Source organism: uncultured Bifidobacterium sp. (assembly GCF_945269915.1).
In the GTDB taxonomy this organism is placed as follows: domain Bacteria; phylum Actinomycetota; class Actinomycetes; order Actinomycetales; family Bifidobacteriaceae; genus Bombiscardovia; species Bombiscardovia indica.
In genome coordinates, this window is the sequence record NZ_CALYOY010000014.1 from 1 (window position 1) to 49729 (window position 49729).

39 protein-coding genes and 3 tRNA genes are annotated in these 49729 nt (G+C 60.7%); 10 read left to right on the plus strand and 32 right to left on the minus strand.

Going from position 1 to position 49729, the window contains the following annotated elements:
* Positions 1–257: 257 nt before the first annotated feature.
* The 5 genes from Q0K62_RS03860 (at position 258) to Q0K62_RS03880 (ending at position 7644) form a co-directional block, all read left to right on the plus strand.
* On the plus strand, positions 258–1322 hold the full coding sequence (locus Q0K62_RS03860) for a uroporphyrinogen decarboxylase family protein (protein ID WP_297316667.1): 1065 nt from the start codon (positions 258–260) through the stop codon (positions 1320–1322).
* Between the two features lie 69 nt (positions 1323–1391).
* Positions 1392–2582: an ABC transporter substrate-binding protein gene (locus Q0K62_RS03865; RefSeq protein WP_297316668.1), complete on the plus strand. Its 1191-nt coding sequence runs from the start codon at positions 1392–1394 to the stop codon at positions 2580–2582.
* Between the two features lie 8 nt (positions 2583–2590).
* Positions 2591–4414 carry an ABC transporter permease gene (locus tag Q0K62_RS03870; RefSeq protein ID WP_297316669.1) on the plus strand — a complete coding sequence of 608 codons (1824 nt, stop codon included), beginning with the start codon at positions 2591–2593 and terminating at the stop codon, positions 4412–4414.
* Positions 4411–6192 carry an ATP-binding cassette domain-containing protein gene (locus Q0K62_RS03875; RefSeq protein ID WP_297316670.1) on the plus strand — a complete coding sequence of 594 codons (1782 nt, stop codon included), beginning with the start codon at positions 4411–4413 and terminating at the stop codon, positions 6190–6192. The genes Q0K62_RS03870 and Q0K62_RS03875 overlap by 4 nt, the downstream gene beginning before the upstream one ends.
* A 120-nt stretch (positions 6193–6312) precedes the next feature.
* Complete coding sequence (locus Q0K62_RS03880) at positions 6313–7644, plus strand: PLP-dependent transferase (RefSeq protein ID WP_297316671.1); 1332 nt, start codon at positions 6313–6315, stop codon at positions 7642–7644.
* Between the two features lie 110 nt (positions 7645–7754).
* On the opposite strand, the gene rpmG is transcribed toward Q0K62_RS03880, so the two are convergent.
* The 11 genes from rpmG to Q0K62_RS03935 all read right to left on the minus strand — a co-directional run bounded on the left by rpmG (position 7755) and on the right by Q0K62_RS03935 (position 16863).
* Complete coding sequence (gene rpmG / locus Q0K62_RS03885; protein WP_081830819.1) at positions 7755–7922, minus strand: 50S ribosomal protein L33; 168 nt, start codon at positions 7920–7922, stop codon at positions 7755–7757.
* Positions 7923–7968: 46 nt separating this feature from the next.
* Positions 7969–8042, minus strand: a tRNA-Met gene (locus tag Q0K62_RS03890).
* Positions 8043–8046: 4 nt separating this feature from the next.
* Positions 8047–8118 (minus strand) — tRNA-Thr (locus Q0K62_RS03895).
* Between the two features lies 1 nt (position 8119).
* Positions 8120–8201, minus strand: a tRNA-Tyr gene (locus Q0K62_RS03900).
* A 118-nt stretch (positions 8202–8319) separates the two neighbouring features.
* Complete coding sequence (nrdF, locus tag Q0K62_RS03905; protein ID WP_297316672.1) at positions 8320–9315, minus strand: class 1b ribonucleoside-diphosphate reductase subunit beta; 996 nt, start codon at positions 9313–9315, stop codon at positions 8320–8322.
* A 237-nt stretch (positions 9316–9552) separates the two neighbouring features.
* Positions 9553–11748, minus strand: a complete 2196-nt coding sequence (nrdE, locus tag Q0K62_RS03910) for a class 1b ribonucleoside-diphosphate reductase subunit alpha (RefSeq protein WP_297316673.1) — start codon at positions 11746–11748, stop codon at positions 9553–9555.
* A 74-nt stretch (positions 11749–11822) separates the two neighbouring features.
* Positions 11823–12323: a class Ib ribonucleoside-diphosphate reductase assembly flavoprotein NrdI gene (nrdI, locus tag Q0K62_RS03915; protein ID WP_297316701.1), complete on the minus strand. Its 501-nt coding sequence runs from the start codon at positions 12321–12323 to the stop codon at positions 11823–11825.
* Positions 12324–12973: 650 nt separating this feature from the next.
* Positions 12974–14059 (minus strand): histidinol-phosphate transaminase, encoded by a 1086-nt coding sequence (gene hisC / locus Q0K62_RS03920; RefSeq protein WP_297316674.1) that lies wholly within the window; start codon positions 14057–14059, stop codon positions 12974–12976.
* 155 nt (positions 14060–14214) lie between these two features.
* Positions 14215–14508 (minus strand): co-chaperone GroES, encoded by a 294-nt coding sequence (gene groES / locus Q0K62_RS03925; protein WP_033490691.1) that lies wholly within the window; start codon positions 14506–14508, stop codon positions 14215–14217.
* Positions 14509–14687: 179 nt separating this feature from the next.
* Positions 14688–15893 (minus strand): hypothetical protein, encoded by a 1206-nt coding sequence (locus Q0K62_RS03930; RefSeq protein WP_297316675.1) that lies wholly within the window; start codon positions 15891–15893, stop codon positions 14688–14690.
* Positions 15894–16203: 310 nt separating this feature from the next.
* The gene (locus Q0K62_RS03935; RefSeq protein WP_297316676.1) at positions 16204–16863 is read right to left on the minus strand and encodes a GNAT family protein; all 660 of its coding nucleotides are present in this window, start codon (positions 16861–16863) and stop codon (positions 16204–16206) included.
* Between the two features lie 331 nt (positions 16864–17194).
* Between Q0K62_RS03935 and Q0K62_RS03940 the strand changes: the two genes are divergently transcribed.
* The 4 genes from Q0K62_RS03940 (at position 17195) to mscL (ending at position 19745) form a co-directional block, all read left to right on the plus strand.
* Positions 17195–17911, plus strand: coding sequence for a 5-formyltetrahydrofolate cyclo-ligase (locus tag Q0K62_RS03940; protein ID WP_297316677.1), 717 nt, complete (start codon positions 17195–17197; stop codon positions 17909–17911).
* Positions 17912–18018: 107 nt separating this feature from the next.
* On the plus strand, positions 18019–18222 hold the full coding sequence (locus Q0K62_RS03945; protein WP_297316678.1) for an FmdB family zinc ribbon protein: 204 nt from the start codon (positions 18019–18021) through the stop codon (positions 18220–18222).
* A gap of 73 nt (positions 18223–18295) precedes the next feature.
* Positions 18296–19276, plus strand: coding sequence for an SAF domain-containing protein (locus Q0K62_RS03950; protein ID WP_297316679.1), 981 nt, complete (start codon positions 18296–18298; stop codon positions 19274–19276).
* Entirely contained in the window at positions 19215–19745 is a 531-nt protein-coding gene (gene mscL / locus Q0K62_RS03955; protein WP_297316680.1) for a large conductance mechanosensitive channel protein MscL, read from the plus strand. Before Q0K62_RS03950 ends, mscL begins: the two co-directional genes overlap by 62 nt.
* 216 nt (positions 19746–19961) lie before the next feature.
* Here the strand turns inward: mscL and Q0K62_RS03960 are convergent, their stop codons facing one another.
* From Q0K62_RS03960 to Q0K62_RS04015, 12 genes are all read right to left on the minus strand, one after another.
* Positions 19962–20165, minus strand: a complete 204-nt coding sequence (locus Q0K62_RS03960; RefSeq protein ID WP_297316681.1) for a hypothetical protein — start codon at positions 20163–20165, stop codon at positions 19962–19964.
* Positions 20165–23758, minus strand: a complete 3594-nt coding sequence (locus tag Q0K62_RS03965) for a helicase (protein WP_297316702.1) — start codon at positions 23756–23758, stop codon at positions 20165–20167. Before Q0K62_RS03965 ends, Q0K62_RS03960 begins: the two co-directional genes overlap by 1 nt.
* A 125-nt stretch (positions 23759–23883) precedes the next feature.
* Positions 23884–25404: an FHA domain-containing protein gene (locus tag Q0K62_RS03970; RefSeq protein ID WP_297316682.1), complete on the minus strand. Its 1521-nt coding sequence runs from the start codon at positions 25402–25404 to the stop codon at positions 23884–23886.
* A 305-nt stretch (positions 25405–25709) separates the two neighbouring features.
* Positions 25710–27236 carry a glycosyl hydrolase family 30 gene (locus Q0K62_RS03975; protein ID WP_297316683.1) on the minus strand — a complete coding sequence of 509 codons (1527 nt, stop codon included), beginning with the start codon at positions 27234–27236 and terminating at the stop codon, positions 25710–25712.
* A gap of 73 nt (positions 27237–27309) precedes the next feature.
* Complete coding sequence (locus tag Q0K62_RS03980; RefSeq protein ID WP_297316684.1) at positions 27310–28854, minus strand: glycoside hydrolase family 30 beta sandwich domain-containing protein; 1545 nt, start codon at positions 28852–28854, stop codon at positions 27310–27312.
* A 438-nt stretch (positions 28855–29292) separates the two neighbouring features.
* Positions 29293–29673 carry a 50S ribosomal protein L7/L12 gene (gene rplL, locus Q0K62_RS03985; RefSeq protein ID WP_297316685.1) on the minus strand — a complete coding sequence of 127 codons (381 nt, stop codon included), beginning with the start codon at positions 29671–29673 and terminating at the stop codon, positions 29293–29295.
* 103 nt (positions 29674–29776) lie between these two features.
* Positions 29777–30298, minus strand: a complete 522-nt coding sequence (rplJ, locus tag Q0K62_RS03990; RefSeq protein WP_297316686.1) for a 50S ribosomal protein L10 — start codon at positions 30296–30298, stop codon at positions 29777–29779.
* Between the two features lie 243 nt (positions 30299–30541).
* Positions 30542–33259, minus strand: a complete 2718-nt coding sequence (locus Q0K62_RS03995) for an alpha-L-rhamnosidase C-terminal domain-containing protein (protein ID WP_297316687.1) — start codon at positions 33257–33259, stop codon at positions 30542–30544.
* Between the two features lie 14 nt (positions 33260–33273).
* A complete protein-coding gene (locus Q0K62_RS04000) occupies positions 33274–34113 on the minus strand; it encodes a hypothetical protein (RefSeq protein WP_297316688.1) in 840 nt (279 codons plus the stop codon).
* Positions 34114–34195: 82 nt separating this feature from the next.
* Positions 34196–35089 (minus strand): carbohydrate ABC transporter permease, encoded by an 894-nt coding sequence (locus Q0K62_RS04005; RefSeq protein WP_297316689.1) that lies wholly within the window; start codon positions 35087–35089, stop codon positions 34196–34198.
* Position 35090: 1 nt separating this feature from the next.
* A complete protein-coding gene (locus tag Q0K62_RS04010; protein ID WP_297316690.1) occupies positions 35091–36050 on the minus strand; it encodes a sugar ABC transporter permease in 960 nt (319 codons plus the stop codon).
* Positions 36051–36193: 143 nt separating this feature from the next.
* Entirely contained in the window at positions 36194–37555 is a 1362-nt protein-coding gene (locus Q0K62_RS04015) for an extracellular solute-binding protein (protein ID WP_297316691.1), read from the minus strand.
* Between the two features lie 289 nt (positions 37556–37844).
* Between Q0K62_RS04015 and Q0K62_RS04020 the strand changes: the two genes are divergently transcribed.
* Entirely contained in the window at positions 37845–39083 is a 1239-nt protein-coding gene (locus tag Q0K62_RS04020) for a substrate-binding domain-containing protein (protein WP_297316692.1), read from the plus strand.
* Between the two features lie 34 nt (positions 39084–39117).
* On the opposite strand, the gene mtnN is transcribed toward Q0K62_RS04020, so the two are convergent.
* The 9 genes from mtnN to Q0K62_RS04065 all read right to left on the minus strand — a co-directional run bounded on the left by mtnN (position 39118) and on the right by Q0K62_RS04065 (position 49603).
* Complete coding sequence (mtnN, locus tag Q0K62_RS04025; protein WP_297316693.1) at positions 39118–39846, minus strand: 5'-methylthioadenosine/S-adenosylhomocysteine nucleosidase; 729 nt, start codon at positions 39844–39846, stop codon at positions 39118–39120.
* 258 nt (positions 39847–40104) lie between these two features.
* The gene (locus Q0K62_RS04030) at positions 40105–41352 is read right to left on the minus strand and encodes a 3-deoxy-7-phosphoheptulonate synthase (protein WP_297316694.1); all 1248 of its coding nucleotides are present in this window, start codon (positions 41350–41352) and stop codon (positions 40105–40107) included.
* Complete coding sequence (locus Q0K62_RS04035; protein ID WP_297316695.1) at positions 41342–42505, minus strand: 3-deoxy-7-phosphoheptulonate synthase; 1164 nt, start codon at positions 42503–42505, stop codon at positions 41342–41344. The genes Q0K62_RS04030 and Q0K62_RS04035 overlap by 11 nt, the downstream gene beginning before the upstream one ends.
* Positions 42506–42637: 132 nt before the next feature.
* The gene (locus tag Q0K62_RS04040) at positions 42638–44002 is read right to left on the minus strand and encodes a C1 family peptidase (protein ID WP_297316696.1); all 1365 of its coding nucleotides are present in this window, start codon (positions 44000–44002) and stop codon (positions 42638–42640) included.
* A 192-nt stretch (positions 44003–44194) separates the two neighbouring features.
* Complete coding sequence (locus Q0K62_RS04045) at positions 44195–45817, minus strand: cell division protein (RefSeq protein ID WP_297316697.1); 1623 nt, start codon at positions 45815–45817, stop codon at positions 44195–44197.
* Positions 45818–46073: 256 nt separating this feature from the next.
* Positions 46074–46772: a pyroglutamyl-peptidase I gene (locus Q0K62_RS04050; RefSeq protein WP_297316698.1), complete on the minus strand. Its 699-nt coding sequence runs from the start codon at positions 46770–46772 to the stop codon at positions 46074–46076.
* 40 nt (positions 46773–46812) lie between these two features.
* Positions 46813–47592, minus strand: a complete 780-nt coding sequence (locus Q0K62_RS04055) for an IspD/TarI family cytidylyltransferase (RefSeq protein ID WP_297316699.1) — start codon at positions 47590–47592, stop codon at positions 46813–46815.
* Positions 47593–47686: 94 nt separating this feature from the next.
* The gene (locus tag Q0K62_RS04060) at positions 47687–48631 is read right to left on the minus strand and encodes a polyphenol oxidase family protein (RefSeq protein WP_297316703.1); all 945 of its coding nucleotides are present in this window, start codon (positions 48629–48631) and stop codon (positions 47687–47689) included.
* Positions 48632–48748: 117 nt separating this feature from the next.
* Positions 48749–49603 carry an aldo/keto reductase gene (locus Q0K62_RS04065; protein ID WP_297316700.1) on the minus strand — a complete coding sequence of 285 codons (855 nt, stop codon included), beginning with the start codon at positions 49601–49603 and terminating at the stop codon, positions 48749–48751.
* Positions 49604–49729: the final 126 nt, after the last annotated feature.

Here is a 49729-nt window from a genome sequence, read left to right on the forward strand (position 1 = left end):
CTGGCAGAACCCAGGCCAGGCAGACACCAGATGAGTCCCGAAGCCCTATCGGATTTCCCTATACCACATGCAAGTTCCGCAGATTGCCGGGAGGCAATGAAAAGCCATAGAAATTAGCTATATATCAGAGCGTTGACCCGGCCCTGACAAGGCGCTTTGATGTGTGACAAGGGCAGGGAAAATCACCTCCTCGCCCCGGGGCGATCGCCTCCCGAATCACACAATCCAAAAGCACAGGTTTCGACCAAGGAATTGCCATGACCGATGACAGACGCGCAGCATTTCATAGGATCGCCAGGAAGAATGGAGACAGGGCCTTTCTGACGAGTGCCTGGCAGCATCATGTAGGGCACGAATACGGGGCCGCCGAATTCGCAGGAGCCACCGTGGACTTCGTCAAACGATGGGACTGGGATTGGGTCAAGATTAATCCGCGGGCCATTTACTACGGAGAGATCTGGGACGCCGTCTATGACCATGAGGATTACGACTGGCTGGTACCGAAGACCATACGACCGGCCATCCAGAGCGCTTCGGACATATCGCGCATCGACGTTCGCGATCCCGAAACCAACCAGGTGCTCAGGGAACAGGCGGACGCGGCTCGACTCATCCGGACAAGCCTGTCGGACAGAGCCATCCTGGATACGATCTTCTCCCCTCTCTCCGTACTCCTCCAGCTGGCGGATCTTCCCCTCTACCCCGAGGGCCTGGGATCCGATCAGAACGAAAAGGACGATCTGACCAGACAAGAACTGATTTTCGACCAACCGGACGCTTCCAAGGAGGCACTGGGCAGAATCGCCCGCACCCTGGCCGACTTCGCGGCCCTCCTGGTCACCCCGAGGGAGCAGGGAGGGGCAGGACTGGATGGAATCTTCTTTGCCGAGACCGGTTTGGCCAGCCACGACTACTTCAATCAGGAGCAATTCGAAGAGTGGGCGAAACCATACGACCGTGTCGTCATCCAGGCGGTGAGATCAGCCAATCCGGATGCGGTGGTCCTTCTCCACACCTGCCGTGAGGAGGCCCACCCGGAACGGTTCATGGACCTGAATCCCGACCTGCTCCACTGGGACCAGTTCCTCCCCGGCAACCCCGAGATTGACGTTGACTTCCAAGCCGTACCCGTTGGCGGGGCCAATTTCGAACTCTTCAACCCGGGGAACGACACCAGTCAGATCCGCAAGGAACTGGATCGCACCATCGAAGCCCGTCAAGGGCATCCCTTCCTCCTGGCGCCCTCCTGCACCATTCCAACGCCAGCGGATGAAGGTGCCCTTCGGGTACTCAGCCAGACCAGGGCTCCGATCCAAGACTGAACCTGCTCAAACCGACCACACCCGACAACCAACCCAAGAACAATCGTCATCATTCAAAAAGGAGACCTCATGGTGAGAGGAACCGGACAGGAACGTCTGCATCGAAGCATCATCACGGCAACAGCATCAATCACGGCCGCTATGACCATGACCGGAGCCCTCTCCGCCTGCGGACTCGGGGGTGATACCGACTCCTCCTCCGGGCCTGAAGACCATGTGACCATTGCAGCCATCTACCCCAAGACCGGACTGTACGCCGAATACGGGAAGATGTTCCAACAAGGGTTCGATCTTGCCAAAGACGAAATCAACGAGAAGGGCGGCATCAAGGGCAAGCAGCTGAACATCGCTTACTATGACACCCAATCCGACGCCAAACAGGATGCGGCGGTGGCACCCAAGATCGCCTCCGACAAGTCGGTCATCGCCGTGGTGGGCGACTACTCATCGCCTGCCTCGTCCGCGGCATCCCCAATCTTCCAACAGGCCGGACTGGTCCACTACGGATTCAACAATTCCTCTCCGGTCTTCACCAAGTCCGGCGATCACGTCTGGACTCCCCAGATAGGCGACAACACCTACCAGGAGGTTAACGCGGATGCAGTGTCCAAGCGTGCCAAGAAGGTCTCCGTGGTCTATCTCGAAAACGACTGGGGCAGGGAATCATACCGGTACTTCAGGCAGGAAGCCGAACGCCGGGGATTGCAGATCGCCTACCAATCCTCCTACCTGCCCGATTCCACCGACCTGACTCCCATACTGATACCCGCCAAAGATGCCGCCCCGGATGCTGTGGTGGACATTGGCTATGGACCGGACGGAGCGCTGATCCTCAATACGCTCAGGGACAAACTGGGGTACAAGGGGCCCTTCTTCGGCGGCCAGGAAACCAAGGAATTCCTCGCTCTCACCGGAGCGAACTCTCAGGACACCATCATCACCGGCAGCTTCTCAGCCACCGGCACCAAGGACAACAAGGCCCAGGCCTTCGTCAAGAGCTTCGAGAAGCGATACCATACCGTTCCCGGCAACTTTGAAGTCACCTCCTACCAGGCCATCATGGACCTGGCCCACGCAGGGGAAAAGACCAGTCCCACCCGCCAGGGCATTCAGGAAGCCCTGAAGACAGCGGACGACTTCCCTCTCTATCAAGGCAATGGCGGCACCTTCCGGTTCAATACCCGGACCCGTCGGGCTGATGAGATCAAACCCATCCTGCTTCAGGTTGACAAGGGCAAATTCAAGCAGATCGAGGAATGAGTCCATCCATGATTGAAACACTCTTTTCCGGACTCATCCACGGCGGGGTTTACGCCTTGGTGGCCGTAGGCATGTCACTCGTCTTCGGAGTGACCAACGTCGCCAACTTCGCCCAGGGATCCCTGGTGGCGGTCGGCATGATGACGGCATGGTGGGTAGGTTCCAGCCTGGGTTGGGGGCTGATCCCCACATTATTGGCCGTCATCCTGGTCACAGGCCTGGTAGGACTGGTCATGAGCCTCCTGGTCATCACCCCTTTGGAGGGCCGTCAGCCGATTGCGGCACTTCTGGGCACCGTAGGTGTCGGACAGGTTCTCGACAATGGCATGCAGCTGATCTTCGGATCCCAGACCCGCCCCTTCCCCGAGCTTCTGCCGACACACAACCTCCATGCCCTGGGCATCCGCTTCGGAACCTCAGACCTGGTCATGAGCCTGGTCGCCCTGGTCAGTATGGCCGTCCTCTGGGGCTTTCTGACCTACGGGAAGGACGGCCAGGCAATCCGGGCCACATCACAGGATTCCCAAGCAGCAAAACAGATGGGGGTGCCCGTCACATCAATCCGCACCCTCGCCTTCGTCATTGGATCGGTCCTGGCCGGCATCGCCGGGATATTCATCGGACTCTTCAAGACCAACATCAATCCCATGGACGGCGGCGCAATAGGCATGACGGCTTTTGTGGCGGCTGCCATAGGCGGATTGGGGTCCATTCCCGGAGCCATCGTCGGCGGATTGGTTCTGGGGTTGGCGGAGGCCGTCGGGGTGGGCTTCTTCGGCGACGGAGTGCATGACCTGATCACCTTCGGCACCCTTCTTCTGGTTCTGATCCTCAGGCCGTCCGGTTTCATGGGAAGCAAGGCCAACCTGCATAATGAACCGATGGCCGGAACCTTCCTGGAGGCTGCCAGACCCATACGACTGCCTCATTGGGCAAATCCGGGCCTCGCGGCAGCCGCCTTGGCCACCCCTTTCTTCTTCTCCGATCACCTGTCCGGAATCGGGACCCAGGTGACCATATACGCCATTGCAGCAGTAGGCCTGACTCTGATCTCCGGGTCCGCCGGCCAGACCATCCTGGGACTGGCCGGACCTGTGGCCGTAGGCGCCTATGCATCGGCCCTGCTCACCATGCGTCTGCATTGGCCCTTCGCCGTCTCCCTGCTTGGGGCGGCCATCATTGCAGCCCTGGCCGCCTCCTTGCTGACCTTCCCGGTCTGGAAACTATCCGGTCACTATGTGGCCATCGCCACCATCGGGGTCGGGGCGGTCATGGTCGCCATCATCCGTATCTGGGAACCCCTGACCAGGGGATCCCTCGGTCTGCAGGGGATTCCTCTGCCCACCTTCCTGGGCAGGCCGCTCTACACCCAACAGATGCAGTACCTTCTGGACCTGGTCATCCTGCTCCTGGCCCTCCTGGTGGTCTCATCAATCCAATCATCCCACCTGGGGCATGTCTTTGAATCCATCGGCGAAGATACCCAGGCCGCACAATCCCTCGGCATCAGAACCGGGGCTTACAAGGCACTGGCCTACGCCTTGGCCAGCGGATTGGCCGGCATCGCCGGTGCCCTCCTGGCTCACCAGTACACCTATATCGATCCGACGCTCTTCAATCCGGTCATGTCATCTCTGATTCTGACCATCGTCGTTCTGGGCGGTATGAAGTCACCGACCGGAGCCGTCATCGGCTCTCTGATCCTGGTCGGTGCCCCGGAACTGCTGCGCATATTGCCGGAAGTGAGAATCATGGCATACGGATTGCTCCTGGTCATCTTCATCATATGGAGGCCTCAGGGAATATTCTCAACCAGAAGGAGGGCATCATGACCAGAAGTCAGCATTCTCACGGGCCCTTACCCGGCGAAGAGGCACAGCCCCTGCTCCAGGTGCATCACCTCGCCAAGAGTTTCCAAGGGCTCCAGGCCGTGGCCGATGTGAACATAAGCCTGTCACCCGGCCAGGTGATCGGCATCATCGGTCCGAACGGATCCGGCAAGTCCACCACCATCGATCTGATCTCCGGATTCATCAAGCCGGACTCCGGCGATATCCGTCTGCGGGGGCGTTCCATCGTCGGCCTGTCTGCGGCGGACGTAGCCGAGCTGGGACTGTCCAGGACCTTCCAGAACGGCAGGGTCTTCCCCACCATGAGCGTGGAGGAGAACGTAGCGGTGGGATTCCATAGACGTCTTGAAGCCAACAGACCCTTCCGCTCCCTGGAACGCCTGCCCATACTGCGGTGGGTTCCCCTGATAGCACAGACCTGGCTGACCCTGGTGCCCGGTCCCGCCAGCAGAAAGGAATTGGTCGTCGAGCGGGAAGCCGTCCAGACCGAAATCGACCGCTTCAGCGAACGTCTGGAAGGGCGTCGGTTCCAGGCCACCTACACCCTGTCATATGCAAACCGCCGCCGTACCGAGATAGCCCGTGCCCACGTCAGTTCACCCGACATCCTGGTCCTTGACGAGCCCACCGCAGGGATGAACCAGTCTGAGACCGCCGAGGTTCTCCAACAACTTCTCGACCTCAAATCCCAAGGGCAGACCATGCTCCTGGTCGAACACAAAATCGACCTGATCGAGGCCCTATGTGACCAAGTCCTGGCCATGGACGGTGGCCGGATCATCGCCTCCGGACCTCCTCGACAGGTCAGTTCCGACCCTCGTGTGGTCGCGGCCTATCTGGGCAACCGGAGACCACCCACCGATACCCCTCTGAAGGGCCAATCACATGTCCTGAACAGGCAGAACGCCCTTCCTCCGGTCTCCTCCCCAGCACAAAGGCCGGAAGGCCAGGACCCCGCCAGCCCGGGAAGTCCGGCAGGAAAGGACACTGTTGCCGAAACGGAAAGCCAATCGGAGCCCACGACCGGAAAGGACCGCGTCCTGCTTGACCTGGAAGGCATCGATGTCAGTTACGGTCAGGTCAAGGCCCTGGATCAGGTCAGCCTGCGAGTGCCCGAGGGAAGCATCGTCTCCCTCCTGGGCGGCAACGCCTCAGGCAAGTCAACGACCATGAAGACCATCCTTGGCCTGCTGAGCCCGAAGGAGGGTGCAATCCTGTTCGACGGACGTGAGATAACTCGTACCTCGACATTACAGCGGGTCCACTCCGGAATAGCCTCTGTTCCTGAAGCCAGGCGGGTATTCGCAGCCATGAGCGTGGAAGAGAATCTGCGTATGGGCGCCTTCACCCGCAAGGGCCGACAAGAGGTCGACCAGGATCTGGAAACGACATATGAGCGGTTCCCACGTCTGGCCGAACGTCGCAGGCAACAGGCTGGAACCCTATCCGGCGGCGAACAACAGATGCTGGCCTTCGGCAGGGCCCTGATGAGCCATCCCCGGTTGATCTGCATGGATGAGCCCACCATGGGCCTCTCCCCCAAACTGGTCGACCAGGTCCTGGAACAGATTGCGGCACTACGGGACCAACTGGGCATATCGATTCTTCTGGTCGAGCAACAGGCCGAGTTGGCCCTGTCCATCGCAGACTACGGGTATGTCCTCCAGAACGGCAGGATACGGCTGGACGGTCCCGCCCGACAGCTCCTGGGTGATGAACGGGTCCGTCAGGCTTACCTGGGCAAGGTCTCAACAGAATGACCCCGGTCCTTGATAACGCCTCATAAAGAACACGTATGGGAGAGGCGTTGCCCGGGGACCCGGAACCGGGTTTGATGGTGGATTGAATAGGGTCCCAAACAAGCAGAGGAGTTGGCCGTCATGAGCCAAGGATTTGCAACCAGGGCCGTCCATGACGGCTACGACTGTCAGGGCCAGGGTGGCGGCGCGGCCAGCGTACCCATCTACCAGTCGGCCGCCTTTGACATGGTCACCGCCGACCGGGGCGATGCCCTGGCCGCAGGCGAGATCGAAGGCTTCTCTTACTCCCGCCTGGCCAATCCGACGGTCAAGGTCCTGGAGGACCGTCTGGCCGGCCTGGAGGGCGGCAAGGGGGCCGTGGCCATGGCCTCGGGGATGGCCGCCGTCTCCTCGGCCCTCCTCTGCGCAGCCGAGGGCGGCGGACGGCTGATTGCGCCGGTCGACCTCTATGGAACCTCGGTGGACGCCATGAAGACCTTCTTCCCGAACTTCGGCATCGAGACGGATTTCGTGAAGGACATCAACGACCTTGACCAGGTGGAATCCCTGATCCAGGACGGGACCCGGGCCATTTTCACCGAGTCCGTGGCCAACCCCTCCACGGCGATCGCCGACATACCCGGCCTGGCCGACCTGGCCCACCGGCATGGGGTGGCCCTGATCATCGACAATACGGTTCCCACACCGTATCTGTTCAACCCGATCGACTTCGGGGCCGACATCGTCGTCCACTCCACCACCAAGGGGGTGACCGGACACGGCAATGCCCTGGGCGGGGTGGTCGTGGACGCCGGACGGTTCGATTGGGGCAATGGCCGCTTCCCGCAGATGAGCCAGCCGGAACTGATCATCAGCGACGAACGGCACGGATCCATGGTCAGCTTCCTGGATGCCTTCGGCGATCTGGCCTTCCTCCACCGGGTCCACACCAAGTACCTCCACACTTTCGGGGCGGTCATGAGCCCCTTCACCGCCTACCTGCAGCTGACAGGACTGGAGACCATGGCCCAGCGGGTCGCCGCCCAGGTCAAGACCGCTGAAATCCTGGCCCGTCACCTCCTGACCATCCCCCAGGTGAAAGGAGTCAACTACTCGGGCATACCAGAGGGAAGGCACCAGGGCGATACCGACCTGCAGGACCGTCTGGCGGCGGACCTGCTCCCCAAGGGGGTCGGCACGATCCTCTCCTTCACGGTCCAGGGTGGCTATGACCAGGTGAAGCGAATCGTGGACTCGGTTCACCTTATGGCATACATGCCCAACATCGGCGACTGCCGGACCCTGATAGTGGACCCGGCACGGATCACCCACCGTGAGGTCCCCGGACCCTTCCGTCTCAGCGCCGGGGTGGGTGATGACCTGATTCGGATCTCCGTGGGTTTGGAGAACCCGGACGACCTGATGGCCGATCTGGACCAGGCCTTCGCCACGGCCTATCGGGACCAGGGCTGAAACCGTCATCCCCTTGCCGGGTTCACAACCGCTGAAGCCGGAATCAAGACAAGACCACAAACAAAAGGGACCCGGCCATTTGGCCGGGTCCCTTCATAAGAATTGTCCGATCAGCGGGTCTCGCGATGCAGGGTGTGCTTACCACAACGGGGGCAGAACTTCTTGAGCTCCAGACGGTCGGGAGTGTTACGACGGTTCTTGGTCGTAATGTAGTTACGCTCCTTGCACTCGGTGCACGCCAGCGTAATGCCAGGACGGATATCTGCGGCTTTTGCCATGGTTCACCTCTATAGTCGTTGCGCGACCGACGTATGTCGGCCTCAGTAGCGAGGAAGAGACTCGAACTCTTGACCTTACGATTATGAGTCGTACGCTCTAGCCAGCTGAGCTACCCCGCCAGAGAGCCTCGGGTGAGAATCGGACTCACGACCTCTTCCTTACCAAGGAAGTGCTCTGCCACTGAGCTACCGAGGCGTGGCGGATAGTGGATTCGAACCACTGAAGCATTACGCGGCTGATTTACAGTCAGCTCCCTTTGACCGCTTGGGAAATCCGCCATGCCGCACTGGAACCAAGGTTCCGTACGGCAACTTGCCTATAATGACACGTTTTGTTCTTTTGCGCAAGTTCCGCCGACCTCGTGTCGCAGGCCGTTTCGGACACGCCCTTCAGGACTCAGAAATCCCAATCGTCGTCGTCGGTCTCCACGGCCTTGCCCATGACGTAGGAGGACCCGGAACCGGAGAAGAAGTCGTGGTTCTCGTCGGCGTTGGGGCTCAGGGAGGCGATGATGGCCGGGTTCACATCGGTGGTGTCAGACGGGAAGAGGGCCGGGTAGCCCAGGTTCATCAGGGCCTTGTTCCCGTTGTAGCGCAGGAACTTCTCCACATCCTCGACCAGACCCACCCCGGAGTAGAGACTCTCGGTGTACTCCACCTCGTTGTCGTAGAGGTCGCCCAGGAGCTCGTAGGTGTAGTCGCTCATGACCTGGCGCTCGGACTCCGAGACCTTGGCCAGGCCCTTCTGGTACTTGTAGCCGATGTAGTAGCCGTGCACGGCCTCGTCACGGATGATCAGGCGGATCAGGTCTGCCGTGTTGGTCAGCTTGGCATGGCTGGAGAAGTACATGGGCAGGTAGAAGCCCGAGTAGAAGAGGAAGGACTCCAGGAGGGTCGAGGCCACCTTGCGTTTCAGGGGGTTGTCGCCCTCGTAGTAGTCCAGGACGATCTGCGCCTTGCGCTGGAGGAACTCGTTCTCCTCGCTCCACTGGAAGGCCGCGTCGATCTCGGGGGTCGAGGCCAGGGTGGAGAAGATGGAGGAGTAGGACTTGGCGTGCACCGACTCCATGAAGGAGATGTTGGTGTAGACGGCCTCCTCGTGGGGGGTCAGGGCGTCCGGGATCAGGCTGACGGCACCCACCGTGCCCTGGATGGTGTCCAGGAGGGTCAGGCCGGTGAAGACACGCATGGTCAGCGTGTGCTCCTCCTCGGTCATGGCCTGCCAGGAAGGCAGGTCGTTGCTGACCGGAACCTTCTCGGGCAGCCAGAAGTTCCCGGTCAGACGGTCCCAGACCTCCAGGTCCTTGTCGTCCTCCAGACGGTTCCAGTTGATGGCGGAGACCCGGTCGATCAGCTTCAGGGGCTGACGCGGGATGGAAATCGGTGGGACCATGATGATGCTCCTTTTTCGGGCGGGGACGGGTCCGTGCTCGTCCTCTGGTTGCTTCTACACAATGATGCGATGATTCCGATGCCCTGAATCGCGGTCGGTCGGGCATCGGGCCGGGATGACCAGTCTATCGGACAATCCACGAGGAAGACCGGAACTGGGTGACCGGCCCCGACCAGGAAGGGACGAAACCGGTCATTGCGTCGGGCCGGGCAGCCCGGGCGTGGGGGGGGGGGGGGGTCAGAGCATGCAGCTCACGCAGCCCTCGACCTCGGTGCCCTCCAGGGCCTGCTGACGGATGCGGATGTAGTAGAGGGTCTTGATCCCTTTGCGCCAGGCATAGATCTGAGCCTTGTTCAGGTCCCGGGTGGTGGCCGTGTCGGGGAAGAAGAGGGTCAGCGAGAGGCCCTGGTCCACATGCTGGGTGGCCTCGGCATAGGTGTCGACGATCTTCCGCCAGCCGATCTCGTAGGCGTCCTCGAAGTATTCCAGGTTCTCGTTGGTCATATAGGGGGCCGGATAGTAGACCCTCCCGATCTTCCCCTCCTTGCGAATCTCGATTTTGGAGGCAATCGGGTGGATGGAGCTGGTGGAGTGGTTGATGTAGGAGATGGACCCGGTGGGCGGTACAGCCTGGAGGTTCTGGTTGTAGATGCCGTCCTTGAGGATGGCCGTCTGAATCTCCTTCCAGTCCTCGACCGTGGGAATCCGCACCCCATACCGGGCGAAGAGCTCTTTGACCCGCTGGGTCCTGGGCTCCAGGGACCGGCGTCCGTCGGTGTACTTGTCGAAGTAGTTCCCCTGACCGACGGGCTTGGCATAGTCCGACTTGGCGAAGGATGCGAAGGCCTTGCCCCGCTCGACGGCCAGATCGTGGGAGGCTCTGTAGGCGTGGTAGGCCACCGTCATGAAGTACATGTCGGTGAAGTCCAGGCCCTCCTCGGACCCGTAGTGGATACCCTCGCGCGCCAGGAAGCCGTGGAGGTTCATCTGCCCCAGACCGATGGCGTGACCCTCGTCGTTGCCCCGCTTGATGGAGGGGACCGCCTCGATCCTGGTGTGGTCGGCGACTGAGGTCAGGGCCCGCACCGTGGTCTCGACCGTGTCGGCAAGACCGCCGTCCATGGCCTTGGCGATGTTCAGGGAGCCCAGGTTGCAGGAGATGTCACGGCCGATGTGATCGTAGTCCAGGTTCTCCTTGTAGGTGCTCGGCTCCTGGACCTGGAGTATTTCGGAGCAGAGGTTGGACATGGTGATCCGGCCGTCGATCGGGTTGGCCTTGTTGACCGTGTCCTCGAAGAGGATGTAAGGATAACCGGACTCGAACTGGATTTCGGCCAGGGTCATGAAGAAGTCCCGGGCATCGATGTACTTCTTGTGGATCCGCTTGTCCTTGACCATCTCCTCGTAGTGTTCGGTGATGGAGATGTCCGCAAAGGGCTTGCCGTAGACCCGTTCCACGTCATAAGGGGAGAAGAGGGCCATGGGGGCCCTCTGCTTGGCCAGGTCGAAGGTGATGTCGGGAATGACCACGCCCAGGGCCAGGGACTTGATGCGGATCTTCTCGTCGGCGTTCTCCCGCTTGGTGTCCAGGAAGCGCATGATGTCGGGATGATGGGCGGAAAGGTAGACCGCACCGGCACCCTGGCGGGCACCCAGCTGGTTGGCATAGGAGAAGGAGTCCTCCAGGAGCTTCATGACCGGCACCACACCGCTGGACTGGTTTTCGATGTGCTTGATGGGGGCGCCCATCTCGCGCAGGTTGCTCAGGAGGAGGGCTACGCCGCCGCCGCGCTTGGAGAGCTGGAGGGCTGCGTTGACGCCACGGGAGATGGACTCCATGTTGTCTTCGATACGGACCAGGAAACAGGAGACCGGCTCACCCCTCTGGGCCTTTCCCAGGTTGAGGAAGGTGGGGGTGGCGGGCTGGAAGCGGCCGGAGATGATCTCGTCCGTGTACTTGATGGCCGCACCTTCATCACCATCGGCCAGCTCCAGGGCCACGGCCACTGAGCGCTGGGGGAAGTCCTCCAGGTACTGCTTGCCGTCGAAGCTCTTCAGGGCATAGGAGGTGTAGAACTTGAAGGCACCCAGGAAGGTGTCGAACTCGAATCCGCTCTTGGCGGCATGGTCGAAGATCGTATCCAGGAATTCGGGGGTGTAACGCTCGAAGACCTTCCGACTGTAGTATTCGTGGTCCAGGAGATAGGCGATCCGCTCCGCCGTGGAGGGGAAGGTCATGGTATTGGCCGCCACATGGCGGATGACATACTGGCGCTCGGCCTCCTTGTCCTTGTCGAACTGGATCCTGCCATCCTTGTCGTAGAGGTTGAGCATGGCGTTCAGCGCATGATAGTCATGCGCCGGGTCGCGGTCCTGGTCCTCGCGGGTCCCCGTCTTGTCCAAACTGAGCGAAGTGTCGTCGTAGGCGCCCATGGTTTCCTTTCCTGGATTGTCCTGTCTTGATGTCCTCGTGATTGCCTGGTCCCTCGGCTCCGGGCCGGTGGACCTTATTCGGGATGGTTGCGGAAGAAGTCGAGCACCCCGCTGCGGACCTTGGCCTCATCCTCCTTGGTGCCCATGAGCTCGAAGTAGTAGAGGAAGGGCACCTGGCACTTGCGGGAGATGATGTCGCCTGCCATGCAGAAGGCATCACCGAAGTTGGTGTTGCCGGAGGCGATGACCCCCCGGATGCCCGCCCGGTTCCCCGGATCGTTCAGGAACCGCTTGATCTGCGGCATGACGGCCTTCTTGGCCGAACCCCCGCCGTAGGTCGGCACCATCAGGATGTAGGGCTGATGGACCTTGAGGGCCGGTTCCTTGGGCCGCAGGGGGATCCGGAAGACGTCGATCCCCTCATCCTCCAAACGGCAGTTGGCGATGAACCTGGCCGTGTTCTGGGAGGCCGAGGAGAAGTAGACCACCGATCCTATGCGTTCCCCCAGTGCAGCCAGTTCGGGAGGGCTGGCCTCCCCCCGGTCCTGCGTCCCCTCTGAGCCTGGTTCCGCCATATCCGACATACACTTGACCTCCTGATGGTACCGGGAACCCCGGGTCCGATCCTGTTTGTCTCCGACACATGGGCCGAAGAGCCTCAACTACTATATATGGGACACGGACAAAAAACGAGCACCACATATTGTGTATATTGTTCATCATCTCACATAGATCACCACAGAGGGCAGGATCCCAGAAATCCCAGTCGCCATCATCCGTGGACTCGGGGTGTCCCATGGCATAGGAGGAACCGGACCAGAAGAAGGAATCATGGTTTTCGGTGGCCGACGTGGAGAGGACGGCCATGATCTCCGAGCCGACCGCGGTCCGGTCCGCCCCAAAACGAGCCGGGTGGCCCCGGTTCATCAGCGCCTTGTTGGCATCGTAATGGACGAAGGCAAAACCATCGTGCCGAAGGGGAGACCTGGTAGACCTGGTCGGAATAGACCATCTCCAGGTCATAGAGCCTGTCGAGGAGGTCATTTGGCGAGGGGGACCTTCTCGGGCAGCCGGAAGTTGGAGATCAGGCGGTTCCAGACCTCAAGGTCCTTCTCGTCGGTGATTCGGCTCCAGTTGACCGGGCGAATCCTGCCTTCAAGGTCGGTCCGGTAGCGGGGCGGGGTGATGCGGGGCGGTCGCCCTTGACCGCCCCGGCTTCACCGGATCACCGGGCCAGGCCCTGATCCCTGAGGGAGGCGCAGACCCGGATGACCCGGTCATTGGCCTCGGCCTCGCCGATGGTGATGCGGATGCCCTCACCCGAGAAGGCTCTGACCGAAAGGCCCTGGGCTTGGAATTGCTCATAGGCAGGGTCGGTGGCCTGCCCCAATGGCAGCCAGACATAGTTGGCCCGGGAGCAGGGAATCCTCCATCCCTGTCCTTCCAGGGCGGTGACCACCTTGGCACGTTCCCGCATGATGCCATCCACCCGCTCCTGCAGCTGGTCGGTCACATCGAGGCTGACCATGGCGGCCGTCTGGGCCACATCGCTGACCCCGAATGGCAACGCCACCTTGCCCAGGCCCTGAACCACCTCGGCGGGGGCGATGGCATAGCCGATCCGTAGACCGGCCAGCCCATAGGCCTTGGAGAAGGTCCTGGCCACGACTGCGTTGGGGTGCTCCTGCCTGAGTTGCAACCCCATGGCCTGGTCGGGGTCATCGTTGAACTGGAAGTATGCCTCATCGAAGAGGACCAGGACATCCTCGGGCACAGCCTCAAGCAGACGCAGGGCCTCATCCGTGGAGACCGAGGTACCCGTCGGGTTGTTGGGGTTGTTGACGATGACCAGACGGGTCCGGTCGGTCAGGGCAGCGATCATGGCATCGATGTCGTGCCGGCCTTCGGCGTTCAGGGGAACGGGGACACAGGTCGCCCCGGCACCGGTCACGATGATGGGATAGGCCTCGAAGCTCCGCCAGGGGTAGATCACCTCGTCGCCCTCGCCGGCCACCAGATTGACCAGCTGGGTGATGACCTCGGTCGACCCGCAACCGAGTTGGATGTTCTCCGGCTCCACCTGGTGCAGACGGGCCAGGCGTTCCACCAGGGCCGTGCCTCGCATATCCGGATACCGGTTCAGGTGGACCAAGGCACGGTCGGCCACGGCCCGCCTGACCGACTCCAGGGGTGGATAGGGGTTCTCGTTGCTGGAAATCTTATAGGGGTTCAGACCCGGCGTCACCGGGGCTGGCCTGCCCTGCTTGTAGCCGGGCAGGGAATCAAGGGAGGAGCGATGCATGTATGCCATGGCCACCATGGTAGCGGGCCGGACCTGCCGGGAAACACTCCGGGACCACCTATCGATACCCCTCTGGTCCGCATACCATACCTGCAGGGCATCGCGGATACAAGAAGGCCGGGGCCCCTTGGGAACCCCGGCCAGCAAAAATCGTTCGGACCGACTTACTTGAGGATGGCCAGCACGTCGCGTGCGGACACGATCAGGTAATCCTCGCCACCATAGGTGACCTCGGTGCCGCCGTACTTGGAGTACAGGACCTTGTCACCAACCTTGACATCCATGGGGATGCGTTCACCCTTGTCGTCACGGCGTCCGGGTCCGGCGGCCAGGACCTCGCCCTGCTGGGGCTTCTCCTTGGCGGTATCCGGAATGACCAGACCCGAAGCGGTCTTGGTCTCCGCCTCAGCCTGCTTGATGACGATCTTATCTTCCAACGGTGTGAGTGCAATCGACACTGTGGACCTCCTACATCTGTGAGAACAGCCAATAAACCCACGCCGGAACGTCGATGAGAGGCTGACGAACACTCACCACGCATTCCTTTGCGCTATTCGTCATCGTAGCGCGAAATTAGCACTCTGCCAACTTGAGTGCTAATGCCGACAGTGAACAGTGGCGATGCCTGTGCCGGAAATCAGCTCTGCTTGGAGGGCTGGCGCCGGGCCAGGATGGCCTCGACACCTATGGCCAGGGAGTCCGAGCTCTGCTTGGGCGCCTCAACGTCGGCCTTGATCTCGCGCTGATGGAAGTCACTGGGCCGATCCCCCCGGTCCTTCCCGGATGAATCGGTCTGACCCTGGTCGGCAGTTGCACGGGGCCTGTCCACCCTGGTCCCCCGGGCGGAATCGGTCTTGACCGGCTCGGCCTTGGAGACCTGTCGGGTTGACTTGATCTCCAGGCTCTGTGGACCCTCGCTCTTCAGGGTCACCCCGTTGCGGGGGGAACCGAGCGAGAAGGAGATCAGATCCTGGGAGGCGGCCATCTCAAAGGCATCCAGGGCAGGAGATGGACTGATCCGCTCCAGTTCGTGGGTGGCATCCTCGCCCTGTTCGGGCTCTACCCTGACCGCAGGGGCCGCAAGCTTGGACCTGGATTCTGGCCGCTTCCCCTCGGGGATGGCCGTCCCGGTCCTGCCTTTGTTCTGTATGGGCTTGCCGGCTTCGGTCCCCTGCCCGGACTTCTGCTCCGTCCCTGTCCGAGCGGACCGGGATGCATTCTTGGCGGAGGTGACCGCGGTATTCTTGACGGTCGACCGCTTGGCATGGCCCACCGACTTGGGGTCCTGCGAGGAGGTCTTTACGCCCTTGGCCTCGCCATCTGCACCGGTTTTGGTCTTCGCGGCCTTGTCGGCGGCTGCCCTGCGATGGCGGGCATCCATGGCGACACGCTTCTCTTCCCTGGCCTGGGCAATGGTCCGATCGATCTCCTGCTGGTTCAGAACATCCGTTGCGGGCTCCGCAGGAGCTTCCGCGGCTCTCCTGGCATCGTTCGCACCGACAGCGGACTTCCCTCCAGACCGACCAACCCCTGCCGTCAGGCTGGCAGCGCGCTGACGACGCTGACGGGCTCTGCGTCGGGCCAGTCTGACCTCCCATGCACGGGCCTGAGCCGAGGCGCGCGCTCCTGCAGCCAGGACCAGAATCGTCAGGGCCAGGGGGATGAGCATGAACCAGAAGCTGTATTCCATGGGGAAGGAGAATCCGGCAACCAGCACCGTCACCGCCAGCAGGGAGACGACCAGGATGCGTCGCCTGCGAATCGCCTCCCGGCGCATCTGCCGAACGCGTCGAATCCGCCGAGCTTCATCCTGCGAGGCCTTGTCCTGCTGCTTCTGCTGCATGACCAACCCTTTCACTGTTCGTGACCCCGTATCGCCGAACCGCATGCCATCCTGCCCTCCGACCATGTGGAGGGAGGTGGACAGCTTGTCCTGGCGGTGTTCCGAGGCCCGTTTCATACCCCTGACGGTCCGCCCCGGCAACCAGGCCAGTACCAGAATCGCTGCAATCACCAACAAAATGATGCTGCTGAGCGATTCATAAACCATAGGCTCTACGATAGTTGACGGCATGCCCCAAATAAACAGCGAGTCCAAGCGTGTCGGCCCTGTACCCTCCCGGACCCGCTGACGGAACCAGGACCGAACAGCCCTAAAGTCTGTTCAAAATCCCCGGGTCGAAATCGTCGGTCAGGAGGCTGAAGGTCAGATGGTCCCTCCAAGCCCCATTGACGTACATGTACTTCCTGCGCAGCCCTTCCGGCTCCAGCCCCACCTTGCGGACCACGGACAGGGACCGTTGGTTTTCAGGCAGAATGGCCACCTCCAGGCGGTGCAGGTGGGGGCCGGTTTCGGCCCGGAAGGCCCAGTCCGCCAGGAGGGCCAGGGAGAGGGGGGCGAAACCATGGCCGACCCAATCCTTGGCGACCCAGTAGCCCACCGTGGCCGTCCTCATGGACCCGTAGCAAATCGCCCCCAGGGATATCTGACCAATCAGACCGGCCTGGAACTCCATCAGAAAGAGGGCTGAGTCCCCCTCACGCCTGGACCATTCAAGAGAGCGCATCCATTGGGCGTAGGTCATGCCGGGGCCATGCATGGGGTCGCCGGAATCCCAGGGCGAGAGCCAGTCCCGGTTATCCCACCGCACCCTGTTCCACTCCTCCTGATCGCCCTCGCGGATGGGCCTCAGACAGAAATCCCCATGCCCGGGAGGTGGAATCAGCCGATCGGGAAGGGCCAGGGCATGGGAACCCTGGCCATGGGACTGGGCACCATACCAGGCATCACGCAGGGACTGTAGGACGGACATACCTCAATGGTCTCACCATTCACCCACCGAATCGCCCCGGACTCGCCTGCAATCCCCCTTCAGGGGCGGAGGTCGACACTTCGGCATACTGGTCGGAATCATCCCCCCCCCCCCAATCCTTCCTCCTGCGGAATCGAGACGCGCGCTGACACCCCTCGAAGAGAACGCCCGGGCCGCACAGGCCCGACCTGGGGCATTGCGATACCCTCCCCTCCCCGCGCAACAAGAACCATTACCGCGTCGGAACATTACAGGGCCGTAGGAATTCCCTGATACAACGGTGGTATGACTTTTTTCCGGCCGAGCGCCGCCGACACAGGACAGGAGGGACATGCCCACCAGACAGGGACCAAACCCGGATGTGACGGATGCGAGCGCCCGAACACCCTTTGATGGGACCAGGGAAGAGAGCGAAAGGGGCAAGACGGCCCTGCGCACACGCCTTCTGGCAGAGCGGCGACGGATCGGTGATGGCCGGCTGCGTACCGCTGGACGGACCCTGGCTGTGCACCTGCGCGACTCGGTCCTCCCGGTCGTTCCGCATGACAGGAGCTGCATCCCGATTGCGGCCGCTTTCTCGTCCATCCGGGGCGAGGTACCCATGGACGACCTGCTCAGGACCCTCCTGGATCGTGGCTATCGAGTGCTCATCCCCAAACTTGGAGCGGGCATGGAAGTCGGGTGGGGCCGTATGGATGCCCCGGCCGATCTGAACCGGAGGGAAACCATCGGCGGCTGGCGTCCTGATGAGCCCGAAGGTGCCAGCCTGCCTGCCGAAAGCCTGTCCGGGGCGGACCTGATCCTGGTTCCCGCCCTCTCCATAGACCTGAGGGGGACCCGACTGGGACGTGGCGGGGGTTGGTACGACCGGGCCCTGACGAAGAGGGAACCTGGGGCCCTGGTGGTGGGCATCTGTTGGGAGGACGAACTGACCGCAGACCCCCTCCCCCGCCAGCCTCACGACCTGCCCGTCGACGCCGTCCTGACCCCCGGCGGATTCACGCTTATAGCGGCAGGCCGGTCACATCAGGGGCCTTCGGGGTCATAATTGGGTCTTACGAGGTCACACTCACTGCCTAAGGTCACCAGTACCGCTAGGATATGGGTGTTGACCAGACCCGTACAGAGAACGATTACCAGCGGAGGGAAAGAACGGTGCCTACCTATCATTACCGTTGCAAGAACTGCGGCTACGACTTTACCGAGGAGCAGTCCTTCGATGACGCCCCCATCACCATCTGCCCCAAATGCGAGCAGGAACAGGTACGCAAGGTCTTCTCCGCCGTTCCCATCGAGTTCAAGGGGCACGGTTTCTACCGCACGGATGGGGCTTCAAGCTCCTCCAAGTCCGGCAAGTAAGTACTTCCGCCACACTTGACCACATCGGCCATGGAGCCCGGCAGCTCAGGGAATTCCCTGGCAGGCTGGGTCCATGGCTGATTTTCATTTCCTGAAGGCCCCCCTCTCACGTGGCCATGGGGGCAACCAACTGGCCGCCCGACGGAACATCCATAGGATGCGGCGACTGGGGGCCTCGCTCTGCCTGGGGCTGGCGGTCTTCCTCATCCTACAGATTCCGGCGGCCATGGCCGGGCACCGGCAGATCCTGGTCGCATCCACAGACATAGCCCGGGGTGATGCCATCACCGCATCCATGGTCTCGATCAGGACCATGACCGGTTCCCCTGACCTGCCGGGTGCATTCACCACCCCTGACCAGGTCCTGGGACATGTCACCCGGGTATCGGTCACCCGGGACCGGCCACTCCTGGATGTCATGATGACCAGTCGCCCCCGGGAACCTCCCGGAACCACCTCCGTAGGCCTTCACCTGGCCAGCAGCATCGACTCCCTGAGCCCGGGAGATCAGGTCAGACTGCTGGCACCCCACGGCTGCCAGACCGCGGAACCGGTCCCGTCGAACCTTGTCCGCCACCCACAGCCCGGTTCATACCTACACGACCATGACTTCGGCAGCCCGGACATCTTCCCTGCCGAAGAGACAGGTGCCGCCGGGTCATGTCTTCTGGCCGGGAAGGCCCTGGTCCTCGACCTCCCGCGGAAACCCAAGCCCACGACGGCCTCAGGTCCGGGCATGCGCGCACCCGATCAGGGAGGCCCCCTGGTCACCATGGCCCTGGACCCAGATGATGCAGTCAGGGTTCTCTCCATGGACCCGTCAGTCCCCCTGATCGCCGTCCATCTGAAGGATGGCGCCCAGGAGCTGCCTGATGGGCAATCGACACCCTCCGGGCGGTATAAACACAGCCTCAAGTCACATGTCGCCGATAATGGGGTTAGGGATACAGACATGTGCTTTGTACCCGGTAGAGGATACGGAGGGAGAAGTCATGGATTCAGTCAATCATTTTGCGGTCAAAGAAACCAGCCAGGCGGCCAAAAAGATCTCTGATGCCAGCAATAAGGGCGTAGCGGGAGAGTTCAAGCAGTTCATCTCTCGCGGGTCGATGATCGACATGGCTGTCGGCGTGGTCATGGGTTCCGCCGTGACCGCCATTGTCAATTCCATCGTGAACAACCTGATCAGCCCGCTGATCGCCATGATCTTCGGCAAACCCGACCTGTCAGGGCTGCTGAACATCACCTACAGGCATGCCACCATCTCCTTCGGTGCGGTTCTGACGGCCCTGCTGAACTTCTTCCTGATCGCCCTGGCCGTCTACTTCTGCATCATCATGCCGATCAACAAGCTTCGGCAGATCAGCAGGGCGGCCTCCGGTGTCAAGGAAGAACCCGGAACCCCCTCCACCGAGGACCAGACCCTGCAGCTCCTTCAGCAAATCGCCGCCGACATCCATTCGACCCGGACCGACGAAGGCCAGGGAGAGCACGTCGCCGACCATCCTGACCAGAACCAGTGAACCATAGGGAGAGGGCCGAGACACTTCACCCGGTCCATACAGGGCCTGACTTCGGCAAGACCCCATCTGCAGACGTAACATCCGACTGCAGATGGGGTCTCTTGGTTCTGGGGGGGGGGGGTAGATCCACTCATCAGGGTTTTACCACTTTCCGGAATTCAACCCCCTCCCCCAGGAGTTGGCCCTTGCCGGAGCAGCTCAATTCTGCTCCGGAATTCAGTTCTTGCGCTCAGCCGGGAAGAGACCCCAATGGGGAGGAAGTTCACCCAGAATACGCTGGTCATCCTCGCCCTGGCGGTCCACCTCGGTCTGTCTGTCCTGGGGGTCCATGAAGGTCCCGTCGACTTCGAACCGCTCCGTCCCCCTGCGCACCACCCGATGATGGCGACGCGGGCGGTCGGACTCTTCCACATTGGTCATCAGTGCGCCTGCTGGTAGATGTCGGCCAGGCGGGCGACGATGCGGTCCGCCTCCTTGTCCGGGTTGACAAAGGTGGAGACGCTCCAGACCGTCATGACGGACCAGCCCAGTCCCTGCAGGTTCTCCGTATTGAAGCGGTGACGCTCGCGGGTGGACTGGGTGTGCATGAACTCCACGTCATCGGTCAGGACGGCCAGGGTGTAAGGCTTGTCCTTGAGACCGACCACCAGGGGAATCTTGGGCGAATCCTCATACCCATAATCAACGGCCACATCCAGCCCGCGTGAACGCAGCCGCTGGGCCAGGTCGCGGAAGAGGACGTTGGTGGATTCCGGGACGGAGCCGGGCTGAGGTTCCTCCTCGCCCAGGCCCTCGACCCAGGTCAGGAGCTCTTTCAGGAGCTTGGGGCCGGGCTGATGGAGGCGGTCATCCTCCAGGTCCTGGGCTGCAAAGGTGGTGACGATATCCAGATGACGGTCGCTCAGGGCCAGGGCATCCAGGAGCATGCCGCTGCCGCCCTCACCTTCCAACTCGCCGAACTGCTGGAGGAGACGGCCATGGGAGGTCTTGGCGAAGCCCATGGTCACAATCACATCCGTGGCCCTGGCCCCACAGACCTCATCAATCCCGATGATGCGCACATGCCGCAGGAACTTGCCAAAGGCCTGATCCTTGGCGGCCGCGGCCTTCAATTCGGCCCCCAGCCGGGAACGGTGGGTGGAGGAAAGGGTCACGACGGTCAGGATGTAGGAGGCGGGAACGATGGAGAAGGAAGCCGCCCGCTGCCGGAGCAGGTCGACCACGGCCGTGACCTCCTGCTGGTTGGATTCGACCAGACCGGTCGACATGACCGGCACACCTGTGCCCTGGACCCTGGTCAACCGAACCCGGCCGCAGGACCGATTGCAGGGCAAGGGGGAGGGAAGACCCCCATACCCATGCCCCTGGAGGAAGTCGGACAGAAGGGGACTGCGCCTGGACGGGCGTGCGGGCGCTTGGACCGGAACAAGCTTGTCAACCAGCTGCAGAAGCCCCTCCGAGGTGATGGTCGGACGGTGGGCGATGACCGCCACCTGCCTGGCCCTGTCCAGGGCGGTGAGGACCTGGATGGAGGGCATGTGGGCCCCGGCATCAATGATGACCGTATCGGCCATCTGAACCGGATCGGTCCGGGTGGCCAGTGTGGCGGGCGTGGCGATGATAATGGGCTTGGCGGCCCCCAGGATCCCCGGATGGGCCTGCTGGAAGACCGAGAAGGAGGCACCGGGATTACCGGCCAACATGGTGTGGAGCTGGTTGGCCTCCTGGGTGTGGGAGAAGAGTAGCTCCGACAGCCGTTTTACGCTTTCCTGGGCCACCATGGGGCCGACGCTGGCCACGTGCTGGGCATCGACCTGGTTGAACCGGTCGGCCGCATTGGACAGTGCCGAACCATCCTGGTTGGAGATGATCTGGGAGGAACGCATGATGTCATCGAATACCGTGGTCCACCAGGCCAGCTCCAGCTCGCCGCGGACGGCTCCACGATCCACCTGCCTGGCGCGGAGGTCCTGAATCAATTCATTCAGGCCAGCCTCCGTGAACTCCCTCTCCAGGGAGCAACGCTCCGGCAGTGTCTCCAGGGCCAGGTGGTCGTCGAAGAGGGCCTTGAGCCGCTCCTCCACCCTGTTGAAGTCCATGATCTCCAGGTCGCCACCACTCGGTGTGGTAATCAGGACCGTGTCCAGGGCGGTCATGTCCTGGACCATGGCATCCTGTGTGTCGATGATCGTATCCAGCTTGGGCGGGAGGACGGGCCAGCCGCCGTGGGGGACGAAGGCGCGCCACTGCTCGGCCTGCCTGGCCACCACCTGGAGGGCCTCGTGCAGGTCCTCGACCTGGGCGCCCGGCCTGAACAGGCTCTTGGCCTCCTTGACCAGACGACGACGCTCCCAGAAGCCCAGGTTGGTCCCCTTGGACTTCCGTTCCGCCTTGGGCTTGGTGGCCTCGATCATGGCCGGGATGTCACGCTCGAAGATGGCCGGCTGGAAGACGTCGAGAACGCGCCGGAGGTTCTTCAGGACAACCACCTGCTTGCCCCAGTCCCGGACCGTCGCCGGCACCGGGAAGCCACAGGTCTCCACGGTGGACTTGACCTGTTCCCGGGTGGCTGGCAGGAGTCGCTGCAGAAGACGGACGACCCTGGCGTAGGCATCGACGGCCTCGTTCTCGCTGGTCAGGGTGGCACCGAACCAGGGGGTGTCGTCGGGCCCGATGGTGAACTCACCCAGCTGGGCCGCGCGCTCCAGCTTCTCTCCCCAGACGTCCATCTGTGCCTGGAGGGAGTGGGCCGCAGCCGGAGTCAGGCGAACCCTGGTGGCGGGATGAGTGGGCAGGTTGGCTATCTGGGCCAGGTTCTGGATGGTCTGATAGGCCGAGACCCCCCAACCCGTATCCATACCGTGCAGGTCGCCCAGATACCGGGTCAGGCGCGTGCGAACCCCCACCAGCTCATCGGCCACCTGGTCGAAGTGCTCGGTGGCCTTGCCGGGTTTGAAACCGACCGCATCAATCAGACGGCGATCCAGGTCCTGGCTGAGCTGACCGTCGGTCAGGTCCAGGGCCATATCGGTCATGCCGTTGGCTTCGAGCCGCCGCTGGAACCGTCGCTTCTGCTCGACCACACAGGGCACATAAAGGACCGTCCGGCCCGCGGCGACACAGCGGGCGGCGATGGCCAGGGCATCATCAGCGCTCTCCCGACCGGTCTGCTCATCCAGGAAGACGCTGTGGCCGGAACCCACCAGTTGGGCGGCATACCTGACCTGGTTCCCAACATCTCCGGCCTCGAATTCGCTGTGGGGATCGGCATCGAAGGGGCTGTAATCGGGCACGGGCCCACCCTTGAGTCGTTCGGAGGCCTCCTGGTCTCCGGCCATGGCATCCAGGAGGTCATTGCCCGTCGGACCGGCCTCGATCCTGTCCAGGATGGTCAGGCTCTCCCCCAGCAGCTGGGCCGAGGGCTCGATGAAGCATCCCAGGACGATCTTGCGCTCAATGGTGAAATCACTGATCCGGGGCGTAACCAGATCGGTCATGTCCTTGAAGAGGGAGGATGTCTCAGGGGTACCGCCCTGGTAGTGGGAGGCGGAGAAGAGACGGGAGGCATCCAGTCCGATTCCCCTCTCCCGCATGGCCGAGATGAAGACCGGGTTCAGGTCGACCTTCCCGGTAAAACTGATCGAGGCACGGGATGCCCCCTCCCGTCCTTCGTCGATGCGAACAGGATACATGAGGACCGGCATGGCCTTGCCCTGCCAGGCCGCCACACCCACCACCAGGGAAAGTTGGGCGCAACCGCTGGTGCGTTCCTTGGCAGCCTGGTCATCAAGCACCCGCTCCAGACGCCGATGGGCCGCACGAAGCATGCCACGGTCGCGGAAGAGGGCGTCCAGATGAACCTGTCCACTGGCGAACAACTGGGCGATCCCCGAGGGATGGGCATGGGTCAGATCCATCTGCGCCGCCAGCTGGGCCACGTTCTCCAGGGGGGTGACCCCGGACTGGCTCTGATATGACTGCCGCCATGACCTGATGCGGTCCAGGGGCGACATACCGGAATTCTCCTGGCCGGATTCCTGGGCTGGCCCGGACTGGTCGCCCCCCTGGTTCATGCCTGCACCACCCCGCACCTGGCTCGCCTCGTCACTGTTCACTATCCGTTCGCTCATTCCTAGACTCACTTCCCGGTGGCATTCAGATACTCGTGGTAGCCTTCGTTGCCCTGTAGGGCCGCATCGATGTCCTCGTTGCCCTGGGCCGACAACCAGGCATAGAGGTCATCGTACAGGGCTGGATTCATGGCCAGGAAGGGCAGCAGTTGAGGATGCTTGGCCATCTCGAACTGAAGGGCGAAATCGGAGGTGCGCTTGGCATCGTCCGAGCTCATGCCGTCCACCTCGATGGCCTTCTCCTGACTGCCGTAGTCCCCCTTGGAGACCCGTTCGAAGACGGATCCCGGCTCAAAGGCCGGTCGGTAGGTCGGTTCATCGCCGGTCTGACCGACTGCGGCTGCCTGGCGTTCACCCGCAGCCTCCCGATCCTGCTGGGCCTGACGGGCCAGCTCGACGGCCCCGAGGGGCTGGAATGATCCCTTCTGGGTAGGTTGCCGTCCGGATGCCTGAGACTGAGACCGGGCTGCAGACTGAGACTGTACTGGCTGCGGTTGGGCCTGAGGTTGCACCATGGCAGGTCTGTCCTGGCCTTGGGCATCCGCCTTGGCGGTCCGGGAGTTTCTGGCATCGTCAAACAGGTTGCGCTGAACGGAGTGCCGTCCCTCCCCTTCCACGACCTGGGCCAGGACCGGTTGCACCGGCAGACCACCCATCTGCTGGCTGGCCTGCCCGGATTGGGGCGGCACCTGCTGTTGGTCGGGAACGTCTGCCTGGGCAGGACCTTGAACCTGAGACTGCTGTTGAGGCTGGGATTGAGCCTGATCCCGATTCTGAGACTGCTGTCGGGACTGAGCCGGAGCCTGGGCCTGAAGCAGCTGCCGAGACTGGGACTGAGGTTGGGATTGAGGCTGGACACGAGGCTGAGGTTGTGCTTCTGCAGGCCGAACTTCTTGTACCGGTGTCTGCGCTTCCTGCACCGGCACCTGCGGGGTCCCGGCTTCGGCCTGCCCCTCCCCCAGGGCCATGTCATGGAGGGCACTGACCCGGTTCCGGACACCATCGGCCCGGAATATGCCGGTAGGCTCACCTGCCCTCATGTCCAGGATGTCATCCACCGACATGCCGGCGGCATCAGGTTCCACCGGCTCCTTACGGTCACGGGCGTAGGAGAAGAGGTCGGGAACCTGCTGACCCGGCTTGGCCTCCTTCTGGGTCGGTGCTTCGACCTGGATGAAGTCCACCGGCACATCGCCGAACTGAAAACGTACCGAAGATCCCGGCAGGAGGAAGGCCGATTGGGAGGGCAGCCGGACCAGGGACCCATCGGCCTGGACCATGTAGGACCCGTTGGTGGAACCCATGTCACGCAGGGTGGCGGACCCCTCCTTGTCGAAGGTGAAGAGGGCATGGCGCTTGGACATGGACTTGGTGTCATCAGGGACATCCAGACGGCGCCTGCCGTCATCACTGAGTGGCCTCAGGGGTTTGCGACCGATTTCAATGGTCTGGCCGGGCTCCAACCTGGTTTTCTCCACCCCATTGACCTTGATTATCCACTCCAGCTTTGGTCTTTGACCGTCACTCACGCTATGGACCTCCAAATCTGCAGTCGCAATCACACAGTACTATCGCTATTGTGTCATGAAACCCTGAAATCGGTATGATTGCCCCCTGAATCGACTGATAACCGGCACATCACCGCATGGTCTGGTACTTCCATAAACAGCAGCGGCATTGTTCCTGAATCTGATTCGCCCCCAGCCAGGTTACCTGAAGAGATGCACAGCCATGACCAGCCCCGGAAACAATGGGTTCCGCCCGGGACCCCGAAGGGTACCGGGCGGAACCGATGCGGCCGTACGGCCAACCGACTCTAATTAAAGAAACCCGATCAGAGATCAGCTTCATCCTTGTCATCGGCCGGATGGGGGGTCATGTAGATTCTGAAGTCCTCATCCTCAGGAACCGTGGAGGTGTTGATCCGATCGTCGGGAACCCGGTGGTAGGAAACCGTACCGTAGGCGGGCACCTCAACCAGCCTCCACTTGGCCCCTTCGCCATTGATGCCCAACGCCGCCTGTATGGGGGCACCGGTCGGATTGTAGAGGATGACACTGATTTCATCACTCCCACGGACGAAGGCCACCGAGCCAAGTCCACCCCTGCGCCCATCGACCGTGTACGATGTGGAGGCAGCCCTGCGGGCGCCCACCGGCACATCCTGGCCGTAGTTGCGCAGCATGTAGTACTCCAGGTTCCTCTTGACCTTGCCGGTCCCCGAATCAATCGTGATGACACCGCGACGCCCCAGAGTCTTGGCCCAGCTGGGCAGGCCACGCTCGTCCAGGGCCAGGTTCCACAGATCGATCATGCCTACACCTTGACGGACCAGTCCTGTACCGATCTCACCGAACATGACATGGCTGGCCTCTTCAACGGTTTCGTCCAGCATGCAGCGGCGTTCACTCATGACGCCCCTCCACTGGGGGAACTGGCGGGTCCCGTTGAAGACCCACTGGGGCAACCCGGAATAGGTATGGAAGGCAACACCGGCGAAGCTGAGCGACTCGGTTGGGGTCATGTATTCGCTGACGGCTCGTGAAAAGAACCTCAGCCCGTCATCACCGAAGAAAATCTCCACATCAGGGAAGCTGCGGTCCAGGGCCGGACGCAGATAGTCGACCCCCCAGCGTGTGAGCTCCTCCGGAGTCCAGGTGGTCATGGGCCAGCCTGGGTTGTTGGAGGGCTCGTTTTGTATGGTCACGGCTGCAATCGGAATACCCAGATCACGGTACGCCTCGATGAACCTGACGAAGTACTGGGCGTAGACGAAATCAACCTTGTCTCTGTTCCGGTAGCCGTTGCCACAGTATTCACCCAGACGCAGCCGCCCTGCCCCCTCGAGCCGGTTACTGCTCTTCATCCATGCCGGTGCGGTCCAGGGCGAGGCCAGGATGCGGATACCCGGATTGATGGCCATGATCTCCTGAAGGACCGGCACCACGTACTTCATATCCTTGGTGGCATCGGGAGCACCGGGCTCCCCCTCACCGATGGAGAAGTGGTTCAAAGCGGCATCGGTCGCCACACCCTCAGGCAGGTCATCATAGGAGTAGTAGCGCTGGCTGGAGAAGTCGCAGGAACCAATGCAGATACGCAGGGTGGAAAATCCCCCCTGAGCCGGGTCGAACATCTCGGTCAGGATTTTGCTGCGCTGCTCGGCATTCATGCTGGTCATGAACAGGTAAGCGCTGGAGTCGGTCAGGGCCGCCCCCGCGCCTTCCCAGAGCTGGTACTGCCGGGTCGGATCCACCTGCACCGGTACGGCCTCACCAGGGGTGCCGACCGTACCCGGGGCCTCCATGGGTTGCCGCCGTTGGGACAGGTCGCCTGAAGTGATCGTCCATAATTCCTTCATCTATACCTCGTTTCGCGCATATCCAAGACTGCCGCCGATGGGTTTCCAGGGCTGCCGTACCGCCCGATCCCTGTCAGGACTTGCCCGGAGCCTTGTCCTCCATGAGGTCGGAAGCACGGATATCCAAATCGAACTCTTCGTCTTCCGGAACGGATGACCTGTTGATCCGCGGATTATCCGACTGATGCATCGTGACCGTCCCCCAGGCGGGGACCGAGACAACCTGCCAGCGATTGCCCCACCCATTGACGGTGACGGCCGCCTGAATCGGAGTACCGGTCGGATTGTAAATGTGCGCACTGATGGACCCATCGGGGGCCATGAAAGCCACCGAACCCAATCCTCCACTCCACCCGTCGGGAGTGTAATTACTGGACTCGATGACTGTGGAACCCGGTTCCACATCCTGGCCGAAGGCCCTGAGCATGAAGTACTCGAGGTTACGGCGGACCTTGCCCGTAGTGTGGTCAATGGTGACGACACCTCGACGACCGTCCGCACCGATCTGGTTGGGCAGGCCACGCTCATCCAGGGCCATGTTCCAGAGGGTGATGAAGGATTCACCGTTTCGGACCAGCCAGTTGCCGATCACTCCAGACATGATGTGTGCCGCGTCTTCGGGCGTCTCTTCGAGCATGCACCGACGCTCGGTCATCCCGTAGATCCATTGGGGATAGACCCTGGTGGCCCTGGGAAGACTGGTGTAATCATCGTCATATACATGAAGGGTGAGGCCGTCGATGGAACCTGCCTGGGCTGGGCTGACATCCTGGTCGACCGGGCCGGTAAGGCAGTGGCCGGAATCGTCGTTGATGAATATCTTTAGCTGCGGGTGGTTCCGATCCAAGGCCGGACGCAGGAACCTGTGGGCGAAGTCCGCCTGTTGGGCAAGTGTCCAGGTCATGGCTGGCCAGGGAGCCGCATTGGATGGTTCGTTCTGTACAGTGACCGCCCAGATGGGAATCCCCAAAGCCTCCATCTCATCCACATACCTGGCGAAATACCGGGCATAGACACCTTCGATGGAGTCCTCCAGGGGATCGTATCCGTTGCCTGTCCACTCATTGAATCGAAGATGACCGCCCTGGCAGAGATGTCCAGTGTTCTTCATCCATGCTGGAGCGCTCCAGGGGGAGGCGATGATCCTCACGGCCGGATTGATGGAGAGAATCTCCTTGACCACCGGAATGATGTACTTGAAATCCTTGGTGGCTTCTGGCGTTCCAGGCTCACCCTCACCCAAGGAGAAATGCTTCAGGTCCCTGTCATGGTCCCCATAGGGGATGTCGTCATACGTATAGTAGGGCTGAGAAGAGGGTTCACAGGAACCCAGAGGGATGCGGATGCACGAGAAACCGGCCCGCTCAGGATTGAACATGTCGTCCAACATGGCGTGGCGTTGTTCCTCGGACTGGCTCCCCCAAATCAACGAGGCTGCCGCATCGGTGATGGCGGCCCCGGCACCCAGCCAGGGCTGGTGCGGCTGACTCGGGTCAATGATGATCGGAGTCGCTTCACCTGGGGTATCCGAAATTTCGGGTGAATCAAGGGGACGCCGCCGATCCGACAGGTCTCCTGGCGTTACCGTCCAATACTGATTGGCGAACATGCGCGTCATTGCACTCCTCATTTATCATCTGCCTGAACAGCGAAATCAGGACAGAAATCGAACACACAGCGGTATAGTAACATATTCAATCATTAACATTCAATTTGAATCAGAAACAATCACTACTATTCCTGGTTACCGTCCACGTGGAGTTCAGGGAGCCGCTCATGTCCGGCACTACTTGGATCGCCTGCGGAAGATGGCAACAAGACGAAAGCAGACAGGATGGAGTTTGCAAGACCCACAATCAAAGTGTGCGGCAAGACCGGCGGATCATCGAAGGCATCCAGCCCGTCCGATACGTCTCCAAAGGAGCTTGGACGAATCCGCACAGTACTCTCTTGGGCAGATTCTCAGAGGCAGCACATGGTAAGTAAAAACCCCAAGCCATGAGCATGCCATGACAAGGGGTTAAGCAGTTCAGACGGCTCCCGGAGGAGCCGGCAATCACTTGAGCTCGACGGTGGCGCCGGCCTCTTCCAGCTGGGACTTCGCCTTGTCGGCGTCCTCCTTCTTGGCACCTTCCAGGACGGGCTTGGGGGCACCGTCGACCAGGGCCTTGGCCTCGGCCAGACCCAGGTTGGTGATGGCACGGACGGCCTTGATGACCTGGATCTTCTTGTCGCCAACGGCAGAGAGGACGACATCGAACTCGGTCTTCTCCTCAGCGGCCGGAGCGGCGGCACCTGGGGCGGCGGCGACGGCTGCCACGGGGGCGGCGGCCTCAACGTCGAACTCGTCCTCGAACTTCTTGACGAAGTCGGACAGCTCGACCAGGGTCATTTCCTTGAACGCGTCAATGAGCTCATCAGCAGAGAGCTTAGCCATGATGGCTTCCTTTCATTTGTGGCAACCGGTTTGTCTGGTCGACCGGTCACCGAACATCCTTATATTCTTCATGCTGCATGGGTCAGGGCCGAGGCCCTTGGCCTCACGCCGCCTTTTCCTGCTTCTCGCGCAGTGCGTCGAACGTACGCACAGCCTTGGTGGGCATGGCGACGAAGAGGTTGGCGGCCTTGGACATGGTGCCCTTGAGCGCGCCCGCCATCTTGGAAAGCAGGACCTCGCGAGATTCCAGATCCGCAATCTTCTTCATGGCATCGGCATCGACAACGGCTCCGTCAATGAAGCCACCCTTGATGACCAGTGCCTTGTTCTCCTTGGCGAAATCACGCAGCGTCTTGGCAGCTTCGACGTAATCACCCTTGACGAAGGTGATGGCGCAGGGACCGGCGAGCATCTCATTGAGACCCTCGATGCCGGCCTCTCCGGCTGCAATACGGGCGAGCGTGTTCTTCGCCACGGCGTAGGAAGTATCGCGGCCTAGTCTGTTCCGCAGGTCGCCGACCTGCGGAACACTGAGCCCGCGGTACTCGGTGAGGATGATCGCGTCGGCTTCACGGAACTTGTCCGTCAGCCTGGCGACAACCTCTTCCTTTTCGGGCCTTTTCATGGCGTTCCTTCCTGAGTAGACCATGGCAAGGTCGGCTTCGCGGGTCAGGGCAAGAAAAAAGCCCTGCACACAGGCAGAGCGGGTACGGAACATCAAAAAGGACTGTTCGAAAACTCAACCTGTGCTGGCTCGGTCAACCGGACTTAGGGAATCTGACGATTCCGACCAACGGTCTTTGGTGTACGTCGGCAACTATAGCGGATATCGCGGACTATGACAAATCGACCCTGTCTGTGATACTGCTCATACCAAGCCGGCTGTGATGACATGATTGCCTGGCAACAAGCCCTCAAAGATAATACAGCCCACTGGGCAGTGCACCCCGGCAACAACCTCATTTTCCCCAAGCAGACGGGCACCCCGGCGGGAACCGTCCAGTTCAACATCCACGCTTCGGCCCTGGGGCTGACCAATCAATCGCGGCAGGACCACTGTAGCCCCGCTCCCGGCAGGAACGGTCAAACTCAGTCGTATGCCTTCTGTCTGCGTACTGCCCTGGTCCGAATGAACGGCCCCATGCAGACTGTACGTCGCATGGATATCCCCCCTGCAAGTCGGCATTACGATAGCAGCATCGCGTATCATACCTGGTTGGGGAATACAGGCGAAATTACGGAAACCCGGCTCTATGGGCTTAATTCCGATGAGCCCCTCCGCCAGAAGATGAAGCGGGGATGCCGCCCAGGGGTGGGAATAAGTCGTATTCGGTTTGATTGCAGGATCCCAAGCCTCCATGGTGCCACCGGCCCCCTGGTCAATCATGTGCTTCCAGGTATGCGTCCCCGTCTCTGCTCCGAGCAGCGAATCGGCATCGGCACCCATCCCCTGTTTGTATAGACCCTGCAGATAGACCACAGCCGTATAGACACTGCACCTCATGCCACGCCGACGAAGATACTTTCCAGATGATATTGCGTGCTCACGGGAAGGGTCTGCAAAGGCCAAGGAGAAAGCTGAGGCATGCAGGCTGTGGTGACCTATCTGCTTGCCATGGGGCCCTGAATCAAGCCCATCCACGTATGCTCCCAGCTCAGGATCATACAGATACCGATCTATGGCAACCCGCATGGCGGCAGATATATCCGCCATCGCCTTGGCATCACCGTTGTGCCCGAGTGCCCGGGCCAGTTCGGACATATCACGGTACGCCTGGGAAGACAAGGCATTGACAATGGTATTGACATGTCCGAAGACAAAGCCATCGCGCTCCGTCGGCGGCCAGTCCACCAAATCACCATCCAGCCGACTGGACTCACCGGGGTCCTTGACAACCAAGCAACTCTGCCGATCCAGATACTGATTCGGCAACAAGGAGCACAATTCGCCATATAGTCTGCAGGCCTGGTCAAGGTCTCCCGTCTGCATCCACGAGTCATGAACGGCCAGGATCGAATACAGAGGCCACTCGGTGGGCCAGGTCCTGTTCCTGATCAGATACTCCAAGGAGTACCGCCCCAAAGCGGGGGCATCATCCAATGCCAGATGGGCCGACTGCTGAATCCAGGCATCGGCTTCGTAAGGTGCACGCTCTCTGGTCCAGGAATCGACATACATGTTCCCGTTAAGACCCAGAATCGTATCACGACTCAGATTCCAGACGGCATTGAGAACAGGATCGGAAGAGTCAAACGAGGCATGCGGGTCGTTGACCGGCGTGCTCAGACCAGCAGCCCTTATCGCTCCAACCACAGCATCCAGACTGGAAAGGTCACCAATCAGCTCAACATATCTGAAAACCCTGATACCCCAGGTTTCGATACGATTATGCCCCGCCTTCAAGTGCCAATCATCGGCATACGTATTCGAAGTATTCAAATGGTATTTGACATGGCAGGAATTCTCCTTGACCTCACCATATCTAATCTTCAAAGTGACGGGGCGCACCAGGTCGATATCCAACTGCATCCCGCCCATGAGCACACGGCCGAAATCCAACACGACCGAGTTCCTTCCAACCATCTGCACATCGACCGGATGCACTGGAACCACCCTTGGAGCATCCACCGGCGAAGCCAGATACTCCTGGAACTCAGGCCTTATCTCCGCGCTTGTCCAGGACCCATCGTCAATAGCGGGATCCGAAAGGTCATCCGGGTAGGCCTCAGAACGGATGTTTTCGACCGGAGCCATGTAATACTGTGTTCCTATGGATCCGGATTCCGGGAAAGCACAAGAACCGTCCTTTCCTTTCCAGCTTTGGTCACTGCCGTAATGGCGCAATTCGCCATCGGCAAAGCAGACATCGAGCTGAGCCGCAAAACGGTGATCCTCACGTGTGTAAGCTATGACCCCGATAGCGTTGACCTCGCCAGAGCGAAGCTGACTCGTGACGTCATACCCGTCATAGCGCACCTCGTTCCTGACGGGAAAGACCGGGCCACACCCGAGAAACTCGCTGTTGAGCCATATGCGATAGACAAACTGCCGCGATGGGGCGGTCGATGACGCAGTGACACTGAGCGTAGCCCATCGTATGGGCCTGTCCGGCAGGCGAATGCTGGTGCGAAGAAAGGCCCAATCCGGCGGATTCTCATCCCGGGCAGAGGCGGTGGCCCAGATCGGTTGGGCCGACCATCGAGTTCCCGGCCCTGTACCGAAGGTCATGGGGGCGCTGGTCGCAACGACTTGGAGGCCATCCTCAAGAACGACCACGGCCCAATATCGCCGTGACGGGCCCATGGGAATGTCATGTAAGCGTATTTGCCCCGATCCGCTGAACGGGATGGATTCACTTCTCCAAAGGAGGCCATTATCGGATACATCAAGACTGGCCGAGACGGCCACATGCATTCTCAATGACCCGACACGGAAAGGCAACTCCCCTTCCACCCGCCAGCGAAGAACCGGAATGGAGTACGCCTCCAGATTCACCGGTGCCAAACGGTCATTCAGCAAAACCTTGATGGAGAATTCCGGCAAATGTTCAACTGTTGTATCGGTTGACAGTCGACCAGCTGACATATCTCATCGGCTCCCTATTGTTTGAAATCTGCGAGTGGGGAAGATCCCTGTACATCACCCTGCTCCTGTGGCCTATACAGGGCAATGATGTGTTTATCCCCGCTTTCGCGCGCCATCTGCACCAAAAAAGAATTGGCCTGCCAACGGGCCGAACCCCAGATGATATATCCGATGAGCCCTGTAACCAGAAGAGCCACCAGTATCGGAAAACGAGCAAGCCCCCAAATATAGCCGGCCCCTGCAAGAACACTGATAAGAAGCATGTACCACCGTCGCACGGAAAGAAGCACTGCATTCCGTATCGTCGGCCACAGTTTCGCCTTGGGGTACTCTACCACCAAAACCAAAGCAACGAAACAGGCCTGTATCAACAGGACCACACAGCTGACCATTGGAGGCACTATAAAAATGCTCCATTTGAAAGCCGCCACGATTTGAATATCGTACATCAGACAGAAGCATACAAAGGCCAAGGGGAGAGTCGTTACCCACGAGCGGATGGCAAGATGCATGTAAGCTCGCCAAAACGGGATGAAGATACGGTTACTGCCAAGTTCGATGTACGGCTTCGCAATCCAGTCCGGCAGCGTTTCCCCTTGATTGAATACTGACTCGATCAGGTTTGAGCGGATTTTACCGTTGCGAGATGACAGCGACGGACAATCACGGAAACTTGCGAACATGGCGGCGAATCCTGGGGCGCTCAGGAAGAAAGTCGCCAGGTACAGCGGATAGTAGGTCAGGTCATGAACAAAGATCATGGCCAAAACCAAGGGTGCGGTCCCCGTCAGGGCGCACAGACCTATCTGCAATAATGCATAAACCGAGTTCACCGAATCGATGAGAGCATGCATGGCATGCCTTCCACCCGATTGTCCCGCTCGCGATGATTGCATAATCACCCGCTTCTCCTGGCGAGGACACCTGCCAAATACATCATCCCTTCATGCCGGACGTAGCAATACCTTCTATGAACTGATTCTGTCCAATCAGGAAGACCACCAGTATCGGCAGCACTGAAAGCACGGATCCCGTCATGATCATGGCAAAATCGGCACTGTACTGGGATATGAAGAGCTTCAACCCCAACTGTATTGTATACAGGTTCTGGGAACGGAGATAAATCAACGGACCCATGTAATCATTCCAGGTGTTGGTAAAGGTGATGATCGCCAGGGCCGCTATGGAAGAGCCCGACAGGGGCAGGATGATACGCCGGTAGATACCGAATTCGGAAAGACCATCCAGTCGAGCAGCTTCCGACAACTCTTCGGGGATGCTGTCATAGAACTGCTTCATCATGAAGACTCCGAAGGCGCCAAAGGCCTGAAGCAGGACGATGGACCAACGAGTATCAGAAAGACCGAGTGAAGAGAGCATCTTGAACTGCGGAATCATATAGGCCTGCCACGGTACGGCCATGGTGGCGATATAAATCAGGAAGAGTGCGTTTCTGCCGCGGAATCGAATCTTGGAGAAGCCGTAAGCCGCGAAGGAACCCGTGAACACCTGAAGGAGCGTTACAACCACCGAGAAGAAGATGGTATTGAGCAACCATGTGCTCATATCCGCCTGGGTCCAGATATGGATGTAATTCTCCCAGTGCCAGGTGCTCGGGAACCACTTGATCGGAATCGAGTATATTTCGTTGTTGGACTTCAGAGAAGAAGTAATCATCCAGAAGAAGGGCAGCAAGGTGAAAACTGACACGACCAGCATACCCGAATAGCCGATGACCGTCCCAACTATCTTAGCCGGTGACCGCTTGGGCTTGTTCCAGGCAATCTGTTCAGGAATCTTGGATTCACTAGTGACCTGTGACATCGACATGTCAGTCAGCCTTCCTGTTGTTGTACCAGAACTGAATCAGCGTGACGACCATGCAGACCGCAAACAGAACAAGGGAGACAGTCGACGCATAGCCAAAATCACTACGATCGAATGCGACCCTGTATACGTACTGGGCAAGCACCAAGGTGCTGGTGCCAGGGCCACCGTCGGTCATTACCAGGGTGAGATCCAATATCTTGAACGACCCGATGGTAAGAGTAACAATGACGAAGAAAAGCGTAGGACGCATCGAGGGCACGGTTACATGCCAGAAACGCTGCCATCCATTGGCTCCATCAAGTTGCGCCGCTTCATACAGCTCGCCTGGAATGGTCTGGAGGCCCGCAAGCAGCAGAATCATGTAATAACCGACTTCGCGCCAGGTTGCCACGATGATGACGGCAGGCATGGCCCAAGCCGTCGAACCCAGCCAATTCGGCGGGTTGCTGATGAACAACCTCAGAAACATATTGATGGGGCCACTCTTGGGATCAAAGAGCATGCTCCACACCTGAGCCGCTGCAACTATTGAAGTGATGTAGGGGAAGAATGCCACAGTCCTGAAGAAGGTGCGCCCCTTCAGCTTCGAGTTCAGCAGAACCGCAAGAGCAAAGGCAATGATGAGCGTCAGGGGGATGTGAACGACTGAATAGTAGAAGGTGTTCCAGAAAGACGCCCAGAAAATCTTATCGTGAGCCAGCCGAACCCAATTATGCGTACCTGTGAATTTTGGATCCCCGAAAGCGGACCACCGGGTGAATGCGATGTAGAACAGCGCAATCACAGGTCCAAGTATCAGGAACATGAATCCCAGGAAGTTAGGGGCAATGAACAGCAGACCGTTGCGAAGATTCCGCCTTGAGATGGCCTTCGCCTCGACTACCGCACCGTCCCCGCTCTTCCTGTGTGAATTACCGTTACGGGCATTACTACTCGTCTTCGGCTCTGCAACCTCACCCATAAGCCTCTGACCTCCTTGATCCACTGCCGCACAGAGGTGTGCACTCGATGGAGACGAATACCACTCTGATTATCATGTCTGGCATCAGTGTCGAAGCTGAACCTGCCGGCATGAAACGGCCAACAGGTTCAGCAAGTCCACCGTCATTCGTCCAACACCCCCTGATCCTTGATGTTGCTTGCGGCCTCATCCAGAGCAGGACCAACCTTCTTGGTCTCGGTCATGATTGAGGAATGTGTGTCCTTGAGCACGTTCTGGATGGTGTCGGTAGCAGCTCCTACAGGATTCTCGGGACGGGTGTCATGAACACGCCACGTCTTTTCGGACAGCTGATCCTTGGCCATACCGTCCACCTTGAAGAAGACATCGGTAACGGACTTGGAGAAGTAGGCAGGCGTCGTGGAGATATTCGCAAGTGCCTTGGACCCTCCCTCACCGGCGCACCACTTGACGAACTCCTTAGCGGCCTTGAGCTGGTCGCCCTTGGTCTTTGAGGAGATGGCAAGACCCGTGGGATCACCAAAGGTGATGGGCTTGCTTGACTTGTTCCTTACTTCAGGATTCTGCGGAACAGGTGCAAGACCCCATTCGAACTTGTTGGCCTGTCCATTCTTTTGCTGCTCGACGAGCACAGCGGCGTACCAGGTCCCCATGGGCATCATGGCGGCCTTCTCCGTACCAAACTGCGGCTGATACTGAACCTTGTTGGTTGAAGCCGTATTCCAATCGATGGTCAGCTTTTCATCCTGCCACTTCAAGGCCCTCTTGTAATAAGACTTCAAGTAGCTGTAGTCTCCCTTGAAGAAGTTGTCCTTCGGCTCCTTGCCGGACTGAGCCTGGGCAAAGGCCTGGACCACCGACTGCCAGGTGTGCTGATAGATGGGATAGACGCTGTTTGCATCATACCCGGCCTCCGGCAGCTTCTGCTTGAGCTGTTCAGCTGCCTTGGTATAGTCATCCCAGGTCCAAGTACCGTCAGGTTCCGAAACCCCGGCCTTCTTGAACATGTCCTTGTTGTAGAAAAGGACCCAGGCATCAGCCCTGTACGGCAGGGCATAGTACTTTCCGTCGTCCATCTTGTACTGAGAGACGTCTATGTTCTTGTCGCCCTCATATCCCTTGGCTATATCCGACAGATCGGCCATACCCTTGGACTGAGAATACACATAATATTTCTGAAGGGACTTGATGGGGAACACGTCAGGCTGGCTTCCTGAAGAAATGTCCGCCGTCAACTGCTTGTCATAATCATCAGCGCTGTATTGCTTGATGTTGATCTTGATATTGGGATGTTCCTTTTCGAAGCCATCGACCAGTGTCTTGAACTCCGGGGTCATATCAAGGGACCATCCGGCCATCGATATGCTTGCCTTGACGTTCTTGTCCAGGGTTTCATTCGAAGAACTCTGGGATCCCCCGGAACCGCTTCCCCCACCGCATCCCGATAGGAGAACAGCCAGAACAGCTGCCGTAGCCAGGGGTTTATAGGCTTGATGCAACTTCATCGTCTTTCCTTTCCTTTGGCGACAATGCCTTCATGGCCCAGGAAGATAATTCCACTGCCATTACTGCCATGTAAAGCCACCGATCAGCTACCTACGGCAAAACGATAGAAAGCAATATCGATCGCTACATGTTTTTCATAATATGGGTCTACTTCTGTTTTTTAATCTCGGTTGCCATTTGTTTCAGTACGGTACATGCTCTCTAGATTAGATGCATTACGATGGGTGTCATTCAAGGAATGCGAAGTCGGGTACAAAAACGACTGGAACTGCAAGCGGAGATCGGACAATGACCAAAGACGAAGAGACCGACGAAGACTATCATCCGGGGGAAAACAACGAGGCCGAATCCGTTCCGGCAGGTGACCTTCTGCCTGCCCAGCGACGCGATCTCATCCTGGGTCTGCTGCTAAGAGACGATGTGGTTCGCGTCAAGAAACTTGCGGCCATGACACACACCACTGAAATTACCATCCGGCGTGATCTCAGCATCCTCGATCATTCAGGTCTGCTCAAGCGCGTCCGCGGGGGAGCGATTTCGCTCAATCTTGCCGGCAAGCAAGCCGAACAGAACAGGGATCGCATCGGTAAGAACATCCGGCAGATCCCCGAACCCGATGACTTCAACCCGACGTCTTCTATTACCATGGGGCAACCGGCAATCGGCGACGAAAAATCTCAAGGCACCGTGGCCGTGGTTCTTCCGGAGCCCAGTCTCTTCTGGCCGGGCGTCACCGAGTACATACGGAGGATCGCCCAGGATGAGTACCAGCTTTCAGTCATTTCTCGGGAGACTTCATACGAGGACTATCCGGAGACGGGCATACTCGACAGCCTTATGGAAGTATCCGATTTGCAGGGTTTCATCATCGCTCCAGGTGTTGAACCAACCGTCGCGCATGAAACCTGGACCTGGCTCAAGCAAAGCCCCTTGCCGTCTGTCATCATTGAACGCGATCCCCCACTCATGGAGGATTTCTTCATGAACTCCGTGCAGACCAACCATCGCAATGGCGTTCGCAAGGCGATCCTGCATTTCATGCACCACGGTCATCGCAGAATCGGTGCCGCCCTGAGCTTCTCACCCACCTCAAAGCAAATCGAAGATGGCTGGCACCGCATGATGTCAGCCAGCGATCAGATTGAGGAGATGTTCACCTTTACCAATGTCCAGGCATATGACACGAATCAGATCAACAACATAGTGGACAGGATCATAAGTACCCGGACAACTGCAGTACTGGTCCACACTGATTACCTGTCCGTCGCACTGGCACAGGTGCTCGAGCGACGCGGAAAAACCATACCTGCTGATGTCTCGCTCATATCCATTGACGGATTCACCACACCAAGCACCCGGCCATTAACCGTTCTGCGATCATCCGAGTCCACGCTCGGCGGTTCTGCCATACACCTGTTGATGAATCTGATTGCCGACCCTGACCGACCAACGGAACATATCCTTGTCGATCCAACCTTGATAGACAGGGGAAGCGTCGCTGACCTGGGTACCGGAAATCAGCCATGAGGCTGAAGAACCGTTAACTGCGGCACCACACAGATCAGAGTCCCCGGGCGATGTTCAGAACCAGCCTGGCGGCGGTGTCGGCATACTCGGTGATGTCGAACTCCCTGAAGACCTCATAGTCGGTGTCGGCATTGTCGCTCAGGGCGCGGATGACCAGGGCCGGCACATGGTTGCGGGCGGCCACATGGCAGACGGCGGCACCCTCCATCTCCACAGCATCGGCCCCGGTCTCCGCCTTGACCTGGGCGGTCTTTTCGGGCGAATCGACGAAGTAGTTACCGGTGGCGATGGTGCCGACCAGGTGCTTGATCCCCATCCGGTCCAGGGCCTGCTGGGCCAGATCCAGAAGATGGGGGTCGGAGTGGAACTCCTCGGTTCCGGGAGCGAACTGCGCCACCATGCGCATGTCGGTATCCAGGTAGCGCAGGGTCCCTCCCAGGACCACATCATTGATATGAAGGTCCTTGTTGAGGTTTCCGGCGATTCCGGAGAAAATGACGGCATCCGGGCGGTAGGTGTCGATCAGGTACTGGGCGGTGGCAGCAATGTTGACCGTACCCATGCCACCGACTGTGGCCACGACCTGGATGGGACCCGAGGCACCCTGCAGACTTCCCCGCACCACATCCAAGGAAGCCCGGGCCGACTGCCCGTCGTGAGCGGAACCTCCCAGCCCCTTGGCAATCAGCGCCACTTCCTCGTCCATGGCCCCGATGATCGCTACCATCTGGTTGCGGTCCTGCTCCCGGTTTCCTTCGCTCATCCTGGTCCTCCTACTGGTGCCGACTGTCCTTGTCCGTCCAGCCTACCGCAAGGTGACCCGCCAGGGGCAGCATCAACAGGGACCCTGCCCACTGCCCTGCAACCGCAAACTTCTCATCTGCCGCTCCAGAAGTTGGACCCTGCCGGAAAGAACGACCACTCCGATGGCTGTTGATGGAGGCCGGTGGGCAAAATCCATCCTTATCGGCAAAAAGACCAAGGCCGCCGGATACGGGCGCCCCGCGATGAATCCAGATCTTCAGACCTGATTACGGCGCCGTTCATCCACCGCGTCAGCCAGGTGCCCGAGCAGGGTCCGGGTGTCTGGCCAGGAGATGCAGCGGTCGGTGACGGACTGGCCGTATACCAACTGATCCAGGGGGGCAGGGGCCTGATTGCCGCCCTCGATGAAGCTCTCGGCCATCAGGCCCGTGATGCCCTCCTCACCGGAGGCAATGCGGTCGGCCAGTTCCTCGACCACACCGATCTGCCGGTGCTCATCCTTACCGGAGTTGCCGTGTGAAGCGTCGATGATCAGGCCATGGGTGGCGGCACTGCCCGCGGGCATTGTCTGCCGGATCGTCTCCAAGGCGTGGCGCACCGACTCCCTGTCGTAGTTGGGCCCGTGCTTGGACCCGCGCAGGACCAGGTGACAGTCGGGGTTGCCCAGCGTCTCCACGGCCGCGGCCTGCCCCTCATGGTCGATACCGAAGAAGGTGTGCCGATGGCCTGCCGCATAGCATGAATCGACGGCCACATCCACACTGCCGTCGGTGGCATTCTTGAAGCCGATGGGCATGGACATCCCCGAGGCCAGCTGGCGGTGGACCTGGCTCTCGGTGTTCCTGGCGCCGATGGCCCCCCAGCTGACCGCATCCGAGATGTACTGGGGCGAGGTGGGCTCCAGGAACTCCGTGGCTGCCGGCAGACCCGCCCCCAGTATGCCCAGGAGAACCTTCCTGGCCAGGAGCAGACCCTTCTGGATCCGATGGGTCCCATCCAGGTCCGGATCGTTGATCAATCCCTTCCAGCCGATGGTCGTCCTCGGTTTTTCGAAGTAGACCCTCATGACGATCAGGAGGCGGTCGGAAAGCTCCTTGTTCATGGCCGCCAGGCGCCGGGCATAGTCCAGGGCGGCCTTGGGATCGTGGATGGAGCAGGGGCCGACGATGACCAGGAGACGGTCGTCCTCACCCTGAAGGCAGGCCTTGATCTCCTGTCTGGACCTGATGACCAGATTCCGGGCCTCATGGTCCAGGGGGAACTTGGTCAGGACCTCGGCCGGTGAGGGCAGCCTGTCAAGTTCGAAGACTCGACGGTTGACGATCCGCCCGACCCCAACCTCATCCTCCCAGCGGGGCACGGCCCCGGACTTGAGGGGGTCGACCCCCTCGGCGATGGCCTTGTGGAGAAGTTCCACCTCATAGGCCTTGCGTGGTGTACGCAGGGGCTGATCCGTGAAGGACCCGGCCACCGACCCGGCTGATTCCTGATCCTTACCTGTCATGGTGCATACTGCCTTCCAGAGACGACCGACGACGATCAACGGCACCGGCCAGGGTGTGCAGGAGATCTTTGGTCCTGTCCCAGGCAATGCAGGCATCGGTCACGGACTTCCCGAAGACCAGCTGGTCCAGGGGAGCCGGATCCTGGTGCCCTCCTTCGAGGAAGCTCTCCATCATGATGCCCAGGATACCCTCCTCCCCCCCGCCGATGCGGTCGGCCAATTCCTCGACCACCCCGGCCTCGCGGTCCGGATCCTTTCCGCAATTGCCATGGGCCGCGTCGACCATGAGGCCAGCGCAAGCATCGGGGCCCGCCTTGGACTTGGCCAGGTCATCCAGGGCCTGGCGGATCGAGGCCGGATCGTAGTTGGGCCCCCGGGAGGATCCCCGCATGATCAGGTGGCAGTCCGGGTTTCCCCTGGTCTCGGCCGAAATGACGTGTCCATCCAGGTTGACGGAGAGGAAGTGGTGGTCGAAGGCCGCGGCATAGCAGGAGTCTGCGGCCACATCCACATTCCCGTCGGTGGAGTTCTTGAAGCCGATGGGCATGGACATGCCCGAGGCCAGCTCGCGGTGGACCTGGCTCTCGGTGTTCCTGGCGCCGATGGCCCCCCAGCTGACCGCATCGCAGAGATACTGAGGGGTGATGGGATCCAGCCACTCGGTGGCGGCCGGAATTCCGGCGGACAGGACGTCGGTCAGCACTTTCCGAGCCAGCCAGAGTCCCTTGCGGATATCGAAGGAACCATCCAGATCGGGGTCGTTGATCAGGCCCTTCCAGCCCACAGTGGTCCTCGGCTTCTCGAAGTAGACGCGCATGACGATGACCAGACGGTCTTTGAGCTCCCGATTCACCCCGGCAAGACGTTGGGCGTATTCCTGGGCCGCCCTGGGATCATGGATGGAACAGGGACCTACAACGACCAGAAGCCGGTCATCCCTGCCATGAAGGACATCCTTGATGGCTTGGCGTGACTCCAGGACCAGCCTGGCCTGTGCGGCGTTCAATGGCATGGCTTTGATAAAGTGCCGAGGTGCCGGGATGGGGTCAAGCTGGCTGATGTTGACGTCGACGGTCTCAGGAAAGACGGCCTTCTCCCCCAGCCTCTGCCGTTCCTTGTCCAGACCGCTCCCGGGCCCCTTGATCACTGCCATTGCGCTCTCCCTCCCCGAACCTCGGTTCTCAGGCTTCCCTCTGCTGGTCACACTGTACCCCGCACGGAAACCGATTCGCCGCCCCCATGTCCCTATATGGGCACGGAGGCGGCGGATACCGTCCGATATTGATCAGGCCAGAGCGCCCATCGGATCCCAGGCCGGCAGCATGATGGCCGGCTGGTCGAAGGCCCGGCGATACTCCTCGGGCAGCATGGATTTGGGCACGGCCACTTCGTAAACGTACTCGGTGAACCAGTCATCGCTCATGGTGAAGTAGCCCTGGTTCGCGATGTCGCCACCCCAGGAGTTCTCGACCCGCCAACGGTTGGTGGTGGTCCCGTCATCGGCCACGTCGACACCCACGAAGGCCATGGCATGGTTCTGGGCGGAGTCACCGAAGCGCACACGCTCCTCCTTGTCCATGTCGAAGTCCACGTCGTAAACCCTGCCGTACTCGAAGAGGTCGGTGGCCCACTGGCCCATCTTCCGGTCCATCATCGGGTGGCAGTCGGCGCCGAACCAGACGGGGAGGCCCTGATCGGCCATCAACCTGCGAGCGCAATCCTTCATGAAGTCCACAGGCACGTTCAGGTACTCGGTAGGATCGCCACCGGCCACGTTGCCCAGATGCTCGATACCGATCTTGATTCCCTTGGGGTGCTCGCGGCGGGGGTCGTCGACCAGGCAGACGTAGTCCTCCAGGCCGGCATCCACATACTTCTTCCAGAACTCCTGGGGGGTGATCCTGCCGTCGCGGTGGAAGACGCCGTCCTTGTCGGTCCACTCCCAGTCGAAGCTGGTGGGCGGGGTGCCCAGGTGGATGGTCAGGATTCGGTGCCCGGCCCGGGTGGTATCGGCGATGATTCGGTCGATCTTTGCGGGTTCGGCCACCATGTGGGCCACGGCCTGGTGGAGAAGGCGACGCAGTTGGTGATCCAGTTCACCCGTATTCCGGGAGGAGGCGGTCTCCGGGTAGTACGGCTTGGGGACCGCACCGTACTTCTTGTAGATGTTCATGGCCATGATCCACTGGCCGCCATCGCCCATGACGTCGCCAAGGAGGAACTGCATGAGCTGGGAGTCGGTCGGTTCGCCCGCACGGACCAGGGCCGCCATGTCCCTGAGGAAGTAGTTGACCCGTTCCAGCTTGTCGTAGTACATCGCATAGTTCTGCGAGAGCTCGAAGTCGCCCATGGGGTTGGCCGGGCTGGAGGCGTCGATGTTCAATGCCCTGCGGGCCGCGAACCGGGCCACGTTCAGGGAGCTGAAGAGCCAGCAACGCCCGGAGTGGGCCTGGGATGTCACCTTGCCGTTGTCGATGCTGACGGAAAAACGGTGCTGGACCAGACGGGACCGATCATAGTTGTGGGCCACCTGGTCGATGCCGGCCTGGGTGACGGCGTTCATGGCGATACGGTTGGTCTCGCGCTGATCGAAGGCTGTGCGGAGGTCATCCAACTGAGACTGGTCGAGGGGGGTCAATGCTGATGTCATACGGGTTATCCCTGTTCCTTTCATCGGTGTGCGGTTCCACCATGATCAAGCATAGTGGAAAGCCGCTATGAGGGAACCGGTCAGCCCAGGCCGAAAACCGGCACGGTACCATGACCAGGCCCGAGCGGATACAAACCGGCCCGGCAGGAGGTTCACCCACCGGGCCGGTCAGGTAATCGTTACCCCTGATTTCTAGCGGTCATCCTCGGAAGCAGCCTTGTCCGACAGGGGCGGGAGCACGGTCGTCTCCTGATTATTCACGGCCTGGGCGGAATCACCGGCGGGCCTGGCATCCGAACGCTCCTCGGCTTCTTCACCCAGACCCTCATCGGCAACGGTGGACCCGGTGGATCGGCCATCGGCAAGAGGCTGTCTTGACGAGTCAACCACCTCTGGGGCTGTCTCAGCCACCCCGGAGAGGGCGGACCCCTCCGCATCGGCTTCTGCGGGCTCCTCCGCAGGCTGGGCAGGGCCCACCACCGGGGGGGTGACCGGTACCGCGTTGACCACGGGCACACTGGGCGCTGGTGCATCGTCCTGGTCCCGGACCGACTGCTCATCATGGAACCCATCGAACTGGCCGAAGGACTTGGAGAAGATGGAACGGAGCTCGTCCACCCGGGCCGTAATGGCGGCCTCGCGGTGCTGAAGCTTGGTGATGTGATCCTCGAGTCCTTCCAGCTCGGTCTGGGCGGCCTTGCGACGCTTTTCGATCTCGGCCTGGGCGCGTTCCTTGCCCTCTTCCAGGATCTGGGCGGCCTTGCGCTCGGACTCCTCACGCTTGAAGGAGGCGAAGGCGTCAGCATCCTTCCGGGTGGCCTTGGCCTGTTCAATCAGCTCCTGGGATTCCTTCTCGGTCGCTTCGCGCCGCTCTTCCAGGCTTTTCAGGAGGGCGCTCACCTTGGCGGTGGCTTCATCCTGCTGGTTGGATATGTCGGAGCGGATCTGCTCGGCCTCGGCGTTGACCTTGGCCATGGTCTGTGCGCTGGTCACCTTGGCCTCGTCAACGATTCGCTGAGCCTGCGACTTGGCCTTGTCGGTGATTTCACCGGCCTGTCGGCGGGCGTCATTCAGGGTCTGGGAGACCTGCTCGCGCACGTCGGCCAGCTTCTTGTTCGCCTCGGCCAGGGCCTGCTGAATCTGGTCGTTGGCCTCGGTCCTGAGCTTGGCGATCTCCTGGTCGGCCTTCTGGCGCTTGTCGGCGATCTCCTTGGTGGCAGCGACCTTCTCGTCAGCCAGCTGACGCTCCTGGGTGGCCTTCTCGGTGGCCAGACGCTTCTCGTGTTCCTCGCGGGAGTTCTGCAACTCCAGGTCCAGGGCCTGCCGACGCTCGGCGATGACCTTGGCGGCCGAGGACTTGTCCTGCTCGGTCTGCTGTTTGGCCGTGGTGGTCACGGTCCGCGCCTCGTCATTGGCGGCCTCGACGATGGCCTTGGCCTTGGCGTTGGCATCGTCCACAAGGCGCTGGGCATCGATCTTGGCATCGTTGACCAGGGTGGTGGCCTTCTCCTGGGCAGAGGTCCTGGTGGAGGCGGCATCCTGCTTGGCCCGGTTCAGCAACTCGGTGCTGGTCTGCTCGGCGGAGGCCAGGAGCTGCTGGGCATTGGCCCCCAGGGAAGCAAAGGAATCCTTGGAGGGAGCGGCCTTGCTGGCCTTGACCTCCTGGAGCTCGGCCTCAAGTTTGAGGATGCGGTCGTCATCCACCTTGATCTGCTGACGGAGACGGTCCAGGTTCTTGCGGGAGTCCGCCAGGGCCTGCTCGACCCGTTCCTTGTCATACCCGCGCAGAACTACCGGAAACTGATCTTCGGCCATGGATTCACTCCTCTTTGCCACCAAAACATACCTATGCCCCTCCAGGTCGAACACATGGACGGGGTGACTTCGACTCTACTCCGCCATGTCTATTTTCCTGGGAGCGATGGCGCCGCATTCACCAGGAGCCTGCCTTTCCCATGAACATGCTTCGAATCAGTGCTTACCCCCGGGTGGACACCCGTCGCCAGCCCATCAACCGAACGGCCGGGCCTGGTCCATCCTCCCCTGGAATCGAAGCAATCGAAGTCAGCGATCAGGCGATGAGGATGGGACTTGAGGATGGCTGACGGTAGTACCGCACGGTCTCCCTGACCACCTCCTGGATGGCCTGGATCTGCTGCTCAAGGGGAAGACCCAACCCCTGGGGATCGGTCTCGTTGACCATGGGAAGACTGACGAACCCGGCCAATACGTCCGGGTGCTTGGTGGCCCACCCCAGCAGGTTGTAGAAGAGCGCATTGCAGACGTAGGTGCCTGCGTCCGAGCTGAGTGTTGCCGGAATTCCGCAATGCCCGAACTCCTGAAGGATGGCACGGAGGGGAAGCCTGGTCCAGTAGGCGGCCGGCCCATCAGGGTCGATTGGCTCTGTCGGCCCATGCCCGCTTTCATCCTGGCAGGCCAGGTCATGCCCCACCTCCTTGATGTTGACCGCACACCGCTCCATGGATATCCCACGGGCATGGCGCTTCAGTCCTGTGGCGATGACCAGGTCGGGCTCCACCCGCTCGATGGCCTGGTGGAGGATGGGCCACGCCTTGGCGAAACTGACCGGCAGGGTCACGGCCGTGATATCCAGGTCCACCCCCCTGAGGGGATCCTCCAACTGGGTGTCGGTCCGTGTCAGGCCGCCCATGCCCCGGTCGGCCAGGGCCTGGGGAACCTGGTAGGAGGGGTTGACCTCAACCCCCTCATAGTGGTCGTATCCGGTGACGATGACCTTGATCTGCTCCATACCATCCATGGTACACAGGACAGGCGGAGGAGCCGGTGTCCTATTCCCCCAGCAGGGAACGGGCGATCCACTCGGCGATGGGGATGTCCGATGAAAGGGTGACCTTGAGGTTGGTCTCATTGCCGGCCACGATGGCCACCGGCTCGTCCGGCAGGTAGTCCACCACCACCCGGGTGTCATCGGTCGGATGGAACTCCGGATCGGTGGCCGCCCTGGCATAGGCCTGGCGAAGGGTGTCGAAACGGAAGGCCTGGGGGGTCTGGGCACGGAACATGTTGTCCCTGTCCGGCACGTCACGGACCACCTTGCGCTCCCCCAGGTCGCGGGCGAAGAGAATCGTGTCGGTCGAGGGGACGGCAACGGTCACGGCACTGAAACTGTCCAGGGCCTCGATGCACCCGGTGATGGACTCCTGACTGACGAAGGGACGGACGGCATCGTGAATCAGGATCTTGGCATCGGCGGGAATGCCGGACCCGGCCAGGGTCTGCAGGGCGGCCTCGGTGCTGTCGACCCGTTCCTCACCGCCCTGGATGATCATCCTGACCTTGGGATAGCCGTTATCCGCCACTATCTTCTCGACTGCAGGACGCACCCGGTCGTTGACCACGAGCAGGATGTCGGTGACGTCGGGGTTGGCCTCGAAAGCCTCGATGGACCAGGCCACGATGGGCTTGCCCCCCACCCGGAAGAGCTGTTTGGGATTGTCAACGTCGAATCGGACGCCCAGCCCTGCGGCCAGGACCACCGCCACCACCGGTACGGAGCGCCGGGGGACATCCGCCCGCACTTCCGCTTCAGGTTCTCTCATCTCACTCATAGTCACACGCTATCGGCCTTGCCGGGGGGAAACGGTGGAGGGTGGGGCTTTCTGCACTGAACATCTGCACGATTCATACCGGGCACCTCAGCCATCAGTCTTCGCGCATGATCAGCGCCAGCATACGCCCCTCGGTCTCGACTCCGGCCAGTACGGCCCGACGATGGGAGAACCAGAGGGGGTTCTCCACGGTGCACAGCCAGTGCCCGGCCCGGTCCGCACGAATGTCCCTGGCCTGCTCGGCCCCCTTGTCCACCTTGCGGATGGCATCCAACTCCTGGTCATCCTTCAGGTAGTGGGTTGCGGCGGCCACCCTGCGACCGGAATCCACAACCCTGGATATGCCTGACGCCCGCAGGGCCATCCGGGCCGCCGAGGCAATGTCGATGGAGACCCCACCGAATCGGCTGGTTCCTGCCGTTCCGGGGAAGACCTGGTCGAAGGAACGGGCCAGGTCTTCGTCAACCTGATAGCAGTCAGGACAGATGCAGGGACCCAGCGTGGCCACAATCCCGCCCAGGTCGGCACCCTTGGACACCATCATGTCGACCAGGGAGGCGATGACCCCGGCCACCAGCCCCTTACGTCCGCAGTGGGCGGCTCCGATGACGCCCGCCTCCGGATCGGCCAGAAGAACAGGCAGGCAGTCGGCGGCGAAGATACCCAGGGCCTGGTCGGTCCTGGTGGTCACCTGGGCATCGGCAGGAGGGGCATCCATGCCGGCAGGATCGCGCCCATCCGCATCAACGACCCTGGCCGAATGGACCTGGCTGACGAGGCGGAGCGGCTTTCCCAGCTCCCGGCTCAGCGCCTGACGGTTGGCCTCCACCGATCCCGGCTCATCCCCGCCCTTACCGCCAAGGTTGAGCGAAGCGTACCCACCCTGTGAAACCCCTCCCAGGCGGGTGGTGTACACCACCCTGACGCCCGGGGCCAGATCGATGGGAATGGTGACGGGTATGGGAGCACCGCCCGCATCATGGGTGGGAATGGCGGAGCTGTCTACAACCCCGTGTTCATCGGACCACTGATCAGACATACCCGATTCGGGTCCTGCAGCCTGCTTGGCCATGCTGGCATCATTCCTTTCCTTGCCGTCCAAAGCCCTTCCCCGCCATGGTAAGGCCTGGAATCATCACCCAGATTCCTGCCGGTCTCAGCCCAGAAGGGCCCTTTCCTCGGGACTCAGATCAAGTCGGGTCGCCTTCAGGGAATCCAGAATGGTCGATGCACGGTGGGCTCCCGGAATGACGAACACATGCTCGCTCCGGGCCAGTTCCCAGGCGAGGACAACCGACTGATAGGATACGTCCCGTTCCCCGGCGACCTTGCGGAAAGGGTCGTACCTGGTTTCGTCCTTGGCCTTGCGGAAGCCTCCCAGAGGGCTCCAGCAGACGAAGGCCAGACCCAGGCCGGAGACATAATCGAGTTCATCCCGGCTGGAGAGGAAGGTCGGCGAGAATTGGTTCTGGACGGCCACCAGGTCAGCCCCCATGACCTCCCTGGCCATGTCGATCTGCTCACGGTCGGCGTTGGAGACGCCCAGGGTCCGGGCCACCCCCTCCTGGACCAGGGATTCCATGGCCTCAAGGGATTCGCGGTACGGCACCTGGGGATCGGGGCGGTGGAAGTACAGCAGGTCGATGGTGTCGACGCCCAGGGCCTGGGCAGACTCCTTGGCATGCCTGATCAGGCTCTCCGGGCGACCATCCACGGCCCAGGTGGGCTTTCCTTCGGTGAAGTTGCGGTAATGCCCCACCTTGGTGGCCACCAGGACATCCTCACGGGGGCCCTTCCAGGACTCCAGGGCCTTGCGGACCAAGCGCTCGTTGGTCTGCTCCGGGCCGCCCGACTCATAGTAGGACCAAGCCGTGTCCAGTTGGCGGCACCCCGCATCAAGGGCGGCGTGAATGATTTCAATGCCGGTCTGCTCGTCGGGCTTCCCCTCTATGGAAAGACCCATACAGCCCAGACCGACCGCCGTGGTCGTGAAGGGGCCCAGTGCTCTCATCGATGATGTCATCATCCGCTCCTCGGTAGTGTACGAATATCATACTGTTCCATTTTCCCGGACCAGACGATTCTAGCCTCAGGGTCCCGTCAGCGCCCGCCGAAGGAACCGCCTCCGCCGCCGAAG

Bases quoted from the DNA above. Each gene is read 5' to 3' on its own strand.
- Q0K62_RS03880 (WP_297316671.1), top strand. From the start codon at position 6,313: ATGAGCCAAGGATTTGCAACCAGGGCCGTCCATGACGGCTACGACTGT.
- Q0K62_RS04065 (WP_297316700.1), bottom strand. From the start codon at position 49,603: ATGAGAGCACTGGGCCCCTTCACGACCACGGCGGTCGGTCTGGGCTGT.
- Q0K62_RS03930 (WP_297316675.1), bottom strand. From the start codon at position 15,893: ATGCAGCAGAAGCAGCAGGACAAGGCCTCGCAGGATGAAGCTCGGCGG.
- Q0K62_RS04050 (WP_297316698.1), bottom strand. From the start codon at position 46,772: ATGGAGCAGATCAAGGTCATCGTCACCGGATACGACCACTATGAGGGG.
- Q0K62_RS03975 (WP_297316683.1), bottom strand. From the start codon at position 27,236: ATGAAGGAATTATGGACGATCACTTCAGGCGACCTGTCCCAACGGCGG.
- Q0K62_RS03980 (WP_297316684.1), bottom strand. From the start codon at position 28,854: ATGACGCGCATGTTCGCCAATCAGTATTGGACGGTAACGCCAGGAGAC.
- rplJ (WP_297316686.1), bottom strand. From the start codon at position 30,298: ATGAAAAGGCCCGAAAAGGAAGAGGTTGTCGCCAGGCTGACGGACAAG.
- Q0K62_RS04040 (WP_297316696.1), bottom strand. From the start codon at position 44,002: ATGACATCAGCATTGACCCCCCTCGACCAGTCTCAGTTGGATGACCTC.
- Q0K62_RS04060 (WP_297316703.1), bottom strand. From the start codon at position 48,631: ATGTCTGATCAGTGGTCCGATGAACACGGGGTTGTAGACAGCTCCGCC.
- Q0K62_RS03940 (WP_297316677.1), top strand. From the start codon at position 17,195: ATGCCCACCAGACAGGGACCAAACCCGGATGTGACGGATGCGAGCGCC.
- nrdE (WP_297316673.1), bottom strand. From the start codon at position 11,748: ATGGGCGCCTACGACGACACTTCGCTCAGTTTGGACAAGACGGGGACC.
- Q0K62_RS04020 (WP_297316692.1), top strand. From the start codon at position 37,845: ATGACCAAAGACGAAGAGACCGACGAAGACTATCATCCGGGGGAAAAC.
- Q0K62_RS04045 (WP_297316697.1), bottom strand. From the start codon at position 45,817: ATGGCCGAAGATCAGTTTCCGGTAGTTCTGCGCGGGTATGACAAGGAA.
- mscL (WP_297316680.1), top strand. From the start codon at position 19,215: ATGGATTCAGTCAATCATTTTGCGGTCAAAGAAACCAGCCAGGCGGCC.
- mtnN (WP_297316693.1), bottom strand. From the start codon at position 39,846: ATGAGCGAAGGAAACCGGGAGCAGGACCGCAACCAGATGGTAGCGATC.
- Q0K62_RS03965 (WP_297316702.1), bottom strand. From the start codon at position 23,758: ATGTCGCCCCTGGACCGCATCAGGTCATGGCGGCAGTCATATCAGAGC.
- nrdI (WP_297316701.1), bottom strand. From the start codon at position 12,323: ATGGCGGAACCAGGCTCAGAGGGGACGCAGGACCGGGGGGAGGCCAGC.
- Q0K62_RS03865 (WP_297316668.1), top strand. From the start codon at position 1,392: ATGGTGAGAGGAACCGGACAGGAACGTCTGCATCGAAGCATCATCACG.
- Q0K62_RS04005 (WP_297316689.1), bottom strand. From the start codon at position 35,089: ATGTCGATGTCACAGGTCACTAGTGAATCCAAGATTCCTGAACAGATT.
- Q0K62_RS03995 (WP_297316687.1), bottom strand. From the start codon at position 33,259: ATGTCAGCTGGTCGACTGTCAACCGATACAACAGTTGAACATTTGCCG.
- Q0K62_RS03860 (WP_297316667.1), top strand. From the start codon at position 258: ATGACCGATGACAGACGCGCAGCATTTCATAGGATCGCCAGGAAGAAT.
- Q0K62_RS03870 (WP_297316669.1), top strand. From the start codon at position 2,591: ATGATTGAAACACTCTTTTCCGGACTCATCCACGGCGGGGTTTACGCC.
- rplL (WP_297316685.1), bottom strand. From the start codon at position 29,673: ATGGCTAAGCTCTCTGCTGATGAGCTCATTGACGCGTTCAAGGAAATG.
- Q0K62_RS03935 (WP_297316676.1), bottom strand. From the start codon at position 16,863: ATGTCCGTCCTACAGTCCCTGCGTGATGCCTGGTATGGTGCCCAGTCC.
- rpmG (WP_081830819.1), bottom strand. From the start codon at position 7,922: ATGGCAAAAGCCGCAGATATCCGTCCTGGCATTACGCTGGCGTGCACC.
- Q0K62_RS04010 (WP_297316690.1), bottom strand. From the start codon at position 36,050: ATGGGTGAGGTTGCAGAGCCGAAGACGAGTAGTAATGCCCGTAACGGT.
- Q0K62_RS04055 (WP_297316699.1), bottom strand. From the start codon at position 47,592: ATGAGTGAGATGAGAGAACCTGAAGCGGAAGTGCGGGCGGATGTCCCC.
- Q0K62_RS03950 (WP_297316679.1), top strand. From the start codon at position 18,296: ATGGCTGATTTTCATTTCCTGAAGGCCCCCCTCTCACGTGGCCATGGG.
- Q0K62_RS03875 (WP_297316670.1), top strand. From the start codon at position 4,411: ATGACCAGAAGTCAGCATTCTCACGGGCCCTTACCCGGCGAAGAGGCA.
- Q0K62_RS04030 (WP_297316694.1), bottom strand. From the start codon at position 41,352: ATGACAGGTAAGGATCAGGAATCAGCCGGGTCGGTGGCCGGGTCCTTC.
- Q0K62_RS04015 (WP_297316691.1), bottom strand. From the start codon at position 37,555: ATGAAGTTGCATCAAGCCTATAAACCCCTGGCTACGGCAGCTGTTCTG.
- nrdF (WP_297316672.1), bottom strand. From the start codon at position 9,315: ATGGTCCCACCGATTTCCATCCCGCGTCAGCCCCTGAAGCTGATCGAC.
- Q0K62_RS04035 (WP_297316695.1), bottom strand. From the start codon at position 42,505: ATGGCAGTGATCAAGGGGCCCGGGAGCGGTCTGGACAAGGAACGGCAG.
- hisC (WP_297316674.1), bottom strand. From the start codon at position 14,059: ATGGCATACATGCATCGCTCCTCCCTTGATTCCCTGCCCGGCTACAAG.
- Q0K62_RS03960 (WP_297316681.1), bottom strand. From the start codon at position 20,165: ATGACCAATGTGGAAGAGTCCGACCGCCCGCGTCGCCATCATCGGGTG.
- Q0K62_RS04000 (WP_297316688.1), bottom strand. From the start codon at position 34,113: ATGCATGCTCTCATCGATTCGGTGAACTCGGTTTATGCATTATTGCAG.